Origin of the sequence: Legionella drancourtii LLAP12 (assembly GCF_000162755.2) — a bacterium.
Classification (GTDB): domain Bacteria; phylum Pseudomonadota; class Gammaproteobacteria; order Legionellales; family Legionellaceae; genus Legionella; species Legionella drancourtii.
Map to the genome: position 1 here is coordinate 1 of NZ_JH413847.1, position 54,130 is coordinate 54,130.

Below are 54,130 nucleotides of genomic sequence, written 5' to 3' on the forward strand. Positions count from 1 at the left end.
TTGCGAAAATCATCGAGTAAGACGGGTAAGAAATGTTGTCATGAGCCATAATTGGCTCATGGCAAGTTAAATTTAGGCCAGTAGCTCAATTGGCAGAGTGGCGGTCTCCAAAACCGCAGGTTGGGGGTTCGATTCCCTCCTGGCCTGCCAACTACAAGTGAATATGAAAAGTTCAAACGAAAGTCAAAATAAAACAAAAGATATATTATCTTGGTTAGCCGTAGTTCTTTTAACTGCTGGCGCCTTCTTTTGCACCTATTATTACACTTTTTCAGGTTCTGTCCAGTCAATAATATGGCTTGGATGGTTCTTGTTATCTTTATCATTTGCTTACCTAACAACAACAGGTAAACAAGTTTATCAATTTGCTCAAGAATCAAAAATTGAGTTGTTGAAAGTCGTTTGGCCAACGCGCCAAGAAACAATCCAAACAACAACTATCGTTATTGTCATGGTTACATTAACGGGATTTATACTTTGGGGTATAGATTCAATGATGATGTGGGCAATTGCTAAAATAACGCATTTAGGGTGAGTTCGGTGGAAGAGCAGAAATCAAAGCAATGGTATGTCGTACATGCCTATTCAGGTTATGAGAATTTTGTTATGCGCGAGATAACTTCACGCGCAGTACACCACAATTTACAAGATAAGATTGGTGAAGTTGTCGTTCCTTCAGAAGAAGTTGTCGAAATGCGTTCTGGACAAAAACGTAAAAGTACACGCAAATTCTTTCCTGGCTATGTTTTAGTCAATATGGTTATGGATGATCAAACATGGCATATGATTAGAGCGATACCTCGTGTATTAGGTTTTATTGGTGGTACCAGCCAAACACCTACGCCAATTACTGATAAAGAGGCACGTGCCATTATGCAACGTGTTGAAGATGGAGTTACCAAACCAAGACCTAAAGTTCTCTTTGAACCCGGTGAAGTTATCCGCGTTAAAGAGGGTCCCTTTGTTGACTTTAATGGTGTTGTTGAAGAAGTTAACTACGAGAAAAACAGGCTAAGAGTAGCGGTTCTAATTTTTGGACGTTCTACACCTGTTGAACTTGAATTTAGCCAAGTAGAAAAAACATAATTTGTTAAAGCGCCTAGACTAGTATCCTGTATTGCAGTGTATTTAAGCTGCGATATAGACCTGGTCCAGGTTTTTTTGTAAAACTGGGGAGCTAGCACTTAAGTCAGACTGTCATTATGCGGTCGCTAAAAACTAGTGTTTGACCCATAAGGAGTAAACATGGCAAAAAAAGTCGAAGCATACATTAAGTTACAAATTCCAGCGGGTAAAGCAAACCCAAGTCCTCCAGTTGGTCCTGCATTAGGTCAACGTGGTGTGAACATCATGGAGTTTTGTAAAGCATTCAACGCTGCTACACAACAGTTAGAGCAAGGTTTACCAATACCTGTCGTAATTACTGTATATAGTGATCGTAGCTTTACATTTATTACTAAGACTCCACCAGCATCAGTTCTGCTGAAGAAAGCTGCCGGGATTCAAAGTGGTAGTGGTACACCCAATACTAAGAAAGTGGCTAAACTTCACGTCAGCCAACTTGAAGAAATTGCAACGCTGAAAAAACCTGACTTAACTGCAGCCGATTTGGCCGCCGCGGTTAGAAGTATTGCCGGAACAGCGCGTAGCATGGGTATTGACGTTGAAGGTTTAGAATAAGGGGGTTGCCATGTCAAAAGTTACTAAGAAACAAAAAATGATTTTAGAAGCAATTAAGCCTAATCATTTATACAATGCTAGTGAAGCAATTAACTTATTAAAGCAATTTGCATCAACTAAATTTCGTGAAAGTTTAGACATTAGTGTTAACTTGGGTGTGGACCCACGTAAATCGGATCAAGTCGTACGTTCATCTACTAACCTGCCTAAAGGTACTGGTAAAGTAGTGCGTGTTGCTGTATTTGCTCAGGGCGACAATGCTACTAAAGCAAAAGACGCGGGCGCAGATATTGTAGGTTTTGAAGATTTGGCTGATAAGATTAAAGCAGGCACTATGGATTTCGATGTAGTCATTGCAACTCCAGATGCAATGCGCATCGTTGGTCAATTAGGCCAAATATTAGGCCCAAGAGGTTTAATGCCAAACCCTAAAGTTGGTACTGTAACAACAAATGTTGAGGCCGCTGTTAAAGATGCTAAGTCAGGCCAAGTTCGTTACCGAACAGATAAAAATGGTATTATTCACTGTACAGTTGGTAAAGTTGATTTTGCCGCTGAAGATGTAATTGAAAATATTGTTGCTTTAGTTAGCGATCTTAAGAAAGCAAAACCATCTGCTTCAAAAGGTCAATACTTGAAAAAGATTTCTTTATCGACAACAATGGGGCCTGGATTGGCTATTGATATTTCATCTTTACCCGTGTAAAATACTTACCCATTTTTAAGAATTCACGGCATAGATTTGGTTCCATGCCGTCGAAGACCGCAGGTGCTAACGCTTAATTTCCTGCGCAGACGGTGAACCGGCTCCATTTAAAAGAGACGGCCACCATAACTGGCAAATCCTTGAGATTTGTATACATTAGGAGGTCAGTAACGTGACATTAAATTTAGCTGCAAAAAAAGCTGTAGTTGAAGAAGTGACTGAAGTTGCCTCTAAAGCTATTTCGGCAGTTGTTGCTGATTATCGTGGTTTAACTGTAAATCAAATGACGCAATTACGCAGTGAAGCACGTAAAGCCGGTGTTTATCTTCGAGTAGTAAGAAATACTTTAACACGAAGAGCATTTAAAAACACTGAGTTTGAGTGCTTGAATGACTTGCTTGTCGGCCCGTTATTCATTGCTTTATCACTGGAAGCACCAAGTGATGCTGCAAGACTGCTTAAAGAATTCACAAAAACATTTGACAAACTTGAAGTTAAAGCATTATCCGTAGGCGGAAAAATATATCAAGCAAATCAGCTTGATGTGGTTGCCAGCTTACCAACTAAGGATGAGGCAATAGCTAAGTTGATGTATGTGATGAAAGCGCCTGTTGAGAAATTTGTCAGAACTCTTGCTGAACCTCACGCTAAATTAGTGAGAACTATAGCCGCAGTAAAAGATAAAAAAGCAGGTTAAATCCCCTTTAATCATTAATTAATTTTTTTAAATCAGGAGCTAGTAATGGCTGTGTCAAAAAATGAAATTTTAGAAACCATATCAAACATGTCTGTTATGGAAGTTGTAGAACTAATCGAAGCAATGGAAGAGAAATTCAATGTTTCTGCTGCCGCTGCTGCTGTTGCAGTTGTTGCTCCAGCTGCTGCTGCCGCTGCTGTTGAAGAGCAAACTGAATTTAACGTTATTATGACTAGTTTTGGCGCTAACAAAGTTAACGTAATTAAAGCAGTTCGTGGTCTGACTGGTCTTGGCTTGAAAGAAGCTAAAGACCTAGTCGAAGGTGCTCCTTCAACAATTAAAGAAGGCGTGTCTAAAGACGAAGCTGCTAGTGTCAAAAAAGAACTTGAAGAAGCTGGTGCTTCAGTAGAAGTTAAATAATAAAGTTGTTTTAGTGAGATAGAACCCAGCCATGTTTTCATGGCTGGGTTTACGTGTTTGAAGTCATCAATAATTTACAGAGGAACCACCATGGCCGTTGCAGAAGCTAAACCTCAATATTCACATGCTGAGAAAAAACGATTTCGCAAAAGCTTTGGTAAGCAGGCCGATAAAATGGCAATACCAAATCTGCTTGAAATTCAACTTAAATCTTATAGAGATTTTCTTCAGGCCGATAGCAAATTAAGCGAACACTTTAATACCGGATTACATGCCGCGTTTTCTTCTGTGTTCCCTATCGAAAGCTTTTCTGGCAATGCAAGACTTGAATATGTTGGGTACAAGCTGGGCGAGCCAGCATTCGATGTTCGTGAATGCAAGTTACGTGGTTTAACTTATTCTGCGCCACTTAGGGTTAAAATAAGACTTGTTGTTCTTGATAAGGATGCAAGCGAAGAGCCTAAACCAATAAAAGATATTAGAGAGCAAGATGTGTTCATGGGGGAAATACCCTTAATGACTGATGTAGGTACATTCGTAGTGAATGGTACTGAACGTGTAGTTGTATCACAGTTGCATCGCTCTCCTGGTGTTATATTTGAACATGATAAAGGCAAAACTCATTCATCAGGTAAACTTCTTTATTCTGCACGTATTATTCCTTATCGCGGATCTTGGTTAGATTTTGAATTCGATCCTAAAGATTGCGTGTATGTGCGAATTGATAGAAGACGTAAATTACCTGTAAGTATTCTATTAAGAGCTTTAGGATACGAAACTGAAAACATTCTCAGCGAATTTTTTGAGATAACTAGCTGTCACCTTAAAAATGGTGAGTATCATATCGATTTAATTCCTCAACGCTTAAGAGGTGAAATTGCATCGTTTGATATTCTTGTTCCAGAAACAGGTGAGTTAATCGTTGAGCAAGGCCGAAGAGTAACCGCACGACATATTAAGCAAATGGAAAAAAGCCAAATGCAAGATCTTGTCGTCCCTCGAGATTATTTAATTGGTAAAACATTAGCTAAAAATATTATTGATACCTTGACTGGCGAAATAGTTGCGCAAGCTAATGACGAAGTAACTGATGAGTTGTTAGATACTATGGCATCTCACGGTATCCATGAATTTGACATGATCTATACCAATGATTTAGATCATGGCTCATATATTTCTGACACGATCAAAATTGATCCTACTTCAAGTCAGTTAGAGGCATTGGTAGAGATCTACCGTATGATGCGTCCAGGCGAGCCGCCAACCAAAGAAGCAGCAGAAGCATTATTTAAAAATCTATTTTTTGTGGATGAGCGTTATGATTTATCTGCTGTAGGTAGAATGAAATTCAACCGTCGTGTTGGTAGAAAAAATGATGATGGTCCGGGTACATTGACTAAAGAAGACATTATGTCTGTTATTAAAACATTAATCGAGATTAGAAATGGTATCGGTATGGTTGATGATATTGACCATCTAGGAAACCGTCGTGTACGTAGCGTTGGTGAAATGACTGAAAACCAATTCCGCGTAGGTCTTGTTCGTGTTGAGCGTGCTGTCAAAGAGCGTTTGAGCTTGGCTGAATCAGATAATTTAATGCCACAAGATTTAATTAATGCGAAGCCTGTATCCGCAGCAATTAAAGAATTCTTTGGTTCAAGTCAGTTATCTCAGTTTATGGACCAGGTAAATCCACTCTCAGGAGTTACCCATAAACGAAGAGTATCTGCATTAGGCCCAGGTGGTTTGACGCGTGAGCGAGCAGGATTTGAAGTCCGTGACGTACATACAACGCACTACGGTCGTGTTTGCCCAATTGAAACACCTGAGGGTCCGAACATTGGCTTGATTAATTCATTATCTGTTTATGCTCGAACTAATGATTATGGCTTTATTGAAACACCGTGTCGCAAAGTAATTGATGGCCGCGTAACCGATGATATTGAATATCTATCTGCTATTGAAGAAGTTGATCAATATATTGCACAATCAAGTGTTGCTCTTGATGAAGACGGAAATATTCTTGCAGATCTTGTCCCTTGTCGTCATCAAAATGAATTTTCATTGACAACTCCAGACAAAATTAACTACATGGATGTATCGCCGAAGCAGATTGTCTCTGTAGCCGCCTCATTGATTCCATTCTTAGAGCATGATGACGCGAACCGTGCATTGATGGGGTCAAACATGCAACGTCAGGCAGTACCAACTTTGCGCTCTGAAAAGCCATTGGTTGGAACTGGAATGGAGCGTATAGTTGCTTCTGACTCTGGAGTTTCTGTTGTTGCCAAGCGTGGCGGGGTAATTGACTTAGTTGATGCATCGCGTATTGTGGTTCGTGTTAATGATGATGAAACGACTGCTGGTGAGACTGGAGTTGATATTTACAATTTAACTAAATACTTCCGTTCAAACCAAGATACCTGTATTAATCAAAGACCCATTGTTAGCACAGGAGATAAGATTCAGCGAGGAGATGTCTTAGCGGATGGTCCATGTACTGATATGGGTGAATTAGCGCTCGGTCAAAACTTATTAGTCGCATTCATGCCTTGGAATGGTTACAATTTCGAGGACTCGATTCTTATTTCCGAACGTATTGTTCAAGAAGATCGATTTACAACGATTCATATTGAAGAGCTAACCTGTATTGCGCGTGATACTAAATTAGGCACTGAGGAAATCACCTCAGATATTCCTAATGTGGGTGAATCTGCCTTATCAAATTTGGATGAGTCTGGTGTTGTCTATATAGGTGCTGAAGTTAATGCGGGCGATATTCTTGTAGGTAAAGTGACACCTAAAGGTGAAACTCAGCTTACGCCTGAAGAAAAATTGTTACGGGCAATTTTCGGTGAAAAAGCCTCTGATGTTAAAGATTCTTCACTGCGTGTTCCCTCAGGAATGAATGGTACAGTGATTGACGTGCAAGTATTTACTCGTGATGGCTTGGATAAAGACGCGCGTGCAAAAAGCATTGAAGAGGAGCATCTTGCTCGTGTTCGTAAAGACTTAGTCGACGAACGTAGAATTCGCGAAGAAGATATTTATCATCGTGTAGCCACCCTTCTTTTAGACAAAGTAGCTACTGGTGGACCGGCAAATTTGAAACCAGGTTCTACGGTAACTCAAGACTATTTGGATAAAGTTGAACGACAAAGATGGTTTGATATTCGTTTAGATAATGATGCATTGAGCCAACAATTAGAGCAGCTTTCAAAGCAGTTAGAAATGCTTTCTAAAGAAATGGAAAAACGCTTTAACGACAGCCGCAAAAAAATCATTCAAGGTGATGACTTAGCGCCTGGCGTATTGAAAATTGTTAAAGTATACCTTGCTGTTAAGCGACGAATCCAGCCTGGTGATAAAATGGCCGGTCGACATGGTAACAAAGGGGTTATATCCATTGTTGTTCCAGTTGAAGACATGCCACATATGGAAGATGGTACATCTGTAGATATCGTACTGAATCCACTTGGGGTACCTTCACGTATGAACATCGGTCAGGTACTAGAAACCCACTTAGGTTTAGCCGCTAAAGGTTTAGGGCATAAGATTGCAGCGATGCTTGATACCAAGCAAACTGCTACTGAAATAAAATCGTTCTTGACCAAAATTTATAATCATGATGGTGTACAGCGAGTTAATCTTGACTGCCTAAATGACGATGAATTATTCAGACTAGCAGACAATCTACGTGCTGGTGTACCTATGGCAACACCTGTGTTTGATGGTGCTTCGGAAGAAGAAATTAAAAGCATGCTGCAGTTAGCTGGTTTGTCTTCTGATGGCAAAACTACTTTGATTGATGGTCGAACAGGCAGCAAATTTGATAATAAAGTGACAGTGGGTTACATGTATATGTTAAAACTCAATCACTTAGTTGACGATAAGATGCATGCTCGTTCAACTGGCTCATACAGCTTAGTAACACAACAACCACTAGGTGGTAAGGCGCAGTTTGGAGGACAGCGTTTCGGAGAAATGGAAGTATGGGCACTTGAAGCATATGGTGCGGCATATACATTACAAGAAATGTTGACTGTGAAATCAGATGACGTTGGTGGTAGAACAAAGATCTATAAAAATATAGTCGATGGCGATCATCGTATGGACCCAGGAATGCCTGAATCGTTCAATGTATTATTGAAAGAAATTCGTGCCTTGGGAATTGATATCGAATTAGATCACGATTAACTGTGCAGCGATACATACTGATTAACCAATTTTTGGAGACATAGACTTGAGTACTCTAAACGACGATCTAATGAATGAACCAATGAGAAAAGCTCCTGTTATGAGTGACTTGCTTGGCATCCTCAAGCAACAGGGGCAAAGCGAAGAATTTGACGCAATTAAGATTGCGTTGGCTTCACCTGAGTTGATTCGTTCCTGGTCTTACGGCGAAGTAAAGAAACCAGAAACCATTAATTACCGTACTTTTAAACCAGAACGAGATGGCTTGTTCTGTGCTAAAACGTTTGGTCCAGTAAAAGATTATGAGTGCTTATGTGGTAAGTACAAACGACTAAAACACCGTGGTGTTATTTGCGAAAAGTGTGGTGTTGAGCTGGCTTTAGCTAAAGTGCGACGTGAGCGGATGGGACACATCGAACTTGCTAGTCCGGTAGCTCATATCTGGTTCCTAAAATCACTGCCTTCACGAATCGGTTTATTGCTCGATATGACTTTAAGAGATATTGAACGCGTTCTTTATTTTGAAGCTTTCGTAGTTGTCGATCCTGGCATGACCGAATTAGAGCGTGGCCAATTGCTGAATGATGAAGTTTATCTTGATGCAATGGAGCAATATGGTGATGAATTTGATGCCCGTATGGGAGCTGAGGCTATCCGCGATTTATTGCGTCAAGTTAATTTAGAAGATGAAATTAGAAATTTGCGTGAAGAGTTACCAACTACTAGCTCTGAAACAAAAATTAAGAAGATTACCAAGCGCTTAAAATTATTAGAAGCATTCTACGAATCAGGTAATAAGCCTGAGTGGATGATCATGGACGTGTTACCTGTTCTTCCTCCCGACTTAAGACCCTTAGTCCCTCTAGATGGTGGGCGGTTTGCTACATCTGATCTTAACGATTTATACCGTCGCGTTATTAATCGAAACAACCGTCTGAAGCGTTTGCTTGATTTGAATGCGCCCGATATTATTGTGCGTAACGAAAAACGGATGTTGCAAGAATCGGTTGATGCGTTATTGGATAACGGCCGTCGTGGTCGTGCGATCACTGGTACTAATAAGCGTCCGCTTAAGTCATTAGCTGACATGATTAAAGGTAAGCAGGGGCGTTTCCGACAAAACCTTTTAGGTAAGCGTGTTGACTATTCTGGTCGTTCGGTAATTGTTGTCGGCCCAACATTGAAATTACATCAGTGTGGATTACCTAAAAAAATGGCGCTTGAGTTATTTAAGCCCTTTATCTTCAGCAAATTAGAATTTAGAGGACTGGCTACCACAATTAAAGCCGCTAAAAAAATGGTCGAGCGTGAAGAGTCGGTAGTTTGGGATATTCTCGATGATGTAATTCGTGAGCATCCAATTTTATTAAACCGTGCCCCAACATTACATAGACTAGGTATCCAGGCATTTGAGCCTGTGCTTATTGAAGGCAAGGCGATTCAGCTTCACCCATTAGTTTGTACGGCATATAATGCTGACTTCGACGGCGACCAAATGGCTGTTCATGTGCCATTAACTTTAGAAGCTCAGTTAGAAGCCCGTTCATTAATGATGTCTACCAACAATATTCTATCACCAGCAAGCGGGGAACCTATTATAGTTCCTAGCCAGGACGTGGTCCTTGGATTGTATTATTTGACTCGTGAAAAAGTGAATGCTTTAGGTGAAGGTAAAATATTTGTTAGTGCTCAAGAAGCGCAGAATTTTTATGAATCAGGTCATCTAGATATTCATGCAAAAATTAAAATCCGTATGCCTAAAGAAGGTGACGAAGAAGGTTATCACTTGGTTGAAACTACGGTAGGACGTGCAATTCTTGCCGAGGTGTTACCTAAAGGAATGCCTTTTGCGACCATTAACCGCACGATGACTAAAAAGGTAATTTCTAAAGTTATTGACGGCTGTTACAGAACCTTCGGTTTAAAAGAAACGGTTATTTTTGCTGACAAGTTGATGTATACCGGCTTTAAATATGCAACACGTTCAGGGGTATCCATTGGTATTGAAGATATGGAAATTCCTGATGATAAAGCCAGCATTATTGATCATGCGGATAACGAAGTTCGCGAAATCGAATCCCAGTTCCGTTCTGGTTTAGTAACTAACGGCGAGCGTTACAATAAAGTAATCGATATTTGGTCAAGAACAAACGAATTAGTTGCTAAATCGATGATGACAAAAATTGCAACTGAAGCAGTGATTGATGCACGTGGAAACCACACACGACAAGAATCATTTAACCCAATCTTTATGATGGCTGATTCGGGTGCGCGGGGTTCCGCAGCGCAAATTAGACAGCTGGCGGGTATGCGTGGATTAATGGCAGCACCTGATGGCTCTATTATCGAGACACCAATTACGGCGAACTTCCGCGAAGGATTGAATGTATTCCAATACTTTATTTCGACTCACGGAGCACGTAAAGGTCTAGCGGATACTGCATTAAAAACAGCGAACTCAGGATACTTAACACGTCGCCTTGTGGACGTTGCTCAAGATGTTGTGATCACTGAAACAGATTGCGGCGTGGATACAGGCGTACTGATGCAACCTTTAATTGAGGGCGGGGATATTGTTGAACCGTTGCATGAGCGTGTATTAGGCCGTGTTGTGGCTGCAGATGTTTATATTCCAAATCAACCTGAACCTGTTGTTACAGCGGGTACATTGTTGGATGAAGAGTGGGTTGAGCTACTGGAAAAACAAGGTGTTGATCAAATTCTGGTTCGTTCACCAATTACATGCCAAACTCGTTTTGGATTATGTGCTATGTGTTATGGCCGTGACCTTGCACGTGGTCACCTGGTTAATACTGGGGAAGCAGTAGGCATTATTGCTGCTCAGTCAATTGGGGAGCCAGGAACACAGTTAACCATGCGTACGTTCCATATCGGTGGTGCGGCATCGCGAGCAACAGCTGCTAATAATATTCAAATTAAGACCAAAGGGGTTATTCGCTTACACAACATTAAAACGGTAACTCATGAAAACAGCAACTTAGTTGCCGTATCCCGTTCAGGCGAAGTAACCATTGTTGATGAATTTGGTCGTGAACGTGAGCGTTATAAATTACCTTATGGTGCGGTAATTTCTGCACAAGATAATTCACCAGTAGAAGCTGGGCAAGTTATTGCAACATGGGATCCACATACTCACCCAGTTATTTCTGAGGTAACCGGTAATCTGAAGTTTGTCGACTTAATTGAAGGCATGACCATGAATCGGCAAACTGATGAATTAACTGGTTTAAGTAACATCGTAATTATTGATGCGAAGCAACGTAGCAGCGCAGCAGGTCGTGATTTACGTCCTATGGTTAAGCTAGTAACGGCTGATGGCGAAGATATTTTCCTTGCCGGTACTAACGTTCCAGCTCAATACTATCTACCTGTAGATGCGATTGTTAACTTTGAAGATGGTGGTCACGTTGGTATTGGGGATGTTATTGCACGTATTCCACAAGAACGTTCAAAAACACGTGATATTACAGGGGGTCTGCCAAGGGTTGCTGACTTATTTGAAGCGCGCAAACCGAAAGATTCCGCTGTTATGGCTGAAGTTTCAGGATTAGTAAACTTCGGTAAGGAAACTAAGGGTAAGAGAAGATTAATTATCAACGTTTCCGAAGATCAATGTCATGAAGAATTGATTCCCAAATGGCGTCATATATCTGTGTTCGAAGGGGAACACGTTGAGCGCGGTGAAATGATCGCTGAAGGTGCGCTGAACCCACATGATATATTACGTTTACTCGGTGTAGGGGCATTAGCAAATTACATAGTTAACGAAGTACAAGATGTGTATCGTTTACAAGGTGTAAAAATTAATGACAAACACATCGAAACAATTGTAAGACAAATGCTACGTAAACGTGTTATTACTTTTGCGGGTGATTCTAAATTCTTAGCCGGTGAGCAAATCGAAGAAAGTGTTATGTTACAAGAAAACGATAGGCTTCTCGCCGAAGGAAAACAGGTCGCACGTGGTACGCCAATATTATTAGGTATTACCAAAGCTTCTCTGGCAACTGAATCATTTATCTCTGCAGCATCATTCCAAGAGACAACAAGAGTTCTGACTGAAGCTGCTGTAAGTGGTAAGGTTGATGATTTACGTGGCTTAAAAGAAAACGTGATGGTTGGACGCTTAATTCCTGCAGGAACAGGCTATACCTACCATCAAAGCCGTAAGGCAAAAAGAGCAAAGGCTGCAGCTGGTGAGCACACTGTGCACACTGTTACTGCAAGTGATGTTGAACATGCGTTAAGTGAAGCTTTAAACGCAGATAATCAAGAGCACTAGTACGGATTCAAATACGGCAGATTAAAACTTGACAAATCTGCCGTATCTATATAGAATCCGGCCTCCTTATGCATTCGAAATAATCACAAGAGACAGATCGGAGTTAAGTACAAATGGCTACTATTAATCAGTTAGTAAGAAAGCCTCGTGTGGACGTAAAGAAGAAAAGTAACGTACCTGCACTAGAGTCATGTCCACAGCGACGCGGTGTGTGCACACGCGTTTATACTACTACACCTAAAAAACCTAACTCAGCTATGCGTAAGGTTGCACGTGTACGTTTAACTAATGGATTCGAAGTTTCATCATATATTGGTGGTGAAGGCCATAACCTACAAGAGCACTCTGTTGTTCTTATTAGAGGTGGTCGTGTGAAAGACTTACCGGGTGTGCGTTATCACACAGTAAGGGGTAGTTTAGATACGTCAGGTGTTAACGATCGTAAACAAGGTCGTTCTAAGTACGGTACCAAAAAACCTAAAGATAAAAAATAACTGATTGTAGGAAATTGAAATGCCTAGAAGAAGAGAAGTCCCCAAAAGAGAAATTTTGCCAGATCCTAAGCATCATAGTGAACTGTTAGCAAAATTCATTAACGTATTAATGGTCAGTGGTAAGAAGTCAACCGCTGAGAAGATTATCTATGGTGCGCTTTCTGTAATGGAAGACCGCGTCAAGAAGGTCAAGAAAACTGATGAAGAAGAAGGCGAATCTGGTTCTACTGGTTCTGGTTCAGTTCTTCGTTATTTTGAAGATGCTTTAAATAATGTTCGCCCAAGTGTCGAAGTTCGTTCGCGTCGTGTGGGTGGAGCTACTTACCAGGTACCTGTTGAAGTTAGACACGATCGCAGCATTGCTTTAGGAATGCGTTGGATTGTTCAGGCTGCTCGTACTCGTGGTGAGAAAGGGATGATGCTGCGCTTAGCAGGGGAACTGATGGACGCTTTTGAAAGCAAGGGTTCTGCAGTAAAAAAACGTGAAGACACCCATAAAATGGCGAAAGCGAACCAGGCGTTTGCGCATTTTAGATGGAATTAAGAGAGAGAGGGTAATCCGTGTCTACTCCATTAAAACTGTATAGAAACATAGGCATTGCAGCGCACGTTGACGCAGGAAAAACTACAACAACAGAGCGTGTACTGTACTATACTGGTATGTCTCATAAAATTGGTGAAGTGCATGACGGTGCTGCAACAATGGACTGGATGGTTCAGGAGCAGGAACGCGGCATTACCATTACCTCTGCAGCGACAACTTGTTACTGGCCAGGTATGGATAAGCAATTCGAGCCACATCGAATTAATATCATTGATACACCAGGGCACGTTGATTTCATGATTGAAGTAGAACGTTCTTTACGTGTACTCGATGGTGCTGTTGTAGTATTTGACTCTGTCTCCGGTGTTGAGCCGCAATCAGAGACTGTATGGCGTCAAGCAAACAAATACGGCGTTCCACGCATCGTATTTGTTAATAAAATGGATAGAATGGGCGCAAACTTCCTACGTGTAGTTAGCCAGATCAAACAAAGGTTAGGTTCAAACCCTGTTGTAGTTCAGTTGCCAATTGGTGCTGAGGAAGAATTTAAAGGCGTTATTGACTTAATTAAGATGAAAGCTATTCATTGGGATGAAGAAAACAAAGGGATGACCTTTGAATACAAAGAAATCCCTGCTGAGATGCAAGCACAGTGCGAAGAATATCGCGCAATGATTGTTGAAGCTGCTGCAGAAGCAAGCGAAAAGCTGATGGAGAAATATCTTGAGGGTGAAGAGTTCTCTGAAGCAGAAATTAAAGGTGCGCTGCGTGAACTAACAGTAACTAATAGAATCGTTCCTGTATTCTGTGGTTCTGCCTTTAAAAATAAAGGTGTTCAAGCAGTATTGGATGGCGTTATTGAATATTTACCATCGCCTACTGATATTCCAGATATTCAAGGAATTGATGAAGATGGTAATGAAACTACACGTAAAACTAGTTACGATGCACCATTCTCTGCCTTGGCATTTAAAATTGCAACAGACCCATTTGTTGGTACTTTGACTTATTTCAGAGCGTATTCGGGTGTTCTTAAAAGCGGCGATACAATCTATAACTCTGTGAAAGGTAAGAAGGAACGTATTGGTCGTTTGCTGCAAATGCATGCTAACTCGCGTGAAGAAATTAAAGAAGTTAGAGCTGGCGACATCGCCGCTGCTGTTGGCTTAAAAACAGTAATGACTGGTGATACGTTGTGCGCTCTAGATAATACGGTAATTTTAGAAAGAATGGACTTTCCAGATCCTGTTATTGCCGTAGCTGTTGAGCCAAGAACTAAAGCAGACCAAGAAAAAATGGGTATTGCTTTGGGTAAATTAGCTCAAGAAGATCCATCATTCCGAGTTCATACTGACGAAGAATCAGGCCAGACCATTATTGAGGGTATGGGCGAGTTACATTTAGAAATTATTGTTGACCGCATGAGACGTGAATTTAATGTGGAAGCAAATGTTGGTAAACCGCAAGTAGCTTATCGTGAAACACTGAAGCAAGCTGTGGAACAAGAGGGTAAGTTTGTAAGACAATCAGGTGGACGCGGACAATTCGGACACGTATGGTTGAAACTTGAGCCTCAAGAGCCTGGAAAAGGTTATGAATTTATCAATGAAATTGTTGGTGGTGTTATTCCTAAAGAATACATTCCAGCTGTTGATAAAGGAATTCAAGAGCAAATGCAAAATGGTGTCATCGCTGGTTATCCTGTTGTGGACGTTAAAGTTACATTGTTTGACGGTTCGTTCCATGAAGTAGATTCTAGTGAAATGGCGTTTAAGATTGCTGGCTCTATGGGTTTCAAACAAGGTGCATTGAAGGCTAAGCCTGTTTTACTCGAACCAATAATGAGTGTAGAAGTCGTTACTCCTGAAGATTACATGGGGGATGTTATGGGCGACCTTAACAGACGCCGTGGTTTGGTACAGGGTATGGAAGATTCACCAGCGGGTAAAATTGTTAGAGCTGAAGTACCGCTTGCAGAGATGTTTGGTTATTCGACCGATTTACGTTCTGCTACCCAAGGAAGAGCAACATATACGATGGAATTTTCTAAGTATGCTGAAGCTCCAAATAACATTGCTGAAGCAATTATCAAGAAACAATAAAAAGTTAACGAGGTTATTGAAATGGCGAAGGAAAAATTTGAACGTAAAAAGCCACACGTTAATGTGGGTACAATCGGTCACGTTGACCATGGTAAAACAACACTAACTGCAGCTATTACTACAATTATGGCGAAGAAGTATGGTGGAACAGCTAAAGCGTATGATCAAATTGATGCTGCGCCAGAAGAAAGAGAACGTGGTATTACTATTTCTACAGCACACGTAGAATATGAATCTGCTACAAGGCACTATGCACACGTAGACTGCCCAGGACATGCTGACTATGTTAAGAACATGATCACCGGTGCTGCGCAAATGGACGGAGCAATCTTAGTTGTATCAGCAGCTGATGGCCCAATGCCACAAACAAGAGAACACATTCTGTTATCACGTCAAGTAGGTGTTCCTTATATTGTTGTGTTCATGAACAAAGCCGATATGGTTGATGATCCTGAGCTATTAGAATTAGTAGAGATGGAAGTGCGTGACTTATTAAGCAGTTACGATTTCCCTGGTGACGATATTCCTATTGTTGTTGGTTCAGCGCTAAAAGCACTGGAAGGCGACACGAGTGACATCGGAGTACCAGCAATTGAGAAATTAGTCGAAACGATGGATTCATATATTCCTGAGCCTGTTCGTAACATCGACAAAGCGTTCTTATTACCAATTGAAGACGTATTCTCTATTTCTGGACGTGGAACAGTAGTAACTGGCCGTGTTGAGAGTGGGATTGTTAAAGTTGGTGAAGAAATTGAAATCGTTGGTATTCACGATACAACGAAGACAACATGTACGGGCGTTGAGATGTTCCGTAAGTTGTTGGATGAAGGTCGTGCTGGCGATAACGTAGGTGTGTTGTTACGCGGAACTAAGCGTGATGAAGTTGAGCGTGGTCAAGTATTAGCGAAGCCAGGCACAATTAAGCCACACACAAAATTTGAAGCAGAAGTGTACGTATTATCAAAAGAAGAGGGTGGACGTCATACTCCATTCTTCAATGGATACAGACCACAATTCTACTTCAGAACGACAGACGTAACAGGTACTTGCGACCTGCCATCTGGAGTTGAAATGGTTATGCCTGGTGATAACGTACAATTAGTTATCAATTTGCATGCTCCAATTGCGATGGATGAAGGTTTACGTTTCGCAATTCGGGAAGGCGGCCGTACAGTAGGCGCCGGTGTTGTCGCTAAAATTATCGAGTAATTACAATGAGTAACAATCAAAACATTAAAATTAGATTAAAATCCTTTGATCATCGGTTGATTGACTTATCAACTCGAGAAATCGTGGAGACAGCAAAGCGTACTGGTGCTCAAATTAGAGGACCAATACCTTTACCAATTCGCAAAGAAAAATTTACCGTATTGACTTCACCGCATGTGAATAAAGATGCTCGTGATCAATATGAATTACGTACTCATAAACGCCTGGTCGTTATCGTTCATCCAACTGAAAAGACAGTAGATGCGTTGATGAAATTGGATCTGGCTGCTGGGGTTGATGTTCAGATAAGCCTTGATGATTAATGTTAGGGTGAAGGATATTAAAGAGGTGTTACAATGATGATCGGTTTATTAGGCCGTAAAATCGGTATGACTCGGGTCTTCACAGCAGAAGGAGTTTCAGTTCCTGTATCTGTTGTTGAAGTGCACCCTAATAGAGTTTCGCAAATTAAAACTATGGAAGCTGATGGCTATGCTGCAATTCAGTTAACTGGCGGAACAAAAAAAGCAAGTAAGGTGAATAAAGCGCAAGCTGGACATTTTGCAAAAGCTGAAATTGAAGCAGGTGACATGCAAGTTGAATTCTGGGTTGACTCAGAAGATGCGTTTAAAGCAGGTCAAGAACTATCTGTTGCTGATGTTTTCGCAGCAGGTCAGTTTGTCGATGTTTCAGGAACCACAAAAGGTAAAGGTTTTGCTGGTACTGTTAAGCGTCACAATTTTAGAACACAAGATGCCACGCATGGTAACTCAAGATCGCATCGTGTTCCTGGTTCTATTGGTCAAAACCAAACTCCAGGTCGCGTGTTCAAAGGTAAAAAAATGGCAGGCCATATGGGTAACGTTCGTTGTACAGTTCAGAGCCTTGAACTTGTGCGCGTAGATGCTGAAAGAAATCTACTTCTTATCAAGGGTGCCATTCCTGGTGCGCCTGGATCACGAGTTGAGATTAAGCCTGCAGCTAAAAAGCAAGCACGAGGTGAGTGATGGAAATTACTACTATAGATAACAAAACAACTTTAACTCTGAACCAAGACGTTTTCGCATATGCATACAATGAAGGTTTAATACATCAAGCTGTTGTAACCTTTATGAATAATGCTCGTAGTGGTAATAGTGCTCAGAAAACTCGATCAGAAGTTCGTGGTGGCGGTAGAAAGCCTTGGAACCAAAAAGGTACCGGCCGCGCGCGTGCTGGTACTATCCGCAGTCCGATTTGGCGGAGTGGTGGGGTAACCTTCGCATCTAAAAAGCGAGATTATTCACAAAAAATTAATAAAAAAATGTACAAACGCGCATTACGTAGTATAATCTCCGAACTTTGCCGTACTGGTAACCTGATTGTCATTAGTGATTTTCAATGTGAAAGCAAAAAAACTAAAGATTTTGTCAGCAAAATGAGTCAATTGGAAATTAACAATGCGCTTATTGTTATGAGTGAAGTTGGCGAGAATGAATATTTTGGATCAAGAAACTTAATTGACTTTGATATCTGTGACGTTGCGACTCTAGACCCTGTTTCTTTACTCAGATTTGAGAAAGTTGTTGTTACAGAAGCTGCGATTAAAAAAATTGAGGAACAGTTACAATGAATGCCGAAAGATTGTTGATGGTTCTACGTGAACCTCATACTTCTGAAAAAGCTACTGTCATAGCAGATAAGCTAAAACAGTTCACTTTCAAAGTATTAAAAACTGCAACTAAGACTGAAATTAAAATGGCGGTAGAGCATATATTTAACGTTAAAGTTAAAAATGTATCTGTTCTTAATGTGAAGGGAAAAGCAAAACGCTTTAAGCAAACAGCCGGTAAGCGTAGTGATTGGAAAAAAGCATTTGTAACTCTTCATGCGGATCAAGATATTGACTTTACAGCTACCGAATAAGGCAGATTAAGATGGCACTATTAAAATCTAAACCTACATCGCCCGGAAAACGTGGCGAATTACGTGTGGTTCATAAAAACATCCATAAAGGACGACCACACGCTGCTTTAGTTGAAAAACTAAAGAAAACTGGTGGACGTAATAACCAGGGTAGAATCACTGTAAGACATATCGGTGGTGGTCAACGTAACCAATATCGTATTATTGACTTTAAACGCACTAAAGACGGTATTGAAGGACGGGTTGAGCGTATTGAGTATGATCCAAACAGAACTGCTCTAATTGCGTTAATCGTTTATAAAGACGGTGAAAAAAGATATATAATCGCACCGGCAAATTTAAAAGTTGGTGATACAGTTGTAAGTGGCGCAGATGCTCCCATTAGTGTTGGGAACTGCTTACCACTGAAAAATATACCACTTGGTAGTACGATTCACTGTGTTGAAATGAAAGCTGGTAAGGGCGCTCAGATGTTAAGAAGTGCTGGTGCTAGTGGACAATTAGTTGCTAAAGAAGGCATTTACGCAACATTAAGACTACGTTCTGGTGAAATGCGTAAAATTCACGTCTTATGCCGAGCTGTAGTGGGTGAAGTAAGCAACAGTGAACATAGCTTACGTTCATTAGGTAAAGCGGGAGCTAAACGTTGGAGAGGTATTCGTCCAACAGTCCGTGGTGTGGCAATGAACCCTGTTGACCATCCACATGGTGGTGGTGAAGGCCGTACTTCTGGTGGACGTCACCCAGTATCACCTTGGGGTATGCCTACTAAAGGTTATAAAACCAGAAGTAATAAGCGTACTGATAGCTTTATTGTCAGAAGACGTAAGAAAAAATAATTATTGAGAGGATATCAAGTGGCTCGTTCTATAAGAAAAGGTCCATTTATTGACCATCATTTGATCAGCAAAGTTGAAGCTGCAATCGAATCAAAATCGAAAAAACCAATTAAGACTTGGTCACGACGATCAACAATCGTTCCTGAAATGATTGATTTGACAATTGCTGTTCACAACGGTAAAGAACATATTCCCGTATACATTACTGATAATATGGTTGGTCATAAATTAGGTGAGTTTGCCATGACTCGTACATTCAAAGGCCACTCTGGTGACAGAAAGGCTAAAGGCAAGTAATAAGAGGATATGATGGAAGTTACAGCTAAGTTAAAAGGTGCTCCCTTATCCGCTCAGAAGGGCAGATTGGTAGCAGATATGATACGTAATATGAAAGTATCTGGTGCGCTTGATGTCCTCAAGTTTACACCAAAAAAAGGTGCTCAATTAATGCTTAAACTATTGGAGTCAGCCATTGCTAATGCTGAAAACAATAATGGGGCAGATATTGATTCTCTTAAAGTAGGTATGGTCTGCGTTGATGAAGCCGCAACTTTAAAACGTATTAGTCCCAGAGCTAAAGGTCGTGCAAATAGAATTTGCAAGCGTACCTGCCATATCACGATTAAAGTGTCTGACGAGGAATAGCAATGGGACAAAAAGTTAACCCTATAGGCATACGCCTTGGTATTATTAAAGATTGGAACTCTAAGTGGTTTGCTGGTAAACGATATGCTGAATTCTTAAATCAAGATATTAAACTACGTAGTGAACTTAAGAAAAAACTTATGGGTGCTGCTGTAAGTAAAATTCTTATTGAGCGTCCTGCTAATAACGCTGTTGTTACAATTCAAACTGCACGACCTGGTGTAATCATCGGTAAAAAAGGTGGCGGAATTGAAACTTTGCGTAACGAAATTTCAAAAAAATTAGGCGTTCCAGTTCATTTGAACATTGAAGAAATTAAAAAGCCTGAACTTGATTCAACACTAGTTGCTGAAAGTATTGCACAACAATTGGAGCAACGTGTTATGTTCCGACGTGCTATGAAGCGCGCGGTAACTTCTGCTCTTAAGTCTGGTGCGAAAGGAATTAAAATTTGTGTAAGTGGACGACTAGGTGGTGCTGAAATCGCTCGAAGTGAATGGTACAGAGAAGGTCGTGTTCCATTACATACTTTTAGAGCTGATATTGATTACGGTACAGCAGAGTCTAAAACTACCTACGGTATTATTGGTGTAAAAGTCTGGATCTTTAAGGGTGAAGTTCTCCCACAAAAGAAAAGATCTACTGACAGTGCCCAGTGAGTGAGGATTAAGAATCATGTTACAACCAAAGCGTACAAAATACCGCAAACAGATGAAAGGCCGTAACAGAGGTTTGGCTTTACGTGGAAGCAACATTAGTTTTGGTGAGTTTGGTCTGAAGGCTCTCGAAAGAGGTCGTTTGACTGCTCGTCAAATCGAAGCAGCTCGACGTGCAATGACTCGTCACATCAAACGTGGTGGTAAAATTTGGATTAGAGTATTCCCTGATAAGCCAATTACCCAGAAACCTTTAGAAGTTCGACAAGGTAAAGGTAAAGGTAGCGTTGAATATTGGGTTGCTCAAATACAACCTGGTAAGGTTTTATTTGAAATGGAAGGTGTATCCAGAGAGCTTGCGATGGAAGCTTTTGATCTGGCTAAAGCAAAACTTCCTTTCAAAGTAATCTTTGAAGAAAGGAAGGTGATGTAATGAAAACAACAGAAGAATTGCGCAATTTGTCAGTTGAAGAACTACAAAACGAATTGCTTTCATTACGTAAAGAACAATTAAGTTTACGAATGAAAAAAGCAAGTGGCTCACTAGATAAGACACATCTCATTACTAAGGTGCGTAAGTTGGTGGCACGAGTTAAAACAATTTTGACTGAAAAGGCAGGTAAGTGATATGTCTACTAATGAATCAAACGCCAGAACAATGGTTGGAAAAGTAGTTAGCGACAAAATGGATAAAACTATAGTTGTGATGATTGAGCGTTCAGTAAAGCATCCAAAATATGGAAAAATTATGAAACGTAGAACCAAATTTCATGCTCATGATGAGAATCAAGTGTGTAAAATTGGCAATACTGTGAAAATCCGTGAGTCAAGACCACTCTCTAAAACAAAAAGCTGGGTATTAGTCGAAGTAATTTCTTAATCAACTTTGTTGATATACTTTTAAAACCCTAAAAGGCCTGATATAATCAGCAACCTTTTTCTGGTCGAAATCAGAGCTGGAGTAAAAAATGATCCAAATGCAGACAGTGCTCGAAGTGGCTGATAACAGCGGAGCACGTAAGGTAATGTGTATTAAAGTACTTGGTGGATCTCACAGACGCTATGCGCGTGTAGGTGATGTCATCAAAGTAAGTATTAAAGATGCAATACCAAGAAGTAAAGTAAAGAAAGGTGCTGTAATGAAAGCTGTTGTTGTTAGAACAGCTCAAGGCGTAAGACGAGATGATGGTTCTTTGATTCGTTTTGATGGTAATGCAGCAGTACTTTTAAATAACCAAAACGAGCCAATTGGTACTCGTATATTTGGCCCCGTTACTCGCGAGCTACGAGAGAGATTTATGAAGATAATATCTCTGGCTGCAGAAGTTTTGTGAGAAGGATTAGATATGAAACGTATTAAAACAGGCGACATAGTCATTATAATCGCCGGTAAAAGTAAAGGTCATGTAGGTAAGGTCCTACGAGTAACAGACAATGGTGTTGTTGTTGAAGGCGGTAACCTGATTAAGAAACATGTGAAGCCTAACCCACAGAAACCTGAAGGCAAGGGCGGAATTATTACTCTTGAGGCACCATTACACGTTTCAAACGTTGCTCATTATAATCCTACTACTAAGAAAGCGGACAAAGTTGGCTTCAAGTTTATAGAGAGTAACGGTGTTAGTACTAAAGTTAGATACTTTAAATCTGACAATGAAATAATTGACCGTGTTTAATTAGGTGATTGAAATGACAAGACTTAATGATTTTTACAAGAAAGAAGTCATCCCTATGATGATGAAACGGTTCAACTATTCCAGCATTATGGAAGTACCAAAGCTACTTAAAATTACTCTAAATATGGGTGTTGGTGAAGCTGTTGGTGATAAAAAGGTAATGAATCACGCCGTTGAGGATATGACTTTAATCGCTGGACAAAAACCTGTTGTTACTAAGGCTAAGAAATCTTTGGCTGGTTTTAAAATCAGAGAAGGTTGGCCAATCGGTTGTAAGGTAACACTACGTCGTCAGCGTATGTATGAGTTTTTAGACAGATTAGTTTCTGTTACTTTACCTCGCGTAAGAGATTTTCGTGGTCTAAATCCTAAATCTTTTGATGGTACTGGTAACTACAGTATGGGTATACATGAGCAAATCGTGTTCCCAGAAATTGATTACGATAAAACAGATGGCATTCGTGGATTAGATATTTGTATTACTACAAGTGCCAAAACAAACGAAGAAGCTAAAGCTTTACTAGAAGCATTTAATCTTCCATTGAAAGATAGAGACAAAAAATAGAAGGGTGACATTGTGGCTAAGAAATCAATGCTTATGCGAGAGTTAAAGCGTGCCAAACTTGTAGACAAATACAGACAGCGCAGAAACGAATTAAAACAATTGATTAAATCATCTGACGATTTTCAGGTGATTATGGATAGTCAGGCTAAACTAGCAAAACTACCAGTTAATTCAAATCCTGTTCGTCATAAAGAACGGTGTCAGCAATGTGGTCGTCCACATGGTGTATATCGTAAGTTTGGTCTTTGCAGAATTTGCTTAAGACAACAGCTAATGGTTGGCAATATACCAGGCGGAAGAAAATCCAGCTGGTAAATTTTTTGGAGAACGATTGTGAGTATGCATGATCCCGTTGCTGATATGCTGACCCGAATTAGAAATGGTCAACAAGCTAAACATCAGCAAGTAACATTAACTTCTTCTCGTTTAAAAGAAGAAATCGCTCGTGTTTTGAAAGAAGAAGGTTATATTCAAGATTTCTTCGTAGAAGCATTAGACAATAATCTTAAATTAATGACAGTAAAGCTAAAATATTATGGCGGCGAACCTGTTATTGAATTAATTAAGAGAATTAGTAGACCTGGATTACGAGTATACAAATCTTATAAAGATTTGACTTCTATTCCTGGATTTGGCGTGGCTATATTGTCCACATCTAAAGGTATAATGACTCATGTATCTGCAAAGCTGAAAGGCGTTGGTGGCGAAGTCATTTGTGAAGTGGCTTAATACTTGAGAGGAATGATATGTCTAGAGTAGCAAAAGCCCCTGTAGCTCATCCAGCTAATGTTGAAATAACATTAGGTACCGGCGAGATTACGGTAAAAGGGCCTAAAGGAACACTAACTCAAAAAATTAATAAGTTAGTGAAAATCACTAAAAATGCAGAGTCTAACCACATTGAATTTGCTCCCGCAGCAAATGATCCTAAAGCTTGGGCTCAGGCAGGAACTGCAAGAGCATTGGTAAGTAATATGGTGCACGGTGTTACTGAAGGTTTTGTGGTAACATTGGAATTGGTTGGTGTCGGTTATAGAGCACAGGCCAAAGATAAGTCTATTAGCTTATCCCTAGGCTTCTCTCATCCTATTGAGTACAGTTTGCCTACAGGTGTTTCTGTTGAAACCCCTAGCAATACAGTCATATTACTTAAAGGTGTTGATAAGCAAATTCTCGGACAAGTAGCTTCTGAAATCAGAGCATTTAGACCACCAGAGCCTTATAAGGGAAAGGGTGTTAAATATGCTGGTGAGAAAATTGCGCGTAAAGAAGCGAAAAAGAAATAAGGTCTAAGTTATGAATAAGCACAGCTCACGTGAGAGACGTGGATTAAAAGCAAAAGCACTGATTCGTAAATCAGGTAGAGCACGTTTAGTTGTTTATAGAAGTGGTGTGCATATCTATTCGCAAATTATTCAAGCTGACAAGCTTGGCGATGTAGTATTGGCATCATGTTCAACTAACGATAAAGAATTAAGAGCCAGTTTGAGCGGTAAATGCAAAGTAGAACAAGCAAACTTAGTAGGTACACTACTAGGCAAGCGTGCGAGTGAGAAAGGTATTACTCAAGTTGCATTTGATCGTGCTGGTTATAAATATCATGGCCGAGTGAAAGCCCTTGCAGAAGGTGCACGCGAAGCTGGGTTGGATTTTTAAGGAACGATTATGGCATTCGAAGAATCACCTAAATCAGATGGCTACCAAGAAAAGTTAGTAGCAGTAAACCGTACAGCGAAAGTTGTTAAAGGTGGACGTGTATTCGGCTTTGCAGTTCTTGTTGTTGTTGGCGACGGAAAAGGTAAAGTTGGTTTTGGTAGAGGTAAGGCGCGCGAAGTTCCAATCGCGATTCAAAAAGCAATGGAACAAGCAAAGAAAAATATGGTTTATATTCCATTATCTGGAACAACAATATTCCACGAAATAAGCTGGAACTATGGTGCTTCTAAAGTATTTATGAAGCCTGCTAGCGAAGGTACTGGAATTATTGCTGGTGGTGCAATGCGAGCTGTACTGGAAGTTTTAGGCGTACAAAACATATTAGCTAAGAGTATCGGTTCTACTAATCCAAGCAATATTGTACGAGCTACAATCGGTGCACTAACTAACATTGGTACTCCAGATTATGTTGCAGCCAAGCGTGGTAAAACTGTTGATGAAGTTATGGCGGGCTAATTATGGAAAAGAAAATTAAAATTACTTTGGTTAAAAGCGTTATTGGCAGAAAACCAAAGCATGTTTCGATTGTGAAGCAATTGGGTTTAGGTAAAACTAACTCAAGTGTTTCTCATAATGATACTCCAGCAATTCGTGGACTAATTAATGCCATCGATTATCTGTTGCTAGTTGAGGAGAGTGTATAATGAATTTAAATTCACTATCACCAGATCCTGGTTCACGTCGTCCTAAAAAACGTTTAGGTCGCGGTATAGGGTCCGGATTAGGTAAAACTAGTGGTAAAGGACATAAAGGTCAAAAAGCCAGAGCTGGCGGATACCACAAGATTAACTTTGAAGGCGGTCAAATGCCAATTCAAAGACGTTTGCCAAAAATGGGCTTTAAATCACGAGTTGGCAGAACGGTTGATCAGGTGTGCTTGAGTGAACTTGCAAAATTATCGGCTGAAGTAATTGATTTAAACGTTTTACGTGAAGCAGGGCTAATTAATAGTTCAATTAAAGATGTAAAAGTAATTTTATCTGGTGAATTAACTACAGCCATCAAACTAAAAGGTTTAAGGGTCACTAAAGGAGCTCGTTTAGCCATTGAAGGTTTAGGCGGCAGCATAGAAGAGTGACTATGAAAAACCAAAAACATAATGGTAGCCAATCACGTGGTGGATTGGCTGAACTTAAATCAAGATTATTATTTGTGATTCTTGGAATTTTAGTTTATCGTTTAGGGGCGCACATTCCAGTTCCTGGTTTGGATCCTGCTCGTCTAGCTAATTTTTTCAACGAGCAGCAAAATACAATCTTTGGCTTGTTTAATATGTTTTCTGGTGGCGCGTTATCGCGTGTGACGGTATTTGCTATAGGTATTATGCCATATATTTCTGCATCTATTATTATTCAACTTTTCTCAGTTGTTTCACCGAAACTTGAACAACTGAAAAAAGAAGGGGAGTCTGGACGTAGGAAAATAAATCAGTACACACGATACTTAACTTTGGTACTGTCTATATTCCAGTCCCTCGGTATGGCGCGATGGTTGGCGGGGCAGCAAATAGCACTTAATCCTGATATGTCATTTTATTTTACGGCAGTAATCACTTTGGTTACAGGTACTATGTTTTTAATGTGGTTAGGTGAGCAAATTACTGAAAAAGGTATTGGAAATGGTATTTCTTTAATTATTTTTTCAGGTATTGTATCCAGTATGCCCAGTGCCATTGCTTCAGTTCTTCAGCAAGTTAAAGAAGGGCAGATGCAAGCGCTTACATTAATTATAGTTGCAGTGATTGTGGTGGTTGTAACAGGGTTTGTGGTGTTTATGGAACGTGCACAAAGGCGAATACGCGTTAATTATGCACAAAGGACGCAAGGTAGAAAGGTTTATGCGGCACAAACTAGCCACTTGCCTTTAAAGATTAATATGTCGGGTGTAATCCCTCCAATTTTTGCATCTAGTATCATATTATTACCAGCAACATTAGCGCAGTTCTTCTCCCATACTAAAGGCTTGGGGTGGTTATCTGACGTTGGTATGGCTTTATCACCAGGTCAACCTTTGTATTTAATTGTTTATGCGATGGCTATTTTGTTTTTTGCATTCTTTTATGCTGCGCTTGTCTTTAACCCAAAAGATACTGCGGAAAATTTAAAGAAATCTGGAGCTTATATCCCAGGAATTAGACCCGGTGAGCAAACAACTAAGTACATAGATGCTGTGATGACACGCTTAACTTTGATTGGCGCTATTTATTTGGTTTTAGTTTGTTTATTGCCTCAGATTTTAATGTATACATGGCATGTCCCTTTTTATTTTGGAGGAACATCATTGCTGATTATCGTTGTTGTTATTATGGATTTTGTAGCCCAAATACAAGCACATTTAATGACACAGCAATATGATTCTTTAATGAAAAAGGCTAATTTTAAAGGTACAAAATTACCTGGTCTATTATGATCATTTGTCGGAGTTAGGAATGAAAGTTAGAGCATCAGTAAAACGAATTTGTCGTAATTGCAAAATTATTAAAAGAAGTGGCACTATACGTGTAATTTGTAAAGATGCCAGACACAAACAAAAGCAGGGTTAATATCCGCTTGATTTAATTTTATAAAAATAGTATTCTTCTGTCCCTTTCGACAGAACAAAATAACGTTCGGAGAAGTTAATGGCTCGTATTGCAGGAGTAAACATACCAGATCACAAGCATGTTGTGATTGCTTTGACAGCTATCTATGGTATCGGTAAAACTACATCCTTGAAATTATGTTCAACAGTAGGTATCGATCCTTCAACTAAAGTTTCGCAACTGACTGATGCTCAATTAGAAGCATTTAGAACTGAAATTGCGAAAATCACGGTGGAAGGCGATTTGCGTCGTGTTATCACGATGAACATTAAGCGCCTGATGGATCTGGGATGTTATCGTGGATTAAGACACAGAAGAGGATTACCCTTACGCGGACAGCGTACGAAGACAAATGCTCGTACTCGTAAAGGTCGCAGAAAAGGCACTACTAATTGATTTTTCATGTAGGAAAGTAAGATGGCAATAACTAAGTCAAAACAGCAAAAAGTACGCAAAAAAGCAAAGCGTGTTGTATCTGATGGTATCGTTCACGTACATGCCTCTTTTAACAATACGATTGTTACCTTTACTGACAGACAAGGTAATGCGTTATGTTGGGCAACATCTGGTGGCTCTGGATTCAGAGGTTCAAGAAAAAGTACACCTTATGCTGCGCAAGTTGCAACTGAGCGTGCTGCTGCTGTTGCGAAAGAATACGGTATGAAATCTGTGGCTGTATTTGTACATGGCCCCGGTCCTGGCAGAGAATCCACTATTCGTGAATTAATATCACAGGATTTTAAAATTGTAGAAATAACCGATGTTACTGGTATCCCTCATAACGGGTGTAAGCCACCTAAAAAACGTCGTGTGTAAAGACTCAGGAGTAATTAATGGCTAGATATCTTGGTCCAAAGTGTAAATTATCGCGTCGTGAAGGTTGTGATTTATTACTTAAAAGTGGTGTACGTGATCATAAGTCCAAATGTAAATCTGAAAAGTTACCTGGACAACATGGCGATAAAAAACCACGCCTGAACGGTTATGGAATTCAGCTCAGAGAGAAGCAAAAAATCAGAAGATTATATGGCGTTCTTGAAAAGCAATTCCGCGGCTATTACAAAATGGCGGCGCGCATGAAGGGTTCTACAGGTGAAAATCTAATGACTCTTCTCGAAAAACGTTTAGATAATGTTGTATATCGTATGGGTTTTGCAAGTACACGTGCTGAAGCGAGACAATTAGTAACGCATAAAGCAATACTTGTTAACGATAAAGTAGTTAACGTTCCATCTTTCTTAGTAAGTCCAGGAGACGTGGTAACTGTTCGTCAAAAAGCAAAGAGCCAAGGTCGTATCCAAGCTGCTTTAGCCTTGTCTGAACAAAGAGCTCCTTGTGATTGGATTACTGTAGATTCTTCTTCGTTTAAAGGAACTTTCTCTACAGCACCAACGTTAACTGACTTATCTTCAGACTACAACGTGAACCTTGTTGTAGAACTTTACTCTAAGTAAGCTCGGAGAATTAGCTGAATGTATACTGAAATCAATGAAATGCTGACACCTAATGTTCTTAAGGTACAGGCTGAATCGCCATATAAAGCTAGAATAGTTCTAGAGCCTTTGGAGCGTGGCTTTGGTCATACCCTCGGCAATGCTTTGAGACGTATATTACTGTCATCTATGCCCGGAAGTGCGATTACCGAAGCTTCAATAGATGGTGTTCTTCATGAATACAGTACTATTGAAGGCGTACAGGAAGATGTTGTTGATTTATTGCTTAACCTGAAACTGGTTGCAATTAAATTGACAACGGGTGAAGAGGCCCAGGTTACGTTGAGTAAGCAAGGTCCTTGCCAAGTTACTGCGGGTGATATTCAACTGACTCATGGTGTTGACGTAGTTAACCCTGAGCTTGTCATTGCTAATTTGAACGAAAAAGGCAAATTAAATATGACATTAAAAGTTGAAAGAGGAATTGGATTCCATAGTACTGATTCCTTCATTAGACATTTTGATGATGAAGTGGAAAGAAAATCTGTTGGTAAACTTAAAATTGATAATAGTTTCTCACCAGTTAAAAAAGTAGCTTACTATGTTGATAGCGCACGTGTTGAGAATCGTACAGATTTAGATAAGTTAACTATTGAGTTAGAAACTAATGGAACAATTGATGCTGAAGAAGCGATTCGTATTTCTGCTAGCATCCTTCAAAGACAACTGCATGCATTTGTTGATATGAAGTTTGAAGAATCTCGATCTGATAATAAAGAACGTAATGATTTCGATCCGGTTTTATTACGTTCCGTTGATGATTTAGAGTTAACTGTTCGTTCTGCTAATTGCTTAAAAGCAGAAAATATTCATTATATAGGCGATTTAGTACAACGTACTGAAAATGAATTATTAAAGACTCCTAATCTTGGTAAGAAATCTTTAACTGAAATTAAGGATGTTTTAGCTTCACGTTCATTATCGCTGGGTATGAAACTTGAGAATTGGCCGCCAGCAAGTCTAGGCGAGTAATGTTTAGGAGTTTTTGTTATGCGTCATCGTAATTCTGGCCGTAGTTTTGGCCGTACAAGTAGTCATCGTAAGGCGATGTTCTCAAATATGTGTTGTTCTTTAATTGAGCACGAGTTGATTAAAACAACTCTACCGAAAGCTAAAGATCTGCGACGCTACATTGAGCCCTTAATCACTGTTAGTAAAGTTGATTCTGTGGCGACGCGTCGACAAGCATTTGATATTTTGAGATCAAAATCTGCGGTTGGTAAGTTATTTACTGATTTAGGTCCACGTTTTGAAAAGCGTCCTGGCGGTTATCTTCGTATCATCAAATGTGGTTACCGTGAAGGTGATAATGCGCCAATGGCAATTGTTGAGCTGTTAGACAGACCTGTTGCTAGCGATGATGCTGAATAGTCAGAGCTTATAATGCTTTTATAATATCGATTATTGATGTTAATAATAAAACCCGCTTTAAGCGGGTTTTTTATTTAACTATCATTAATCAATGAAAGATGATTTATTGCTGCTTCAGCGATTAAGTCAGATGTTCTTATTAGGTTCTGGCACTTATATTAATGTTTTAATGCTACGCCTTTGCTGGTGGTTATTGCTTATAAACATTTTGATTTAGTAAAAGAGCTTGTAATGCCAGGAGCAGATAGTGGCTGCCGAAATAAAAATAGTAAAAACGTACTGAGCCACTCACCAGGTTAAAAAAAAACCAATTAAAATAAGAATTGATTCAATTGCGGCATGGTCGAGCAATGTGAGGACTCAGTTAACGGCAATAGCTAGCTAATATTGAAAAAAAATGGCGCTAATTTATTTGACAGGCCTATTTTTGAAGATAGGCCAAATATTCAGAATAAATGCTAAAATGGTACGTCATCGTCCAATTGATCAAAGGCATCATGCGGTACTTGTTGCGCTGGTTGCTGTTGTGGGGCGCGACTAGCGCTGGGTTGTGGTGCATATTGTGTCTGCGGCATCTCATCATAACCACCCGCACTACCGCCTTTACTGTCTAACATTTGAATGTCATTGGCAACAATCTCTGTAGTGTAGCGGTCTTGACCTTGTTGATCTTGCCATTTTCTTGTTCTTAAGCTGCCTTCAACATAAAGTTTTGACCCTTTACGAACGTATTGACCGGCAATTTCACCGAGGCGGTTAAAGCAAACTACACGATGCCATTCAGTGCGGTCTTGTTTTTCACCCGTAGTTTTATCTTTCCATGATTCACTGGTTGCGATTGAAAGAGTGGTTACTGCATTGCCATTTGGTAAATAACGAACATCAGGGTCAACCCCTACATTACCAATCAAGATGACTTTGTTTATTCCACGAGCCATTTCTTATCTCCTGTATGCGAAAGTTAGGCGTGTATTATACCTAATTTATATAACCCTTGCACGGTTAAGTATTAATCAAAAAGAGTTTGTTCTGCATGAAGGACTTGCTCATACAGACGTACAAGTTGCTTTTCTGTTACTCGCGGTGTTGATAGTGGCGGTAAATTGTTTATAGCAAAAAAATCAATCTCAGAAATTTCTATGTTTGTTGTGGGTTCGCCAGAAATTAGTTCGCACTGAAAAAAGCATTTATAAGTATGTGGCCAGTGCATGGGATGATCGTGTTTTCGTTTATCCCATAAAGCGAGCAAGCGAACTGCAGCAACATCAAATCCTGTTTCTTCTTTGGTTTCTCTTATTGCGGCTTCTGATGGCGATTCATTTACATCAGCCCAACCACCGGGTAAGGACCATAAATTATCGGCGCGTTCCTTTACCATTAATAGCTTATTGTTGTTAAGAATAAATGCCCGTACATCAAGTTTTGGTGTGGCATGTCCTTGTTCTAAGTCAAAAGCTTGTTTTATTTCCTCCGTGGAATGTGTTGAGGATTGAGCAGCAAGCTCCGCCGCGAGATCACGTAATCTTAGATATCGTTCTTTATCAAAGTCGTTATGTACGTAGGCAAGGCCATTTTGGGCGATGGCTTGAATTTCCGTGATCCATCTTAGTAAGTCTTTATCAGTCATGAGTTACATACTCTTTCAAGTAAAGCATCGTATAAATATTGACGCCATATTTTCTGAGGCAATAGAATCATCATTAAGGCGATAGTATAGAAAATACTATCAAATTAAAGAAAGCAATCAAATACCTTTATTTAATGATTGGTTTTTTGATTTAAACAATAAAGTCAGTTTGTTCAAATAAAACCATAATTGGACATTACCTATCTTTTCATGGTAGAACTTATTCTGTTACAATCGTACTACGCATAATGGAGTACACATCCCGGGAAGCTCAAACGAATCCCGATGAGTTTAATGGAGTAAGGAGTATTTACCCGCTTATTTTACGGCTTTTCAATAACTTAAGCACTTAAAAATATAATTTAATATGAGTTGTAGCCCTATGTCAGTCACATTATTAAACAATGAAATAACAACACTCAAAAATGAAATTAATCTGATTAGTCTTCGCGCAGATTCTTATTTCATGTCTATTGATTCATTAACAAATACATCACAGCTCCTTGAACTGGCAAATGAATTGAGCTTTTCAAGCTATACTACAAAAAATACGATCACAACCATTCAAAAATTGTTTAAAACAGAGAACAATAAATTAAGCGATATAGAAAAATATGCATTATGGAAATTATTACTAAAGTATTGCCAATTAATTGATAAAAATATTACCGATATTGAGCAAGTCATTAAGACGCAAAAAGCAAGCACCTCTATTTTTTTCGATGCTCTTAACGAAACAAAAAATAATTTAGCTGCTGCTCGTAAGATGATTAACTTAATGGACTTTAAAGCATCCCAGCTATACCGTCGTAGTCTTTTGCCCATCGATGTATCAAGTATACCGCTTGATGACTTGAGTTTTAAAGAACGAGTGGCTAAACCAGGGTTTATTAACAAAATGATTGCGCGACTTTGTCTAAAGGCTATTACCAATGTCGCTGAAAAAGAAGAGGACATCGCGGCGACGCTTCAAAATACACTGCTCTCCTCGCCTAACGACATACATAATTACCAGCTGCGGATTGACCAAAAAACAATTGTCCAGGCAGTCGAATATCTTAATCCCGATTCAACGGATAAATGGTTGATCGTTGTCGGGGGGGCGGGAGCTGCATATACTAATATGCTGCCAATAGCGAAAGAGCTTGCACTTCGTAATAACGCCAATTTTCTCGTAGTGGATTATCTGGCTCAAAAGCCAGCATCTTTTTCTGATCCAGTTAAAATAATTTTAGCAGCTGCTACCTTTCTATTGGAGAAAAAAAAGGTTAAACCAGAAAATTTGGTTTTAATGGGACATTCAAATGGGGGACGTTTGGTATTACAGGCCGCGGCTCATTTACCTGGGTGCAGTGTAGTCACCAATAACACCTATACCAGCCTGGAAGAGGCTATTATAAGTAATGTGCTTAATGGGGCTGAGTCACTTAAAAATATGGGCATTCCAGTTGGTGAATACACTACTGAGATTATTAATACAGTCACTGATTTTTTTAAAAAGCATCATCTTGATAAAAAAGCACTTAATATTCTTCATACGGCGCTCAAAGAAACAAATAATGGGTATCAGTCTGAATACGCTAAATCCAAAGTTCCTGATCATAAATATGCTGCCGTTTATACCGCTCCTTGTACCGGCTACAATAGCAACGGGGAAAAACTACCTAAAGCAGGAGATAAATTACTGTTTGATGCGGTTGATGGCAAAGTACAAGCCAAAAAAGCCAAGCAAGATACCCCTACTCATCGAGAACAGCTACAGGAAAGAAATAAATTTTTCAACAGAAGAGGTCTCGATATTATTGGTGTGAAATACAAAGATAGTCCTAATCCTGAACACAGAGGGCATCACATAGTGATAAAGGGTATCACCCACCCTACAATAAAAAACACACATAATGTGATTGACGCGAACCTACTGAGTAGCGCCCTTAAAGAGGTGGAAAAAGAAAAAAACTTTAAACCACAGACACTTCGAGAACGATTTGAGATTTTATTGGACAAATATGATCTTTCCAGCGAAACAGAATCACAGTTATCTCCAGTAGGCATTGAACTTAATCCAAGTGAACGCTTTTTATTAACCAAGGCAATGATTCAATTAAATAAAACCCCTTACCATGCGGACATGCCAACTCAGATCCAGCTAATGCGTCTTTTTCAAGCAAGTGATGTTGCCGCAGATATAATCAGCTCATATAAATCAGCATTAGATAAAATGATTCGGGGACAGAAACCTTCTGAATATAAAGAAGGAATGAGATTCCTTAACGAGCGCCTCAACACATTAAATGATCGCTCAGAAGTCCCTGATCCACGCCTTTACGGAACAGGGTCTTATCTTAGTAAGAATTTAGCGGGCTCTATTCTAAAAAGACTGCAACGTTATCATGCGGAGTCACCTATAAGTGTAAATGGATTATTTAGTGGGCGTTCACCAATTAATATCTCTGTAAAACGCTGTGCGCAAACTGTTTCTGATCTGGATTTGACTCAATTAAATCAGTGTGTTTTGGTTAGAGCTTAGTTAATAAATATAGCGTTCTTATCAAGTAACACACAGGATGATTTAATTAATTTTTTTTCTGTGCTGATGAGCTAAAACACTATTTTAATCAAGGCGTCTTTGGCGCCAAACTGACTTGGTCGGCGATTTATCGTGTTTTGGTGCATCACTGCATTAGTTTAAATTATAAACTACTATTTGTTTTTGCAAAGCAGCTGTTTCTTTAATCCAGAAAAATAATGCGCTTACTCACGATATGCTGTTCTCCAGACACGATTGCCGCGCTATTTTTGGGCAAATAATTATCGCTAACTATTTTGGTGGTTGGGTTCATCTCTGGACTTTTATTTCTCTGTCGTTGTTGCCTGGAGAATTTGTTCTGCGTTGCCCGCACGATAATGTTCTTTGTCGATTCGTAAATAAAGCACTCGTTCATCTTTGGCAAATACCACATCAACTACCCCCTTAATCTTTAATAACTGGGTGATGACATCATCTCGTCTGTGTGGCCAGGAGCAAGGAAATGTAAGGGTAGTAAGATAAACATTAGGGTTCATGGAATAAGATAGGGTGAACCAGAGGGCGCCTAATAGGGCATTAATAATAAAAATACCACGACTGCCCTGCCATTGATATAAAAGGCCTGCGAGCGCACCACCAGCAAAAAGACCCAAGAATTGGCTGGTAGAATAAATACCCATTGCCGTACCTTTGCTATTGGGGTTTGCTTGTTTTGATACTAGCGATGGTAGTGCGGCCTCAAGAATATTAAAGGCAATAAAAAAAGCCAGCATGAGCAGACAAAGGCTAAGCCAATTTTGGTAGGTATAAGCTAATACCAATTGAGACATGCTCATTACTAAGACGGCAGTCAGAAATACTGTTTTCATCAGTTTTTTCTTTTCAGCAAGGATGATAAAGGGAATCATGAGTAGGAATGAACCGAGCATAAGTGGTAAATAAAAATGCCATTGTTGGCTTAAATGGCCTTGTGCTATCTGCTCATTTAAAATAAATGGAATAGCAAAAAATGTTGCGGTGAGAATAAAGTGTTGGCAGAAGATGCCTGCATTTAGGCGTTGTAAATGTTTATTGCGGATGACTTGCTTAAACAAGACAGGATTGGTTTCGCTATCCCCATGAAAACGTTCCTTGCTGGGTTTGGGAATGATCACATGTAGAAGGAGAAGACCCAAAAGAGATAATCCTGTAGTAAGGTAAAAAATCCCGGCTAAGCCAAAGCGATGCGATATCGCAGGGCTAATAACCATCGCCAAACTAAATGAGGTGCCAATTGTCATCCCAATTACGGCCATGGCTTTAGTGCGCTGCTCATCTGGCGTTAAATCCGCTAACAAGGCAATTAAAACACTGCCAATGGCGCCGGTGCCTTGTAATGCTCGGGCGAAGATCATTCCATAAATGGAGTCGGTAAGTGCGCCGAGCAGGCTTCCGCAGGCGAAAAGAATTAAGCCCAGAGTGATTATTGGCTTCCTGCCTATTTTGTCAGAAAAGAGGCCAAAAGGCATTTGTAGTATTCCTTGGGCCAGACCATAAATGCCTAAGGCAAGACCGATGAGCGCCGGCGTAGCTCCGTGCAGATTTTCTGCATAAATGCTAAATACGGGGATCAGTAAAAATAAACCCCACATACGAAAGGAAAAAATAGCGGCAATAGGAAATACAGTTTTAGACCAGGGGTATTTCATTCATTAGGATATGGTTGTTGACTCGTGAGCTGATAGTACAAAGTTAGAGCGTCAGAAACAAGGTCTTTAAAAATTTAATACACGAAACATTGCATTATGAGCAAATAAAAATGAAAATGCGCATTTTGTTTTAAAATGTGTGGGGCGATAGCTGACATCTATCTTCCTTCAAGCCCTTTTCTCGTTGATGAGCGAGGGGATTTTTCTATCTAAGAGAGGAACTGTTCCATGAGTTTAATTTTTGCAGGAAAAGTAGGATTAATTACTGGCGGCGCGCGTGGTATCGGTAAGGCCACTGCATTAAAGTTAGCTCAGGCAGGATGTGATATTGCTGTAGTTTATTACAATAGCTCTGATGAAGCGCAAGCATTAGTAGCTGAGATTCAAGCGATGGGGCGTAAGGCGGTCGCATTGCAAGCAAATGTGGCAGATCATCACTCGGTTAAAGAAATGTTTGCGCAATTTCGTGAGCATTTTGACCATCTGAATTTCCTTATTAGTAATGCCGCTAGTGGTGTTTTGAAGCCCGCATTGAAAATGTCGACTAAACATTGGCGCTGGTGTTTGGAAACAAATGCGTTAGCATTAAATCATTTAGCGAGCGAGGGGCGTTCGTTAATGCCATCGGGTAGTCGCGTAATTGCCTTATCCAGCTTGGGGGCTCACCGCGCTATTCCAAATTATGCATTTATAGGGGCATCGAAAGCTGCTTTAGAAGCCTTAGTGCGTTCCCTTAGTTTAGAATTGGCGGTTGATGGCATTACGGTGAATACTATTTCTGCCGGGGTTGTGGATACCGATGCGTTAAAACATTTTCCAAACCGCGAGCAGTTACTTGATGAATATCAGGCGCATTCTTTGAGTGATAGACCATTGACAACCCAGGATGTGGCGAATGCCGTTTATTTGTTGTGTTTGCCTGAAGCGGCGATGATTAATGCGCATACACTGTTTGTTGATGCCGGCTATAGTCAAGTAGGTTAAGCTTGGGTTGAATTTGGGGGGAATGGCACTTGCTTAAGGATATATATAGCCTTTATGCCTAAATCTCCTAGACCCTACTTTCCACGGATAAGCCGCGGAAAGTAGGGAGTTGATTTTTCCTTCGCTTAACCCGGATGACACAACAGGGAAAAGGAATATCTTGCGGCGCTTATGGCTCTACCCATGCTCTGCTACGTAAAATTTGCGTTCTAAGTGTCTGTTTGTAGTCAAAATATGTTAATTTTATGTCTTTAAAAAAAATTATGATATAATTTGCGGCTTTGTAAACTGCCGATCTCTGAGGAAAAAATAATGAATGTAGCGGATGTTTATCCTAAAGTTAGAGAAATTGTTGCTGATGTGTTAGTAATTGATGAAGATGACGTATCAGCAAATAGCCGTTTGATTGCGGATTTGGGCGCTGAATCGATTGACTTTCTTGATTTAGTATTTCAATTGGAAAAAGAATTCAAAATTAAAATTCCCCGCGGTCAATTAGAGAAAAATGCGCGTGGTGATTTATCTGAAGATGAATTTGAGAAAGGCGGTGCGTTAACTGCTCAGGGACTACAGGCTCTGCAAAATTACTTAAGCGAGGTTCCTGCCGATCAATTCAAAGCCAATATGAAGGTCAATGAAATTCCAATGTTGTTTACGGTGGAAACTTTCTGCAAGTTAGTGGTTTCTGCTCTAAATGAACAACAAGTTCCTGCGTGATCGGTGATGAGATTTTTGTTTGTTGACCGAATTGTGCACTCATCTCCCGGTCATTTGATTCGGGGGATTAAACACATTACCAGTGATGATACGTTTTTGACTGTTGATGAACAGGGGCGTCATTGTTTTATCTCTTCTTTAATTGGTGAAACGCTAGGTCAATTAGCCGCATGGAATGTAATGCAATGCAATGGGTTTTCGCAGAGGCCTGTTGCAGGCATTGTTGCTAGTGCGCGTTTGCACCGGCCAGCGTATGTTGGTGAAACCTTATTGCTTGAATCATATATTGATAATTTGGATGAGCGCGCAGTGCAGTATCATAGTGTTGCCCGCGTAGGCGATGAGCCTATTTTTAGTGTTGAGGGTGCGTTAGGCCCCTTATTGCCGATGACTGATTTTATTGCTGTAGATGACATAAAGCAGCAATACGCCGAAATTAATAATCCTGGTGATTGGTCGAAAATTTGCGCTTTAAGTTCGTCAGTATGCACTGACGAGTTATTAACTAATTCTGGTTTCACTACCGTTTCGATGACCTTTGATAGAATTTGCTCTAGCGAGGCAGGGGTTAGTTTGGTTGCGGAAAAACGAGTAACCATAGCCGCACCTTATCTTTCGGATCACTTTCCTAAAAAACCCGTTTTACCGATGACCGTGTTGTTGGAATGCAAATTAAATTTAGCACGTGAATTTATCGCGCGCGCTGGGTATTCTGTGAATTACCATATCAGTGAGCTGCGCAAAATAAAAATGAATGAATTTGTCCATCCTGGTGATGTGATTGAATGTTGTGTAACCGTTAAGCGACATAGCGAAGATGAGTTAATCTTATCTTATCGCAGTGCAGTCGCTGGTAAGCGCGTTTGCGTTGTGGATGTAGTGCTCCTTCCCAGAGGTAAATAACATGAAAAAAAGACGAGTAGCGATTACCGGTTTAGGCGCAGTGTCGCCTTTAGGTCTTGATGTTGAGTCCACCTGGTCTAATTTATTGGCCGGACAATCAGGAATAGCCGAGATTAAACACTTTGATGCAAGTGCGTTTCCTACGTACATTGCTGCTGAGGTGAAAAACTTCAAGCCTAACCCGGCATTAAAGAATAAATATACTCGTTTTGCGATGCCGTTTACCGAATATTCCTTAGAGGCTGCATATCAAGCGTTTGCCGATGCAGGCATTTTACCTACAGAGCAAACTGCTGCACGCTGGGGCGTGGTTACGGGCAGCGGCATGATGACTGCTGAATTTGACTACCTGCATCGTTTTCAGCAAGCGTGTGCGCCAGATGGTGAGGTGAACTGGTCTCAGTTACAAGAAAATACTCAAGAATTTTATAAGCTGGCTGATTTTGGTAAGACAACCCCTAATTCAGGTTTATCCTTACTGATTCAACAATTTGGCATTAGAGGTTATGCTTCTTCTGTGCATACGGCCTGCGCTTCTGGTGGTCAAGCTTTAGGTTTAGCGATGCACGTTATTCGTCGCGGTGAAGCTGATTTTATGCTGGCGGGTGGTTTTGATTCAATGATTAACCCAATTGGACTGTCCAGCTTTTGTTTATTAGGTGCTCTATCTACGTATAATGATACTCCCGCCACCGCCAGTCGTCCTTTTGATGGTACCCGCAATGGCTTTGTTTTAGGTGAAGGGGCTGCCTATTTAATTCTTGAAGAATGGGATAAGGCTAAAGCACGAGGCGCGCGTATCTATGCAGAATTGGCTGGTGAAGGCAACTCGCTAAGTTCTTATCGCATTACCGATTCACATCCAAATGGTGATGGGGCAATTCAAGCCATTGAACGTGCATTGAAGGATGCTGGCGTACAGGCTGCTGATGTGGATTACATTAATGCGCATGGCACCTCAACGAAGATGAATGATTTAAGTGAAACGAATGCTATTAAAGCAGTTTTTGGTGAACGTATTGCTCAGTTGCCCGTGAGTTCAACCAAGGGGCAAACGGGGCATTTAATTGCTGCTGCCGGTGCACTTGAAGCCGTATTAGCGGTTAAATCCATTGAGCAAGCACGAATTCCGATGACGGCGAATTTAACGACACCAGATCCCGAATGTGACTTAGATTATGTCGTCGAGGGGCCGCGTGAAAAATCATTAGGCGTGGTCTTGTCTGATTCTTTTGGATTTGGTGGCTCGAATAGCTGCTTATTATTTAAGCATCCCGAGTTTGGAGGAGCAGGTCGATGAGTCAAAGCAATAGAGTATTTATTACGGGTCGAAGCGCATTAACTGCCTCCGGAAATACCGCTGATGCAACCTGGGAAGCTATTTTAAACGGTAAAAGTGGGATTACGGAAATAGGCGAATGGGACTTATCGCAATGGCCTGCGCGTCTTGGTGGTGAATTAAAGGATTTTCAGCCCGCTAAAATGCTGCCTGACCGCAAATTAATTAAAGTGATTTCGCGCCAGGATGTGATTGGTATTAATGCGGCAGTGCAAGCGGTGGAACACAGCCAAATTATTCCTTATCGTGATACTTTGGACAATGCTGATGCGTACAATGAGCAAACAGCCATTTTTGTCGGTTCACCTGGAAACAAGTATTTCCAGCAGTATGATTTTTTACCTCTGCTGGCAAAATCTCATGGCCAAATGCAGCCTTTTGCCCAACAATTATTTGATGAAGTCCACCCGATGTGGTTGTTACGTATTTTGCCTAATAATGTTCTTGCTTATACTGGTATTACTTATGGTTTTAAAGGGCCTAATCACAATGTAACCAATCACGCTGTAGGCGGAACGCAAGCTTTGATCGAGGCGTATCATGCGATCCGTAGTGGTCAGGTTGAACGCGCAGTCGTTGTTGCTTATGACTTGGCCGTTGAACCACAATCTTTATTTTATTATGAGCAATTAGGTGTATTGAGCCATCGCCATTTAAAACCCTTTGATGAGGCTCATGATGGTACGATTATGGCTGAAGGAGCTGCTGCTTTAGTTTTAGAAAGTGAAGCGAGTGTGCGAGCTCGTTCAGCAGTTTGCTACGGCGAAATTGTTGGTGGTTTATCGAATAGTGAAGTTGCCGGATTATTTTCTATTGAGGCAAGTGGCCAGCAATTAACTGAATTAATGATACGTACTTTAGATGTGGTCGCGCTGAAACCGCAAGACATTGGCTTTGTCGTGGCGCATGGCAATGGCAATATAAAATCAGATGACAGTGAAGCGAATGCCATAAAAAATGTTTTTGCTCCGCATGAGATACCCGTAACCGCATTTAAATGGTCGATGGGACATACGATTTGTGCCTCAGGATTAATTGATGCGGTCATGGCATCTTATGCTTTGGAAGCACAATGCGTACCAGGTATTGCTAATTTACAACAGATCGCAACGAATTGTAACGAATTGTCAGTAAGCGCTGATCATCAATCACTAAGCAATTCGGCGCATGCATTGATAATCAACAGAGGGTTTGCCAGTATGAATACGTGTTTGGTGATTAAATCCTGTGAATGATTTAGACAAGCAAATCAGTGAATTACCGGTTAGTTTTTTTGGGCGTATCATTTATAAATATGCGCCTTATAAACGCCAAGTCATTATGGCTAATATAGAGCGCGTTTATGGAGAGCGCTTAAGTATGGCGCAAAAAAAGCATCTGGCTATGTCATACTACTCACATCTGCTTAAATCTTTTAAAGAAGCCTTACACTTACGTTTTATGAGTGAAAAGACACTCGGCGAACAGGTAGAAGTACGTGGCCATGAAAACATGCTTGCTGTAGTGGCTCAGCAAAAAGGGGTGTTGGTCCTTACTGGGCATTTTGGTAATTGGGAAGTAGCACCGATAGGCGGCGTATTAAACTTTAAAGAGTTTCAGGGGCAATTTCATTTCATTCGTCGGACTTTATCGATTAAGTCGATCGAACGCAGTTTATTTAAGCAGTATTACCAGGTTGGATTAAACGTTATTCCCAAAAAAAATTCTCTTGATAAGGTCTGTGCGGCCCTGGAACAAAATCATGCCGTTATTTTTGTTTTAGATCAGCATGCTTCTTTAGCGAATCGTGATGGAATCGCAGTCGAATTTTTTGGTGAGAAAGCTGGAACTTATCGTAGTTTAGCTACTTTATCGCGTTATACAGGCGTGCCGGTTATTCCTGCTGCAGGTTATCGTTTGCCTAGTGGCAAACATGTTTTAGAGTTTTACGATCCGATTCCTTGGCAAGATTATGGGAGTACGGCAGAATCTCTTTATCAAAACACCTTGGCTTATAATCGCGCTTTAGAACAAATTATTTTAGCTCATCCGGAGCAATGGAATTGGATGCATAAGCGTTGGAAGCTTAAGAAACATCAGTTAGTAAGTACGGAACAGTCCTAGCTAAATTTAGGTAATTGCCGTAGCCGTTAGTTGTTAAAACTATATTTTAATGACCGTGTTGGGCTTCTCACTCAAACCCGATCGTTTGACCTCTCCATGTGAGGTATTGTTAATGACCAATTATCGAGGCTAAGGAAATTTCCGTTTTACCAGGCTTTGTGGTTTTCGGTTCTGTTTTTGTGCTAAATAAGCCATCACTAAAGTTAGATACCCAGCTCCATGCTGATTGTGCATATTCACTGGCCTCTCTTATACATATAGAAAAAGTCTCTGTTGTGGTGGTCACCACATCCGACGTTTTGGTGTTGATTTTTGTGGTTTGCACGGCATCAGGTTCTGGTATGACACAATCGAGTTCATCTGTAACTCGTTTTAATTTATCCGAACGGTTATGGATCTGTTTTACTAAGCCAGATAATTTCATCTGGGGATCGCTCTTTTAAGAACAGTTCTAAAAGGCGGAATTGATTGCTTAATAGGGATTCTTTATTCTTCATTAGCCACGCATATAATTCCTCGTCAGTCTCTGTTTTCGCTTGTTGTGCAATCCTGATGAGCTCCTGGTTTTGCTCAGGATTTAATTTTTGCAGTGCTAAAGAACATAACTTGATTACGATTTGATAATTCTTAATCCCCCCTGCTAAGCCAAAATGTTGAATTGCTGCAGTGGCATGATATAAAAAAAGACGAGGACATATAAATTCATCAAATAATTCAGGGTAACGCAGAAATACTGCAAATATGGTATTCCTGACTTCTGCATTTAACTCCTTTCTCATGAGGAGAAACACGATATGAAGCTCTGCTTGATCCCATTGCAATGATTTTGGTGCATGTGTATGAAATTCCAGATAATCATTTAACAAGTGATTCAGTGCGTTACGTTCACCTTGGTAATAAATTAAAAAATAGTCAAAATTTTTGATTGTCATATTGTGACGCATAAGCATTTGCACTAAGGTGCTTTCCTCCATCGATACGTCCCGCCTGATACCAGAAGGCAATATTGCCTGTACGGGCACTGATTTTTATGTAGCTATTGGTTAGCTGCCAATTCTTTGAATGCATCTAATACATTAACATGTACTAATTTCATTAGATGAGCTAAAAGGATGGTGAAAGCTGGCCTTCATAAACAAAGACGGCAGGACCAGTTAAGGTAATTGGTGCAGTAAAATCTGGCCAGTCAATAATTAATTCACCACCAGGCAGACTCACCGTTACTTGCTTATCCAAGCGGTGATATAAGCGGCCAATAGCCACTGCGGCAACGGCACCACTGCCGCAGGCCAGTGTTTCGCCACAACCACGTTCATAAACGCGTAATTTGATATGCTGTGGATTGATAATTTGCATAAAACCAACATTTGCTTGTGCTGGAAAACGGGGATGAATGCTGATTTCATGACCTAATGTAGGCACCGGCGCTGTTTCTACATCTTTAACGAGTAAAACGGCATGCGGATTACCGACACTGATGGCATGCATGGTTGCTGTTTGGCCATGTTGTAGTTCTAATTGATATTCGGCTGCTTGATGTTCGGCGCTCAGGGGAATTGCTGCAGGATTGAGTTGGGGAATCCCCATCTCCACACGAACGCTATTATCGGCATTAATTTGTAAACTCATTTGTGTTGTGGTCGTTGCTACCGTTAAGTGATTTTTATGGGTTAAATTATAATATTTCGCAAATACAGCCAGGCAGCGTGCACCATTGCCACATTGGCCTACTTCTTGGCCATCGGCGTTAAAAATACGGTAGTTAAAATCAATGCCTGTATGAGTACTGCGCTCGATCAGTAATAGTTGGTCAAAACCTATGCCGGTATTACGCTGAGCTAATTTGGCTATTTGTAGTGGTTGGAGATTGATGCTTTGGTTGATGCCATCAATCACTATGAAATCATTACCTAAGCCATGCATCTTTGTAAATTTTATACGCATATTATTTTTCTGAAGTAGTCTGTTCTGCTTGCGGTAGATAGAGTGGGCCTTTTTGTCCGCAGCCAGATAGAATAAGCAAGGCCACAAGGGTGATGACGGTATGCCGAAAATAGTTCATTAAATAGCCAGTAAGAGGTTGTATCGTTTATAGTTCAGTGCAGAAAAGATAGTCATTCCTCTGCACTGAATATCATAGCATACTATTCTTAATTAATAATATTTAATTATTAATTAACTGAAAGATTAAATGGAAGAATAGCGTAACGTCTCATTAAATTTTCAGCTTTTAAACCATAAGCACCGACAGCCCCAGGAACACCAACGGTGTCTAAAGCGCCATTACCAGCATTAAATGCTGGTGCAGAAGCAGCACCAACGCCCCATGCAGTAGCAGAAGCAGTTACTGCCGCTGCGGGTGTACCTGTGCCGTTAATAATTAATGCCATATTCGCGTAGGCTGTTGTTGGCGCAGTAAAGTTAATGGCTGCAGTAGCGGTAGTCGCAGGTACAGTAGTTGTTGTGACAGAGTCATAAACGATAGTTGCCACAGAACCAACAGTAGTTTTGAGTGGTGTTACAGCAACTGAAGCGATGCTAGTACACGAAGTTGCACTGTGAGTAGCTGAAGAGGACCATTTAACCGTGACGGTGCCATTGTAAGCAAGGTTTGCAGTAGTGGAGCATGGGCCAGTAGCATCTGAAACAACTACCGATACGCTAGACGCAGTGGCACCCGTGTTGCCTGTAGCGGCAACTACGTTTCCAAGGCTATTTACTATAACTAATTGTCCGTTTGTTGGGCCTACAGCAAAAGCCGCACCAGAAGCAAGTAATGCCACTGCAAGTGTAGACTTTAAAAATGTACGTTTTGTTGCTTCCATATTTAATACCATCCTTCTTTATTATTTAAATAATTGATAATTGATAATTGATAATTGATCTAAAACAAACATACGTGGAACACACGGCAGTCCACTCGACCTAAAGTCTAGCACCACCTTTCTTGTTCTGCAGTAATTTTGAGAATTAAATTTGTAATATATTTTGAAGTGAGATAAAAATAAAACAGGTTAATTTAATAAGCGGCACGTTTGATTAGTGAGCTCTAAATTTAGCAAAGTACTTGCATTTTTGTGCACGTAAAATTAGGGTATCTTTTAATCACCGCGACGCACTTAATTTATTAAAAAATACCAGTTGCAATTATAGGTTAGGGGCGTACTGATCTTCTTCAGAATTAATCGCTTCTTCTAGAGCAAAGCTGGATTGATTTTCTACTTGATTTAGTTGTATTAATAAGCCATTAAAAAATTTTGCCATTATGTCAATGATTGCCTGACATAATGTCTGCTTCTTTTCTTGTTTTTCAACAGAGTTCCAATCATCAGTAAACTATTGACGGCTTACTTCGCGCACGACCTTATCAAAGGTTTCTAGAACGTCTTTACGTGCTTTTTCTGTACCGATGGGGATTAAATTTAGCTGAGCATCTAAGACCGCGATAACATCTGGGGTGTTATTTTTAGGGGGGCTGATGTCTTTTGGCTTGTGTTCACTTAATTGTTTAATGAACTGTTGTGCATTGTCACAGGTTTTAATAATTTCTTGTAGTGCTTGTAATTCATGAGCAATTAAAATTGATTCGGCCTCCCCCCTCTACTATGCGCAATAATGTTGATCGTCATTTGGCTGTGCGCAATCGTTTTTAATGCAGCAGCAAGGTCTAGGGCGAAGCCATTGGTTTCTGGGCCATTGATGACTACGACTTCATTTGTCTGATAAGCATAATTTTTGTCTCCAGTTTGTGCGGGCGTTTCTGTTTGAATCAGCGTTGAGAGCCACTATCAGTGTTTCACCTTTAGGGTAATCTGCTACTCGTGTCCCTTTTGTGCACACTGCTTTAGGCATTTTTTTCAATGTCGGTGTAAATATAGTCTTTGTACCGAGCATGGTGAGGGAAAGTGGCAGATATTCAAATCTGTTATACCTTTCGTATATGGCTCATATGGTGACACAATAGCACATTATTGGTGGTAAACTAAGAAATGGCTAGCTAGTGTTTGGTTGTCCAAAATAAAACAGATTGTTGGTTCTGCGTGCGAAGATCCGTTCACTGCAAATATTGGCGTGGTATAACTTGCACTGTGTCAATGCATTGGCGATAATTTGTTTTTTGTGTAAAAGGGGATGGTTTTGAGTGTTTATATGAAAGAGCCTCAAGCTCCAGCACAAGCCTGTGTTCTTTGGATGCATGGTTTGGGTGCCGATGCTTCAGATATGGTTGGATTGGCCGATCAGTTACCTGTAGCTGATGTGGCTTTGCGCCATGTATTTATTAACGCGCCAATGCGTCCGGTGACGCTTAATAATGGCATGGTTATGCCTGCTTGGTATGATATTGTTGGTATGGAGTTAATTGATAGACAAGATAAAGCCGGAATTGAGCAATCAGCAGGGATTATCCGCAAAGTAATGGATGAACAATTGCAGGATGGTTTTACCTATGAACAGATTTTTCTAGCCGGTTTCTCTCAAGGCGGAGCGATGGCATTGCATACCGCTCTTCATACTTCGGCGCGTTTGGGTGGTGTTATTGCTTTATCTGCATATTTACCTTTAGCCGATCATAGTCGTCCTACACTTGATAAACAAACGCCTATTTTTATGGGTTCAGGACAATTTGATCCGCTGGTGTTGCCTAAGTGGGTTGAGATGAGTAAAGATTGGTTATTAAATAATGGTTATACGCATCTGTCTAACCATTATTATCCTATGGAACATTCAGTATGTATGGATGAAATTAAAGACATCAGCCTTTGGCTTAGCCAACAAGTTCCTGGGAGCATGTAATGACGGTAGTAAAAAAATCAAGAACAGTTGCTTATACCTGCGAACAAATGTTTCGTTTGGTAAATGAGGTAGAACATTATGCACAATTTCTACCTTATTGTACAGAAAGTGTGGTGCATCATCGGGACAATGATGAGGTACAAGCTACTTTAGTGATTGGCGCGGCTGGTATGAGTAAATCATTTACCACGCGTAATCGTTTGCAGATGAATAAAATGATCGAAATTCGCTTGGTTGATGGGCCATTTAGTCATTTAGAAGGCTTTTGGCGTTTTGATGAAGTAGATGAAGGTTGTAAGATTTCTTTTGATTTGGAATTTGAATTTGCAGGACGAATGTTTTCCATGCTTCTTGGGCCAGTATTCGAGCAGGTAACGGATAAAATGGTTGATTCTTTCTGCGATAGAGCCAAGGCAATGTATGCTAAAGATTGAGTTGGTTTACGTTACCTTAGAGCGACAAACGGTGCATTTGACTCTAACACTTAATTCAGGAGCAACGGTGTTGGATGCCTTAAATGCATCGAAAATTTATCATTCACATCCTGAAACGAAAAATATGGCGGTCGGGATTTATGCAAAGCAAGTAGTTTTGGATGCTGTGCTTAAAGATGGAGATCGGGTGGAAATATACCGGCCATTGGTCTTAGATCCTAAAGAAAAGAGACGACAGCTTGCTCGCTCTAAGAAGTAGTTGACCGTAGGTTGGGTAAATGAGCCAATCTACGGCATCCACGAGGCCCAACTTTAGATTATGGATTACGTTCTATCTGTCTTAATGTTCCATGAGAAAAATAAAGACTTACGGTAGTTATGGTCATGTTGCCATGACCTTTGCGCCAGGTATAGGCATAATCCCAGCGGTCATTATTAAACGTCGGACTTAATAAACTGGTCCCCATCAGAATAGCAACATCATTTTTGCTCATGCCTACTTTTAATCGATCAACTTTGGCTTTGGGGATTAAATTGCCTTGTTGGGCAACTCGGCGTGCAAAGTCGAAGGAGGTGCACTGGGTCAGTGTTAAGGTAAATAAAACACCAAGAAGAAAAACTATTATTCGCATTTTTTTGCCTACCGTGAAAAATTTCGCCATAATAGCACGTCATTTAGCGAAAGACACCTGCAAGGTACATCGAACTTCATTATACTAAAGCTAACCATCGAATTGAGGGCTATTTGCCCAGGAGCACTAATGGAAGAAAGCAAGCAATTAAAAAATGCCGGATTAAAAATTACATTGCCGCGATTGAAAGTATTGCAAATTTTAGAACAGTCTCATAATCATCATTTAAGTGCGGAAGGTGTATATAAGGCATTATTAGAAACAGGAGAAGATGTAGGCTTGGCTACGGTATATCGGGTATTAACACAGTTTGAAAGCGCTGGATTAGTTTCTCGGCATAATTTTGGGGGCCATTCTGTATTTGAATTGAGTCAGGGTGCGCATCATGATCATTTGGTCTGTGTTAAATGTGGCTGTGTCGAAGAGTTTGTTGATGAAATTATTGAGCAGCGTCAAAAAACAATTGCTGAGCGTGCCAATTTTAAAATGACAGATCATGCTTTGAATATTTATGGAATATGTCCACGTTGCCATTAAACAGAAGGGGTAATTTACTCTTCTGTGGCTTTTTTTCTTTTTTACCAATAAGAAAAAAAGTATTTATCTGGCCAAATCCTTTTATTGTCAGCGTGTCATAAGGCTCAATGAGGAATTCATCACCCAACATAAAGGCCATTTTTTCTGAAATATGAATTTTATTGGGCAACGAATTTTTTTCTAATCGGCTGGCAAGATTAACGACATTACCCCAGACATCATATAAAAATTTTTTATGGCCAATTACTCCCGCAATTACGTTGCCATAAGTCATACCAATACGGAATTGGAGTTTCAGATGATGGTTTTGATTAAAAGCTTGCATTTTTTCGAGAATAGCTAAGGCATAATTCGCCATATTTGTAGCATGTTCGGTGGTTTGTATGGGGACTCCTGAGGCGGCCATATAGTTGTCACCAATGGTTTTTATTTTTTCTACCTTATATTGCTCTGTGAGACTATCTAGCTCTGCAAACAGTTGATTTAAAATGTGCACGGTTTTTTTCGCGCCCAAGTGTTCTGTTAGTTCAGTAAAATTAATAATGTCCGCAAACATTATGCTGGCTTGAGTATATTCATCAGCAATGTCCTCTTCTCCTGATTTTAAACGAACAGCGATTGTTTCTGGCAGAATATTTAGGAGTAATAAGTCATTTTCTTCATTTGCTTTTGCTAATGATTTTAATGCTTGCACTAGAGAAAAAAGCATAAATAGAGTTGATAAAATAGCCAACAAGATTGCGATGAAAATAATTTGAAACATCTTGGCACGAAGTTCTTCATGTTTTTTGGTCGTCCGTGTATTTACTTGTTCAAAAAATTTGTGGATGGGGAGCATTACTTGGGCTTTTGCTTCCATGTATTTTGCGTTAAATAACAGGTGTTGGGCACGTTGTTGATTGGGTTTTCCTGGAATTGTGTAATTGCCTTGCTCATCCTCATACTTGCCTTCAAGGGTATTCATTGCTTTTGTTTCTGTTTGTGCCAAGCTATTGCTTTTATTCTTTGCCTCAAGCAACAATGCAAATTCCTTTAAGGTAAAATGATGTTCCAACATCCTTTCTGCTAAGGATTGGGCTTGCATGTAATTGGGGATAATTTTATGAGTAATGATTAAATCCCAATAAGACTCATCATATTTTAGCGGACGAGGCGCTGCTCCATTACGTATAGCCAGTATTTCATTGTAATAGTTGCGGTATTTTTTTTCACCTGTATTGACATATAGGCGAGCCATGGCGGTTAAATCATCCGAACGTTGTCTTAACCTATCGGCGATTATATAGGATTGATAACGTTCTTCCTCACTAATTATCTCTTGATGGGCAATGTGTTTTAATTCAAATAAACAAATTATCAAACTAATAAGGGCTGTTGCCAAGAAGAAGAAAAAGCAATTGAGCAGGCGTGTATTTTTAAGATTAAGCTTCATTTCATTTTTTACCTTTACATTATAACCATTTTTGTGCGCCTGGTTCCTACTAAAAAGAATAGATTATTTACTAAAATAGAGCTATTTTTAATAATTAAGTTTAAATGCTATCTTTTATAGGAAGCTGTTTGTTTTTATTCAGGAATTGCAGTACTAACCAGGATTGATTAATGAAACTATTATTTTTAGGTGCTGGCAGTGGTTTGGGAACGGATCTTACAAACTTTCAATCCAATATGCTGCTGCTTACCGATAGTGGCAAAAAATTGTTAATTGATTGTGGAACCGATATTCGTTTTTCATTAACCAAAGCAAAGTATGTGCCCCACGAAATCGACGCTGTTTTTGCAAGTCACTTACATGCAGATCATATTGGTGGTCTGGAATGGTTTGCTTTACAGCGCAAATTTGTGTCTCCCAATGGCCGGCCACAACTTATAGTTCATGAAGACTTGGTGGAATTGCTGTGGAATCGCTCGTTAAGCGGTGGCTTAAAAACCTTGGAAAATCAAGATGCGACGCTGGATGATTATTTTTCTGTACATACAGTAGCAGACAGTCAGATCTACGAATGGGAAGGATTACAATTAACGTTGATTAAAACCGTCCATGTGCATTCAAATGGCAAACTGATGCCTAGTTATGGTATCGATATCTTCTTTCAAGGCAAACATTTTTTTATTACAGCAGATACCCAATTTACTCCTGAAGTACTGGATAGATATTACCAACAGGCAACAATTATTTTTCATGATTGTGAAACTTTACCATTGCCAAGTGGCGTTCATGCTCATTTTGAGCAATTAAGTTCCTTACCTCCCGCTCTTAAAGCGAAAATGTGGCTTTATCATTATAATGATGGCGTTTTACCTGATGCCCAAGCACAAGGTTTTCTTGGTTTTGCTGCATGTGGCCAGGTAGTTGAATTGAAGTAAAATTTAATTGTGCCTGTGGTCTTTGTTTACTATTTAACCCGCAGTACGCACTTGTTAGTGCTTCTGTATCACGTTAATGTCGCTAATAGCGTTGCGGCTTTGTAAATGCTAATCGGAAACGCCATAAGCACACAACGTTCATGATGAATGAATAGGTTTTTGGTCATGATTAGTAAAGGATGAAAAAATTTTTCATCCTATCCGTATAGTTAATCCATGAAATTAATAATAAAAAACTTATTTTAGCGGCATTTTGTTGCTATAGTGGTTTGCTCTCTCAACTTGTGTAACATGGACTGTTAGTTATGTGGATTGTCTGGATTGCGCTTTCGCGACCTTACACATTTATTGTGTTAGGGCTGATGCTTCTGATCATCGGGCCTTTGGCAATCATGCGAACTCCTACCGATATTTTCCCTGATATTAATATTCCCGTAGTCAGCGTGGTTTGGTCTTATACTGGTTTACCACCTGATGAAATGGCCGATCGAATTACCAGTGTCTTTGAGCGTGCAGTTACGACTACGGTTAATGATATTGAACACATTGAATCAGAATCGCTGATTGGTGTGAGTGTTACCAAATTGTTTTTCCATCCCGGGGTTCGTATTGATATTGCTTTAAGTCAGGTCACCGCAATATCGCAAACAATGTTGAAGAATCTGCCTCCAGGCACCTTACCGCCACTAATTTTAAGTTATAAAGCATCAACAGTTCCGGTTTTACAGTTAGTTTTGTCTAGCGCAACCATTCCTGAACAGAGGCTTAATGATTTAGCTAATAACTTTTTACGTAGTCAGCTTGCCACTGTTCAAGGAGCGGCGGTTCCTTATCCTTATGGTGGTAAGATACGGCAAATTCAAGTAGATCTTGATCTACAAGCGATGCAGACTTATGGGATTTCACCACAACAGGTTAATGCGACTATTGATGCACAAAACCTGATTATTCCTGCTGGTACGCAAAAAATAGGGGAGTATGAATATATTGTCAGACTCAACGGTAGTCCGCTTTCCGTAGATGAACTTAATGATTTACCGATTAAAGCAACGCCAGGTCGTGTGCTTTACATCCGTGATGTGGCACATGTTCGCGATGGGTTTGCACCACAAACAAATATAGTCCGCGTGGATGGACAGCGGGCGGTAATGATGTCTATTCAGAAAACGGGAAATGCTTCTACTTTAGATATTATTAATCAGATTAAGGCCTTATTGCCGAAAGTAAAAGAAATTCTTCCTGAGGGATTGAATTTGTCTAAGTTTGCTGATCAATCCATCTTCGTGACCTCGGCGATTCAAGGAGTTATTGTTGAAGGGATGATTGCTGCCGCATTAACTGGATTAATGATTTTACTCTTCCTTGGCAGTTTACGCAGTACCTTTATTATTACGTTGTCCATTCCTTTATCCATTATTGCTTCCATCACTATTCTTTCGGCTTTAGGTGAAACGATTAACATTATGACCTTGGGTGGCTTAGCACTTGCGGTAGGTATTTTAGTGGACGATGCAACGGTTGCGATTGAAAATATTAATTGGAACTTAGAACAGGGCAAAGAAGTAGAACAAGCCATTCTTGATGGGGCGAAACAAATCGCTGTGCCGGCGTTGGTATCTACTTTATGTATTTGTATTGTTTTCGTACCTATGTTTTTCTTAGGTGGGGTAGCGCAGTATTTGTTTGTGCCCTTAGCTGAGGCGGTAATTTTTGCGATGTTAATGTCGTATATTTTATCGCGTACACTGGTTGCTACTTTAGCCAAATATTTACTGCACAAACATGATCTTTCAGGGGAAAAACCAGCAAGCACCAATAGATTTGTTCGTTTGCATGAAGCCTTTGAAAAAAAATTTGCAGAACTCCGTCAGTACTATTGTGATTTATTATCCAAGGCATTACAAAATACGAAGGTTTTTATTCCCTGTTTTTTGGCCTTTGTCTTTATTTCTTTATTATTGCTATGGCCTTGGCTGGGCTCTGATTTTTTTCCCAATGTTGATGCCGGACAAATTAAGTTACACATCCGCGCACCAACTGGAACTAGGGTTGAAGAGACCGCAAGATTAGTCGATGAAATTGATACCGTAATTCGCCGGGTGATTCCTCCTGCGGAGCTTGAGACAATTGTTGATAATATTGGGCTTCCGGTCAGTGGTATTAACTTATCGTACAGTAATTCGGCAACGGTTGGTCCTGAAGATGCGGATATTTTAATTTCTTTAAAGGAAAAACATAAGCCTGGCCCAGATTATGTTCGTGAATTACGAGCAATCTTAAATAATAAGTTTCCCTCGGTTTCGGTCGCCTTTTTACCCGCGGATATTGTCAATCAAATTATTAATTTTGGCTTACCATCACCGATTAACATCCAAATTATTGGTTTAAAACAAGAGGAAAACACTCTTTATGCCAATAAAATGATAAAGAGATTAAAGCAAGTTCCAGGTCTTGCTGATATTCGTACGCGCCAAGCTAATAATTATCCGGTATTCTTTGTTGATGTGGATCGCAGCCTTGCAAGTGAACTTGGTTTTACGCAATTTGATATTGCTTCCGATTTATTGATAGCTTTATCGGGTAGTTTTCAAACATCCCCTACTTTTTGGTTAGATCCCAAAAATGGTGTTTCCTATCCCATTGTGACCCAAGCACCTCAGTATGTAATGGATTCATTGCAAGCATTACATAACCTCCCCATTGGCAGTTTAACTGTACCAAGCCAAGTACAAATTTTAGGCGCTATGAGTAAGGTGACTCGGGCTTGGACGGCGGTGGTTGAATCACATTATAACGTGCAACCCGTAATTGATATCTTTGCCTCCATCCAAGATAGGGATTTAGGTGCAGTCGCTAAAGATATTCAAAAAATTATCAATGATATGAAAAAAGAGCTGCCTAAAGGATCTTCGGTGGCTATTCGTGGTCAAATTGATACCCAACAACATGCCTTTAGTGGTTTGTATTGGGGATTAGCCTTCTCTATCTTGTTGGTTTATTTATTAATCGTTATCAATTTTCAATCATGGACCGATCCTTTTATCATTATTACGGCCTTGCCTGCCGCCTTGGCTGGCATTGCCTGGATGTTGTTTTTAACTCATACCACGTTAAGTGTACCGGCATTAACTGGGGCGATTATGTGTATGGGCGTGGCAACCGCAAACAGTATTTTAATTATTAGTTTTGCCAGAGATCATATTGCTCATACCCCCAATCCCTATGTTGCGGCATTGGAGGCAGGCAGAGCACGTTTGCGTCCGGTATTGATGACGGCATCGGCCATGGTGATTGGTATGTTGCCTATGGCATTAGGCCTAGGAGATGGTGGGGAACAAAATGCGCCATTGGGAAGAGCTGTAATCGGTGGTTTGTCCTTTGCAACAATCGCCACGCTTTTTTTTGTACCTTGTGTTTTTTATGTTATCCATGAGCGAAAGTTAAGAGCGAAAACGAAGCAAAGGAACGAACATGCTTAAAAAAATTCAATTACAACTGACAGACAAACGGCATCGTCGCTATGTGATTACTAGTTCCATTTTTTTATTAATCGTGCTGGTATTGATTCTATTGCGTGTACAAGCAGCTCTTGCTTTACGCCAGCGGACACAGGACGCGGCAGTTACCGTAGTGGGTACGCTTATTGCCAAGCAAGAACGTGGTATGGATAAATTTA

At 40.2% G+C, this 54,130-nt stretch carries 63 protein-coding genes, 1 tRNA gene and 1 pseudogene; 55 read left to right on the forward strand and 10 right to left on the reverse strand.

Annotation, left to right across the window (positions count from 1 at the left end; genetic code table 11):
* Positions 1-74: 74 nt before the first annotated feature.
* The 41 genes from LDG_RS14725 to rplQ all read left to right on the forward strand — a co-directional run bounded on the left by LDG_RS14725 (position 75) and on the right by rplQ (position 29,802).
* Positions 75-150: transfer RNA gene (locus tag LDG_RS14725), tRNA-Trp, on the forward strand.
* 13 nt (positions 151-163) lie between these two features.
* Entirely contained in the window at positions 164-535 is a 372-nt protein-coding gene (gene secE, locus LDG_RS14730; protein ID WP_040536153.1) for a preprotein translocase subunit SecE, read from the forward strand.
* A gap of 5 nt (positions 536-540) precedes the next feature.
* Positions 541-1,086 carry a transcription termination/antitermination protein NusG gene (nusG, locus tag LDG_RS14735; RefSeq protein ID WP_006872222.1) on the forward strand — a complete coding sequence of 182 codons (546 nt, stop codon included), beginning with the start codon at positions 541-543 and terminating at the stop codon, positions 1,084-1,086.
* A 159-nt stretch (positions 1,087-1,245) separates the two neighbouring features.
* On the forward strand, positions 1,246-1,680 hold the full coding sequence (rplK, locus tag LDG_RS14740; RefSeq protein WP_006872223.1) for a 50S ribosomal protein L11: 435 nt from the start codon (positions 1,246-1,248) through the stop codon (positions 1,678-1,680).
* Positions 1,681-1,690: 10 nt separating this feature from the next.
* The gene (gene rplA, locus LDG_RS14745; protein ID WP_006872224.1) at positions 1,691-2,386 is read left to right on the forward strand and encodes a 50S ribosomal protein L1; all 696 of its coding nucleotides are present in this window, start codon (positions 1,691-1,693) and stop codon (positions 2,384-2,386) included.
* Between the two features lie 172 nt (positions 2,387-2,558).
* Complete coding sequence (gene rplJ, locus LDG_RS14750) at positions 2,559-3,083, forward strand: 50S ribosomal protein L10 (protein WP_006872225.1); 525 nt, start codon at positions 2,559-2,561, stop codon at positions 3,081-3,083.
* Positions 3,084-3,128: 45 nt separating this feature from the next.
* Positions 3,129-3,503 (forward strand): 50S ribosomal protein L7/L12, encoded by a 375-nt coding sequence (gene rplL / locus LDG_RS14755; RefSeq protein WP_006872226.1) that lies wholly within the window; start codon positions 3,129-3,131, stop codon positions 3,501-3,503.
* 90 nt (positions 3,504-3,593) lie between these two features.
* Positions 3,594-7,700 carry a DNA-directed RNA polymerase subunit beta gene (gene rpoB, locus LDG_RS14760; RefSeq protein ID WP_006872227.1) on the forward strand — a complete coding sequence of 1,369 codons (4,107 nt, stop codon included), beginning with the start codon at positions 3,594-3,596 and terminating at the stop codon, positions 7,698-7,700.
* A 100-nt stretch (positions 7,701-7,800) separates the two neighbouring features.
* Entirely contained in the window at positions 7,801-12,003 is a 4,203-nt protein-coding gene (gene rpoC, locus LDG_RS14765) for a DNA-directed RNA polymerase subunit beta' (protein WP_040536280.1), read from the forward strand.
* Between the two features lie 113 nt (positions 12,004-12,116).
* Positions 12,117-12,497 carry a 30S ribosomal protein S12 gene (gene rpsL, locus LDG_RS14770; protein ID WP_010654837.1) on the forward strand — a complete coding sequence of 127 codons (381 nt, stop codon included), beginning with the start codon at positions 12,117-12,119 and terminating at the stop codon, positions 12,495-12,497.
* Between the two features lie 19 nt (positions 12,498-12,516).
* Complete coding sequence (gene rpsG, locus LDG_RS14775; protein WP_006872230.1) at positions 12,517-13,041, forward strand: 30S ribosomal protein S7; 525 nt, start codon at positions 12,517-12,519, stop codon at positions 13,039-13,041.
* A 17-nt stretch (positions 13,042-13,058) separates the two neighbouring features.
* Complete coding sequence (gene fusA / locus LDG_RS14780) at positions 13,059-15,143, forward strand: elongation factor G (RefSeq protein ID WP_006872231.1); 2,085 nt, start codon at positions 13,059-13,061, stop codon at positions 15,141-15,143.
* Between the two features lie 21 nt (positions 15,144-15,164).
* Complete coding sequence (gene tuf, locus LDG_RS14785) at positions 15,165-16,355, forward strand: elongation factor Tu (RefSeq protein ID WP_006872232.1); 1,191 nt, start codon at positions 15,165-15,167, stop codon at positions 16,353-16,355.
* 5 nt (positions 16,356-16,360) lie between these two features.
* Positions 16,361-16,678 (forward strand): 30S ribosomal protein S10, encoded by a 318-nt coding sequence (rpsJ, locus tag LDG_RS14790; protein WP_006872233.1) that lies wholly within the window; start codon positions 16,361-16,363, stop codon positions 16,676-16,678.
* Between the two features lie 33 nt (positions 16,679-16,711).
* A complete protein-coding gene (rplC, locus tag LDG_RS14795; protein WP_006872234.1) occupies positions 16,712-17,362 on the forward strand; it encodes a 50S ribosomal protein L3 in 651 nt (216 codons plus the stop codon).
* Positions 17,362-17,967, forward strand: a complete 606-nt coding sequence (gene rplD / locus LDG_RS14800) for a 50S ribosomal protein L4 (RefSeq protein WP_006872235.1) — start codon at positions 17,362-17,364, stop codon at positions 17,965-17,967. The genes rplC and rplD overlap by 1 nt, the downstream gene beginning before the upstream one ends.
* Positions 17,964-18,260: a 50S ribosomal protein L23 gene (rplW, locus tag LDG_RS14805; RefSeq protein WP_006872236.1), complete on the forward strand. Its 297-nt coding sequence runs from the start codon at positions 17,964-17,966 to the stop codon at positions 18,258-18,260. The genes rplD and rplW overlap by 4 nt, the downstream gene beginning before the upstream one ends.
* Positions 18,261-18,271: 11 nt before the next feature.
* Positions 18,272-19,099 (forward strand): 50S ribosomal protein L2, encoded by an 828-nt coding sequence (rplB, locus tag LDG_RS14810; RefSeq protein ID WP_006872237.1) that lies wholly within the window; start codon positions 18,272-18,274, stop codon positions 19,097-19,099.
* An 18-nt stretch (positions 19,100-19,117) separates the two neighbouring features.
* The gene (gene rpsS, locus LDG_RS14815; RefSeq protein WP_006872238.1) at positions 19,118-19,396 is read left to right on the forward strand and encodes a 30S ribosomal protein S19; all 279 of its coding nucleotides are present in this window, start codon (positions 19,118-19,120) and stop codon (positions 19,394-19,396) included.
* A 12-nt stretch (positions 19,397-19,408) separates the two neighbouring features.
* Positions 19,409-19,744, forward strand: a complete 336-nt coding sequence (rplV, locus tag LDG_RS14820) for a 50S ribosomal protein L22 (RefSeq protein ID WP_006872239.1) — start codon at positions 19,409-19,411, stop codon at positions 19,742-19,744.
* Positions 19,745-19,746: 2 nt separating this feature from the next.
* Complete coding sequence (gene rpsC / locus LDG_RS14825) at positions 19,747-20,403, forward strand: 30S ribosomal protein S3 (RefSeq protein WP_006872240.1); 657 nt, start codon at positions 19,747-19,749, stop codon at positions 20,401-20,403.
* 16 nt (positions 20,404-20,419) lie between these two features.
* Complete coding sequence (gene rplP, locus LDG_RS14830; protein WP_003633085.1) at positions 20,420-20,833, forward strand: 50S ribosomal protein L16; 414 nt, start codon at positions 20,420-20,422, stop codon at positions 20,831-20,833.
* Positions 20,833-21,027, forward strand: coding sequence for a 50S ribosomal protein L29 (gene rpmC, locus LDG_RS14835; protein ID WP_006872241.1), 195 nt, complete (start codon positions 20,833-20,835; stop codon positions 21,025-21,027). The genes rplP and rpmC overlap by 1 nt, the downstream gene beginning before the upstream one ends.
* 1 nt (position 21,028) lies before the next feature.
* Complete coding sequence (gene rpsQ, locus LDG_RS14840; RefSeq protein WP_006872242.1) at positions 21,029-21,280, forward strand: 30S ribosomal protein S17; 252 nt, start codon at positions 21,029-21,031, stop codon at positions 21,278-21,280.
* A gap of 88 nt (positions 21,281-21,368) precedes the next feature.
* Complete coding sequence (rplN, locus tag LDG_RS14845; protein WP_006872243.1) at positions 21,369-21,734, forward strand: 50S ribosomal protein L14; 366 nt, start codon at positions 21,369-21,371, stop codon at positions 21,732-21,734.
* A 12-nt stretch (positions 21,735-21,746) separates the two neighbouring features.
* Complete coding sequence (gene rplX / locus LDG_RS14850) at positions 21,747-22,076, forward strand: 50S ribosomal protein L24 (protein WP_040536157.1); 330 nt, start codon at positions 21,747-21,749, stop codon at positions 22,074-22,076.
* Positions 22,077-22,089: 13 nt separating this feature from the next.
* Positions 22,090-22,641 (forward strand): 50S ribosomal protein L5, encoded by a 552-nt coding sequence (gene rplE / locus LDG_RS14855; protein WP_006872244.1) that lies wholly within the window; start codon positions 22,090-22,092, stop codon positions 22,639-22,641.
* 12 nt (positions 22,642-22,653) lie between these two features.
* Positions 22,654-22,956 carry a 30S ribosomal protein S14 gene (rpsN, locus tag LDG_RS14860; RefSeq protein WP_006872245.1) on the forward strand — a complete coding sequence of 101 codons (303 nt, stop codon included), beginning with the start codon at positions 22,654-22,656 and terminating at the stop codon, positions 22,954-22,956.
* A gap of 24 nt (positions 22,957-22,980) precedes the next feature.
* Entirely contained in the window at positions 22,981-23,370 is a 390-nt protein-coding gene (gene rpsH, locus LDG_RS14865; RefSeq protein ID WP_199484696.1) for a 30S ribosomal protein S8, read from the forward strand.
* Positions 23,371-23,387: 17 nt separating this feature from the next.
* Entirely contained in the window at positions 23,388-23,927 is a 540-nt protein-coding gene (gene rplF / locus LDG_RS14870) for a 50S ribosomal protein L6 (RefSeq protein ID WP_006872247.1), read from the forward strand.
* A 10-nt stretch (positions 23,928-23,937) separates the two neighbouring features.
* Positions 23,938-24,297, forward strand: a complete 360-nt coding sequence (rplR, locus tag LDG_RS14875; protein ID WP_006872248.1) for a 50S ribosomal protein L18 — start codon at positions 23,938-23,940, stop codon at positions 24,295-24,297.
* A 9-nt stretch (positions 24,298-24,306) separates the two neighbouring features.
* Positions 24,307-24,813 carry a 30S ribosomal protein S5 gene (gene rpsE / locus LDG_RS14880; RefSeq protein ID WP_006872249.1) on the forward strand — a complete coding sequence of 169 codons (507 nt, stop codon included), beginning with the start codon at positions 24,307-24,309 and terminating at the stop codon, positions 24,811-24,813.
* A 2-nt stretch (positions 24,814-24,815) separates the two neighbouring features.
* Positions 24,816-25,001, forward strand: coding sequence for a 50S ribosomal protein L30 (gene rpmD / locus LDG_RS14885; RefSeq protein ID WP_006872250.1), 186 nt, complete (start codon positions 24,816-24,818; stop codon positions 24,999-25,001).
* Positions 25,001-25,435 carry a 50S ribosomal protein L15 gene (rplO, locus tag LDG_RS14890; protein WP_006872251.1) on the forward strand — a complete coding sequence of 145 codons (435 nt, stop codon included), beginning with the start codon at positions 25,001-25,003 and terminating at the stop codon, positions 25,433-25,435. Before rpmD ends, rplO begins: the two co-directional genes overlap by 1 nt.
* Positions 25,436-25,437: 2 nt before the next feature.
* Positions 25,438-26,766, forward strand: a complete 1,329-nt coding sequence (gene secY, locus LDG_RS14895) for a preprotein translocase subunit SecY (RefSeq protein WP_006872252.1) — start codon at positions 25,438-25,440, stop codon at positions 26,764-26,766.
* Between the two features lie 19 nt (positions 26,767-26,785).
* The gene (rpmJ, locus tag LDG_RS19110; protein WP_010946099.1) at positions 26,786-26,899 is read left to right on the forward strand and encodes a 50S ribosomal protein L36; all 114 of its coding nucleotides are present in this window, start codon (positions 26,786-26,788) and stop codon (positions 26,897-26,899) included.
* 78 nt (positions 26,900-26,977) lie between these two features.
* Complete coding sequence (gene rpsM / locus LDG_RS14900) at positions 26,978-27,334, forward strand: 30S ribosomal protein S13 (RefSeq protein ID WP_006872253.1); 357 nt, start codon at positions 26,978-26,980, stop codon at positions 27,332-27,334.
* 21 nt (positions 27,335-27,355) lie between these two features.
* Entirely contained in the window at positions 27,356-27,754 is a 399-nt protein-coding gene (rpsK, locus tag LDG_RS14905) for a 30S ribosomal protein S11 (RefSeq protein ID WP_003633055.1), read from the forward strand.
* A 17-nt stretch (positions 27,755-27,771) separates the two neighbouring features.
* The gene (gene rpsD / locus LDG_RS14910; RefSeq protein WP_006872254.1) at positions 27,772-28,392 is read left to right on the forward strand and encodes a 30S ribosomal protein S4; all 621 of its coding nucleotides are present in this window, start codon (positions 27,772-27,774) and stop codon (positions 28,390-28,392) included.
* An 18-nt stretch (positions 28,393-28,410) separates the two neighbouring features.
* Positions 28,411-29,403 (forward strand): DNA-directed RNA polymerase subunit alpha, encoded by a 993-nt coding sequence (locus LDG_RS14915; RefSeq protein WP_006872255.1) that lies wholly within the window; start codon positions 28,411-28,413, stop codon positions 29,401-29,403.
* A gap of 18 nt (positions 29,404-29,421) precedes the next feature.
* On the forward strand, positions 29,422-29,802 hold the full coding sequence (gene rplQ, locus LDG_RS14920) for a 50S ribosomal protein L17 (protein ID WP_006872256.1): 381 nt from the start codon (positions 29,422-29,424) through the stop codon (positions 29,800-29,802).
* A 458-nt stretch (positions 29,803-30,260) separates the two neighbouring features.
* Here the strand turns inward: rplQ and ssb are convergent, their stop codons facing one another.
* Both ssb and LDG_RS14930 read right to left on the reverse strand, forming a co-directional pair.
* Positions 30,261-30,740 carry a single-stranded DNA-binding protein gene (gene ssb / locus LDG_RS14925; protein ID WP_006872258.1) on the reverse strand — a complete coding sequence of 160 codons (480 nt, stop codon included), beginning with the start codon at positions 30,738-30,740 and terminating at the stop codon, positions 30,261-30,263.
* A gap of 71 nt (positions 30,741-30,811) precedes the next feature.
* On the reverse strand, positions 30,812-31,429 hold the full coding sequence (locus LDG_RS14930; protein ID WP_006872259.1) for an NUDIX hydrolase: 618 nt from the start codon (positions 31,427-31,429) through the stop codon (positions 30,812-30,814).
* Positions 31,430-31,811: 382 nt separating this feature from the next.
* Between LDG_RS14930 and LDG_RS14935 the strand changes: the two genes are divergently transcribed.
* A complete protein-coding gene (locus LDG_RS14935) occupies positions 31,812-33,956 on the forward strand; it encodes an alpha/beta hydrolase family protein (RefSeq protein ID WP_006872260.1) in 2,145 nt (714 codons plus the stop codon).
* Between the two features lie 323 nt (positions 33,957-34,279).
* On the opposite strand, the gene LDG_RS14940 is transcribed toward LDG_RS14935, so the two are convergent.
* Positions 34,280-35,644, reverse strand: coding sequence for an MFS transporter (locus LDG_RS14940; protein ID WP_006872262.1), 1,365 nt, complete (start codon positions 35,642-35,644; stop codon positions 34,280-34,282).
* A gap of 228 nt (positions 35,645-35,872) precedes the next feature.
* On the opposite strand from LDG_RS14940, the gene fabL reads away from it, so the two are divergent.
* The 6 genes from fabL to LDG_RS14970 all read left to right on the forward strand — a co-directional run bounded on the left by fabL (position 35,873) and on the right by LDG_RS14970 (position 41,690).
* Complete coding sequence (fabL, locus tag LDG_RS14945; protein WP_006872263.1) at positions 35,873-36,628, forward strand: enoyl-[acyl-carrier-protein] reductase FabL; 756 nt, start codon at positions 35,873-35,875, stop codon at positions 36,626-36,628.
* 312 nt (positions 36,629-36,940) lie between these two features.
* Entirely contained in the window at positions 36,941-37,345 is a 405-nt protein-coding gene (locus LDG_RS14950) for an acyl carrier protein (RefSeq protein WP_006872264.1), read from the forward strand.
* 6 nt (positions 37,346-37,351) lie between these two features.
* The gene (locus tag LDG_RS14955; protein ID WP_040536160.1) at positions 37,352-38,248 is read left to right on the forward strand and encodes a 3-hydroxyacyl-ACP dehydratase FabZ family protein; all 897 of its coding nucleotides are present in this window, start codon (positions 37,352-37,354) and stop codon (positions 38,246-38,248) included.
* Position 38,249: 1 nt separating this feature from the next.
* Positions 38,250-39,548, forward strand: a complete 1,299-nt coding sequence (locus LDG_RS14960) for a beta-ketoacyl-[acyl-carrier-protein] synthase family protein (protein WP_006872266.1) — start codon at positions 38,250-38,252, stop codon at positions 39,546-39,548.
* Positions 39,545-40,822, forward strand: coding sequence for a beta-ketoacyl-[acyl-carrier-protein] synthase family protein (locus LDG_RS14965; RefSeq protein WP_006872267.1), 1,278 nt, complete (start codon positions 39,545-39,547; stop codon positions 40,820-40,822). The genes LDG_RS14960 and LDG_RS14965 overlap by 4 nt, the downstream gene beginning before the upstream one ends.
* Positions 40,815-41,690, forward strand: coding sequence for a lysophospholipid acyltransferase family protein (locus LDG_RS14970; protein ID WP_006872268.1), 876 nt, complete (start codon positions 40,815-40,817; stop codon positions 41,688-41,690). The genes LDG_RS14965 and LDG_RS14970 overlap by 8 nt, the downstream gene beginning before the upstream one ends.
* A 109-nt stretch (positions 41,691-41,799) precedes the next feature.
* On the opposite strand, the gene LDG_RS14975 is transcribed toward LDG_RS14970, so the two are convergent.
* The 5 genes from LDG_RS14975 to LDG_RS14990 form a co-directional block, all read right to left on the reverse strand.
* Complete coding sequence (locus LDG_RS14975; RefSeq protein WP_006872269.1) at positions 41,800-42,114, reverse strand: hypothetical protein; 315 nt, start codon at positions 42,112-42,114, stop codon at positions 41,800-41,802.
* Positions 42,080-42,664 (reverse strand): hypothetical protein, encoded by a 585-nt coding sequence (locus LDG_RS14980; RefSeq protein ID WP_006872270.1) that lies wholly within the window; start codon positions 42,662-42,664, stop codon positions 42,080-42,082. The genes LDG_RS14975 and LDG_RS14980 overlap by 35 nt, the downstream gene beginning before the upstream one ends.
* A 130-nt stretch (positions 42,665-42,794) precedes the next feature.
* Entirely contained in the window at positions 42,795-43,634 is an 840-nt protein-coding gene (gene dapF / locus LDG_RS14985; RefSeq protein ID WP_040536162.1) for a diaminopimelate epimerase, read from the reverse strand.
* 1 nt (position 43,635) lies between these two features.
* Positions 43,636-43,752: an LPS translocon maturation chaperone LptM gene (lptM, locus tag LDG_RS19115; protein WP_006872272.1), complete on the reverse strand. Its 117-nt coding sequence runs from the start codon at positions 43,750-43,752 to the stop codon at positions 43,636-43,638.
* A 109-nt stretch (positions 43,753-43,861) separates the two neighbouring features.
* Positions 43,862-44,515 (reverse strand): hypothetical protein, encoded by a 654-nt coding sequence (locus LDG_RS14990; RefSeq protein WP_040536164.1) that lies wholly within the window; start codon positions 44,513-44,515, stop codon positions 43,862-43,864.
* 1,324 nt (positions 44,516-45,839) lie between these two features.
* Here LDG_RS14990 and LDG_RS14995 point away from each other — a divergent pair.
* Genes LDG_RS14995 through LDG_RS15005 form a run of 3 tightly spaced genes read left to right on the forward strand, consistent with a single transcriptional unit; the run spans position 45,840 to position 47,177 of the window.
* Positions 45,840-46,484 (forward strand): alpha/beta hydrolase, encoded by a 645-nt coding sequence (locus LDG_RS14995; RefSeq protein ID WP_006872276.1) that lies wholly within the window; start codon positions 45,840-45,842, stop codon positions 46,482-46,484.
* Positions 46,484-46,918 carry a type II toxin-antitoxin system RatA family toxin gene (locus LDG_RS15000; RefSeq protein ID WP_006872277.1) on the forward strand — a complete coding sequence of 145 codons (435 nt, stop codon included), beginning with the start codon at positions 46,484-46,486 and terminating at the stop codon, positions 46,916-46,918. Before LDG_RS14995 ends, LDG_RS15000 begins: the two co-directional genes overlap by 1 nt.
* The gene (locus tag LDG_RS15005) at positions 46,905-47,177 is read left to right on the forward strand and encodes an RnfH family protein (protein ID WP_040536166.1); all 273 of its coding nucleotides are present in this window, start codon (positions 46,905-46,907) and stop codon (positions 47,175-47,177) included. Before LDG_RS15000 ends, LDG_RS15005 begins: the two co-directional genes overlap by 14 nt.
* A 58-nt stretch (positions 47,178-47,235) precedes the next feature.
* On the opposite strand, the gene LDG_RS15010 is transcribed toward LDG_RS15005, so the two are convergent.
* Positions 47,236-47,580 (reverse strand): outer membrane protein assembly factor BamE, encoded by a 345-nt coding sequence (locus tag LDG_RS15010; protein ID WP_006872279.1) that lies wholly within the window; start codon positions 47,578-47,580, stop codon positions 47,236-47,238.
* 99 nt (positions 47,581-47,679) lie between these two features.
* Between LDG_RS15010 and fur the strand changes: the two genes are divergently transcribed.
* Entirely contained in the window at positions 47,680-48,087 is a 408-nt protein-coding gene (fur, locus tag LDG_RS15015; RefSeq protein ID WP_040536169.1) for a ferric iron uptake transcriptional regulator, read from the forward strand.
* On the opposite strand, the gene LDG_RS15020 is transcribed toward fur, so the two are convergent.
* Positions 48,032-49,519, reverse strand: a complete 1,488-nt coding sequence (locus tag LDG_RS15020; protein ID WP_006872280.1) for an adenylate/guanylate cyclase domain-containing protein — start codon at positions 49,517-49,519, stop codon at positions 48,032-48,034. The genes fur and LDG_RS15020 overlap by 56 nt on opposite strands.
* A 170-nt stretch (positions 49,520-49,689) precedes the next feature.
* Between LDG_RS15020 and LDG_RS15025 the strand changes: the two genes are divergently transcribed.
* The 3 genes and pseudogenes from LDG_RS15025 to LDG_RS19745 all read left to right on the forward strand — a co-directional run.
* The gene (locus LDG_RS15025) at positions 49,690-50,454 is read left to right on the forward strand and encodes an MBL fold metallo-hydrolase (RefSeq protein ID WP_006872281.1); all 765 of its coding nucleotides are present in this window, start codon (positions 49,690-49,692) and stop codon (positions 50,452-50,454) included.
* A 305-nt stretch (positions 50,455-50,759) separates the two neighbouring features.
* On the forward strand, positions 50,760-53,933 hold the full coding sequence (locus LDG_RS15030) for an efflux RND transporter permease subunit (RefSeq protein WP_006872282.1): 3,174 nt from the start codon (positions 50,760-50,762) through the stop codon (positions 53,931-53,933).
* A pseudogene (locus tag LDG_RS19745) lies at positions 53,926-54,130 on the forward strand (efflux RND transporter periplasmic adaptor subunit); the annotation flags it as partial. The gene LDG_RS15030 and the pseudogene LDG_RS19745, both read left to right, overlap by 8 nt.

Bases quoted from the DNA above. Each gene is read 5' to 3' on its own strand.
- LDG_RS15010 (WP_006872279.1), bottom strand. From the start codon at position 47,580: ATGGCGAAATTTTTCACGGTAGGCAAAAAAATGCGAATAATAGTTTTT.
- LDG_RS15005 (WP_040536166.1), top strand. From the start codon at position 46,905: ATGCTAAAGATTGAGTTGGTTTACGTTACCTTAGAGCGACAAACGGTG.
- LDG_RS14990 (WP_040536164.1), bottom strand. From the start codon at position 44,515: ATGGAAGCAACAAAACGTACATTTTTAAAGTCTACACTTGCAGTGGCA.
- rplF (WP_006872247.1), top strand. From the start codon at position 23,388: ATGTCTAGAGTAGCAAAAGCCCCTGTAGCTCATCCAGCTAATGTTGAA.
- rplP (WP_003633085.1), top strand. From the start codon at position 20,420: ATGTTACAACCAAAGCGTACAAAATACCGCAAACAGATGAAAGGCCGT.
- rpsJ (WP_006872233.1), top strand. From the start codon at position 16,361: ATGAGTAACAATCAAAACATTAAAATTAGATTAAAATCCTTTGATCAT.
- rpsD (WP_006872254.1), top strand. From the start codon at position 27,772: ATGGCTAGATATCTTGGTCCAAAGTGTAAATTATCGCGTCGTGAAGGT.
- rplA (WP_006872224.1), top strand. From the start codon at position 1,691: ATGTCAAAAGTTACTAAGAAACAAAAAATGATTTTAGAAGCAATTAAG.
- LDG_RS15020 (WP_006872280.1), bottom strand. From the start codon at position 49,519: ATGAAGCTTAATCTTAAAAATACACGCCTGCTCAATTGCTTTTTCTTC.
- rpoB (WP_006872227.1), top strand. From the start codon at position 3,594: ATGGCCGTTGCAGAAGCTAAACCTCAATATTCACATGCTGAGAAAAAA.
- LDG_RS15025 (WP_006872281.1), top strand. From the start codon at position 49,690: ATGAAACTATTATTTTTAGGTGCTGGCAGTGGTTTGGGAACGGATCTT.
- secY (WP_006872252.1), top strand. From the start codon at position 25,438: ATGAAAAACCAAAAACATAATGGTAGCCAATCACGTGGTGGATTGGCT.
- fabL (WP_006872263.1), top strand. From the start codon at position 35,873: ATGAGTTTAATTTTTGCAGGAAAAGTAGGATTAATTACTGGCGGCGCG.
- rplE (WP_006872244.1), top strand. From the start codon at position 22,090: ATGACAAGACTTAATGATTTTTACAAGAAAGAAGTCATCCCTATGATG.
- LDG_RS14995 (WP_006872276.1), top strand. From the start codon at position 45,840: ATGAAAGAGCCTCAAGCTCCAGCACAAGCCTGTGTTCTTTGGATGCAT.
- rplK (WP_006872223.1), top strand. From the start codon at position 1,246: ATGGCAAAAAAAGTCGAAGCATACATTAAGTTACAAATTCCAGCGGGT.
- rpmC (WP_006872241.1), top strand. From the start codon at position 20,833: ATGAAAACAACAGAAGAATTGCGCAATTTGTCAGTTGAAGAACTACAA.
- LDG_RS14975 (WP_006872269.1), bottom strand. From the start codon at position 42,114: ATGAAATTATCTGGCTTAGTAAAACAGATCCATAACCGTTCGGATAAA.
- LDG_RS14980 (WP_006872270.1), bottom strand. From the start codon at position 42,664: ATGGAGGAAAGCACCTTAGTGCAAATGCTTATGCGTCACAATATGACA.
- rplN (WP_006872243.1), top strand. From the start codon at position 21,369: ATGATCCAAATGCAGACAGTGCTCGAAGTGGCTGATAACAGCGGAGCA.
- rplO (WP_006872251.1), top strand. From the start codon at position 25,001: ATGAATTTAAATTCACTATCACCAGATCCTGGTTCACGTCGTCCTAAA.
- rplL (WP_006872226.1), top strand. From the start codon at position 3,129: ATGGCTGTGTCAAAAAATGAAATTTTAGAAACCATATCAAACATGTCT.
- lptM (WP_006872272.1), bottom strand. From the start codon at position 43,752: ATGAACTATTTTCGGCATACCGTCATCACCCTTGTGGCCTTGCTTATT.
- LDG_RS14950 (WP_006872264.1), top strand. From the start codon at position 36,941: ATGAATGTAGCGGATGTTTATCCTAAAGTTAGAGAAATTGTTGCTGAT.
- rpmJ (WP_010946099.1), top strand. From the start codon at position 26,786: ATGAAAGTTAGAGCATCAGTAAAACGAATTTGTCGTAATTGCAAAATT.
- rpoC (WP_040536280.1), top strand. From the start codon at position 7,801: ATGAGTGACTTGCTTGGCATCCTCAAGCAACAGGGGCAAAGCGAAGAA.
- LDG_RS14955 (WP_040536160.1), top strand. From the start codon at position 37,352: ATGAGATTTTTGTTTGTTGACCGAATTGTGCACTCATCTCCCGGTCAT.
- rpsQ (WP_006872242.1), top strand. From the start codon at position 21,029: ATGTCTACTAATGAATCAAACGCCAGAACAATGGTTGGAAAAGTAGTT.
- ssb (WP_006872258.1), bottom strand. From the start codon at position 30,740: ATGGCTCGTGGAATAAACAAAGTCATCTTGATTGGTAATGTAGGGGTT.
- rplW (WP_006872236.1), top strand. From the start codon at position 17,964: ATGAATGCCGAAAGATTGTTGATGGTTCTACGTGAACCTCATACTTCT.
- LDG_RS14965 (WP_006872267.1), top strand. From the start codon at position 39,545: ATGAGTCAAAGCAATAGAGTATTTATTACGGGTCGAAGCGCATTAACT.
- rplC (WP_006872234.1), top strand. From the start codon at position 16,712: ATGATGATCGGTTTATTAGGCCGTAAAATCGGTATGACTCGGGTCTTC.
- rpsC (WP_006872240.1), top strand. From the start codon at position 19,747: ATGGGACAAAAAGTTAACCCTATAGGCATACGCCTTGGTATTATTAAA.
- rpsH (WP_199484696.1), top strand. From the start codon at position 22,981: ATGCATGATCCCGTTGCTGATATGCTGACCCGAATTAGAAATGGTCAA.
- rplX (WP_040536157.1), top strand. From the start codon at position 21,747: ATGAAACGTATTAAAACAGGCGACATAGTCATTATAATCGCCGGTAAA.
- tuf (WP_006872232.1), top strand. From the start codon at position 15,165: ATGGCGAAGGAAAAATTTGAACGTAAAAAGCCACACGTTAATGTGGGT.
- rplB (WP_006872237.1), top strand. From the start codon at position 18,272: ATGGCACTATTAAAATCTAAACCTACATCGCCCGGAAAACGTGGCGAA.
- LDG_RS15000 (WP_006872277.1), top strand. From the start codon at position 46,484: ATGACGGTAGTAAAAAAATCAAGAACAGTTGCTTATACCTGCGAACAA.
- LDG_RS15030 (WP_006872282.1), top strand. From the start codon at position 50,760: ATGTGGATTGTCTGGATTGCGCTTTCGCGACCTTACACATTTATTGTG.
- rpsK (WP_003633055.1), top strand. From the start codon at position 27,356: ATGGCAATAACTAAGTCAAAACAGCAAAAAGTACGCAAAAAAGCAAAG.
- LDG_RS14930 (WP_006872259.1), bottom strand. From the start codon at position 31,429: ATGACTGATAAAGACTTACTAAGATGGATCACGGAAATTCAAGCCATC.
- dapF (WP_040536162.1), bottom strand. From the start codon at position 43,634: ATGCGTATAAAATTTACAAAGATGCATGGCTTAGGTAATGATTTCATA.
- rplD (WP_006872235.1), top strand. From the start codon at position 17,362: ATGGAAATTACTACTATAGATAACAAAACAACTTTAACTCTGAACCAA.
- LDG_RS14960 (WP_006872266.1), top strand. From the start codon at position 38,250: ATGAAAAAAAGACGAGTAGCGATTACCGGTTTAGGCGCAGTGTCGCCT.
- secE (WP_040536153.1), top strand. From the start codon at position 164: ATGAAAAGTTCAAACGAAAGTCAAAATAAAACAAAAGATATATTATCT.
- fur (WP_040536169.1), top strand. From the start codon at position 47,680: ATGGAAGAAAGCAAGCAATTAAAAAATGCCGGATTAAAAATTACATTG.
- LDG_RS14935 (WP_006872260.1), top strand. From the start codon at position 31,812: ATGTCAGTCACATTATTAAACAATGAAATAACAACACTCAAAAATGAA.
- rpsL (WP_010654837.1), top strand. From the start codon at position 12,117: ATGGCTACTATTAATCAGTTAGTAAGAAAGCCTCGTGTGGACGTAAAG.
- rpsE (WP_006872249.1), top strand. From the start codon at position 24,307: ATGGCATTCGAAGAATCACCTAAATCAGATGGCTACCAAGAAAAGTTA.
- rpsM (WP_006872253.1), top strand. From the start codon at position 26,978: ATGGCTCGTATTGCAGGAGTAAACATACCAGATCACAAGCATGTTGTG.
- rpmD (WP_006872250.1), top strand. From the start codon at position 24,816: ATGGAAAAGAAAATTAAAATTACTTTGGTTAAAAGCGTTATTGGCAGA.
- LDG_RS14940 (WP_006872262.1), bottom strand. From the start codon at position 35,644: ATGAAATACCCCTGGTCTAAAACTGTATTTCCTATTGCCGCTATTTTT.
- rplV (WP_006872239.1), top strand. From the start codon at position 19,409: ATGGAAGTTACAGCTAAGTTAAAAGGTGCTCCCTTATCCGCTCAGAAG.
- rpsG (WP_006872230.1), top strand. From the start codon at position 12,517: ATGCCTAGAAGAAGAGAAGTCCCCAAAAGAGAAATTTTGCCAGATCCT.
- rplQ (WP_006872256.1), top strand. From the start codon at position 29,422: ATGCGTCATCGTAATTCTGGCCGTAGTTTTGGCCGTACAAGTAGTCAT.
- rplR (WP_006872248.1), top strand. From the start codon at position 23,938: ATGAATAAGCACAGCTCACGTGAGAGACGTGGATTAAAAGCAAAAGCA.
- LDG_RS14915 (WP_006872255.1), top strand. From the start codon at position 28,411: ATGTATACTGAAATCAATGAAATGCTGACACCTAATGTTCTTAAGGTA.